General features: G+C 64.6%; 61 protein-coding genes (2 of these 61 only partly in view). 28 read left to right on the top strand and 33 right to left on the bottom strand.

Annotated features, from left to right (window positions below):
• Window positions 1–650: the 5' portion of a DUF2778 domain-containing protein gene (locus XI03_RS15030; protein WP_028144917.1), read on the bottom strand. Its footprint begins 301 nt before the window's first position; the window shows 650 of its 951 coding nt (coding positions 1–650); the start codon lies at window positions 648–650; its stop codon lies beyond the left edge, outside the window.
• Between the two features lie 189 nt (window positions 651–839).
• Here XI03_RS15030 and XI03_RS15025 point away from each other — a divergent pair, with 189 nt between their 5' ends.
• On the top strand, window positions 840–1,283 hold the full coding sequence (locus XI03_RS15025) for a DUF1810 domain-containing protein (protein WP_038946590.1): 444 nt from the start codon (window positions 840–842) through the stop codon (window positions 1,281–1,283).
• Here XI03_RS15025 and XI03_RS15020 read toward each other — a convergent pair whose 3' ends face one another.
• Together XI03_RS15020 and XI03_RS15015 are read right to left on the bottom strand one after the other, a co-directional pair.
• Window positions 1,284–2,060: a crotonase/enoyl-CoA hydratase family protein gene (locus tag XI03_RS15020; RefSeq protein WP_271592537.1), complete on the bottom strand. Its 777-nt coding sequence runs from the start codon at window positions 2,058–2,060 to the stop codon at window positions 1,284–1,286.
• 39 nt (window positions 2,061–2,099) lie between these two features.
• Window positions 2,100–2,582 carry a tautomerase family protein gene (locus XI03_RS15015; RefSeq protein WP_152103045.1) on the bottom strand — a complete coding sequence of 161 codons (483 nt, stop codon included), beginning with the start codon at window positions 2,580–2,582 and terminating at the stop codon, window positions 2,100–2,102.
• 101 nt (window positions 2,583–2,683) lie between these two features.
• On the opposite strand from XI03_RS15015, the gene XI03_RS15010 reads away from it, so the two are divergent.
• The 3 genes from XI03_RS15010 (at window position 2,684) to XI03_RS15000 (ending at window position 6,274) form a co-directional block, all read left to right on the top strand.
• On the top strand, window positions 2,684–3,295 hold the full coding sequence (locus XI03_RS15010; RefSeq protein ID WP_028144921.1) for a TetR/AcrR family transcriptional regulator: 612 nt from the start codon (window positions 2,684–2,686) through the stop codon (window positions 3,293–3,295).
• Window positions 3,296–3,309: 14 nt separating this feature from the next.
• Window positions 3,310–4,095 carry a 2-keto-4-pentenoate hydratase gene (locus XI03_RS15005; RefSeq protein WP_028144922.1) on the top strand — a complete coding sequence of 262 codons (786 nt, stop codon included), beginning with the start codon at window positions 3,310–3,312 and terminating at the stop codon, window positions 4,093–4,095.
• Between the two features lie 97 nt (window positions 4,096–4,192).
• Window positions 4,193–6,274 carry a methyl-accepting chemotaxis protein gene (locus XI03_RS15000; protein WP_271592536.1) on the top strand — a complete coding sequence of 694 codons (2,082 nt, stop codon included), beginning with the start codon at window positions 4,193–4,195 and terminating at the stop codon, window positions 6,272–6,274.
• Window positions 6,275–6,280: 6 nt separating this feature from the next.
• Here XI03_RS15000 and XI03_RS14995 read toward each other — a convergent pair whose 3' ends face one another.
• Together XI03_RS14995 and XI03_RS14990 are read right to left on the bottom strand one after the other, a co-directional pair.
• Window positions 6,281–6,871 carry an NADPH-dependent FMN reductase gene (locus XI03_RS14995; protein WP_038946585.1) on the bottom strand — a complete coding sequence of 197 codons (591 nt, stop codon included), beginning with the start codon at window positions 6,869–6,871 and terminating at the stop codon, window positions 6,281–6,283.
• A 48-nt stretch (window positions 6,872–6,919) separates the two neighbouring features.
• Entirely contained in the window at window positions 6,920–7,867 is a 948-nt protein-coding gene (locus tag XI03_RS14990) for an AraC family transcriptional regulator (RefSeq protein ID WP_271592551.1), read from the bottom strand.
• 298 nt (window positions 7,868–8,165) lie between these two features.
• On the opposite strand from XI03_RS14990, the gene XI03_RS14985 reads away from it, so the two are divergent.
• From XI03_RS14985 to XI03_RS14975, 3 genes are read left to right on the top strand one after another with little or no spacing between them, the layout of a single operon-like run.
• Window positions 8,166–9,275, top strand: a complete 1,110-nt coding sequence (locus XI03_RS14985; RefSeq protein WP_271592535.1) for a DUF2336 domain-containing protein — start codon at window positions 8,166–8,168, stop codon at window positions 9,273–9,275.
• Window positions 9,272–9,604: a PilZ domain-containing protein gene (locus tag XI03_RS14980; RefSeq protein WP_271592534.1), complete on the top strand. Its 333-nt coding sequence runs from the start codon at window positions 9,272–9,274 to the stop codon at window positions 9,602–9,604. Before XI03_RS14985 ends, XI03_RS14980 begins: the two co-directional genes overlap by 4 nt.
• A gap of 50 nt (window positions 9,605–9,654) precedes the next feature.
• Window positions 9,655–10,773 carry an HD-GYP domain-containing protein gene (locus tag XI03_RS14975; RefSeq protein ID WP_028144928.1) on the top strand — a complete coding sequence of 373 codons (1,119 nt, stop codon included), beginning with the start codon at window positions 9,655–9,657 and terminating at the stop codon, window positions 10,771–10,773.
• A gap of 37 nt (window positions 10,774–10,810) precedes the next feature.
• Here the strand turns inward: XI03_RS14975 and XI03_RS14970 are convergent, their stop codons facing one another.
• Window positions 10,811–11,014 (bottom strand): hypothetical protein, encoded by a 204-nt coding sequence (locus tag XI03_RS14970; protein ID WP_018322924.1) that lies wholly within the window; start codon window positions 11,012–11,014, stop codon window positions 10,811–10,813.
• A 246-nt stretch (window positions 11,015–11,260) separates the two neighbouring features.
• Complete coding sequence (locus XI03_RS14965; RefSeq protein WP_244429076.1) at window positions 11,261–11,566, bottom strand: nitroreductase family protein; 306 nt, start codon at window positions 11,564–11,566, stop codon at window positions 11,261–11,263.
• Between the two features lie 73 nt (window positions 11,567–11,639).
• Here XI03_RS14965 and XI03_RS14960 point away from each other — a divergent pair, with 73 nt between their 5' ends.
• The gene (locus XI03_RS14960; RefSeq protein WP_038970148.1) at window positions 11,640–12,602 is read left to right on the top strand and encodes an alpha/beta hydrolase; all 963 of its coding nucleotides are present in this window, start codon (window positions 11,640–11,642) and stop codon (window positions 12,600–12,602) included.
• Between the two features lie 16 nt (window positions 12,603–12,618).
• On the opposite strand, the gene XI03_RS14955 is transcribed toward XI03_RS14960, so the two are convergent.
• Entirely contained in the window at window positions 12,619–12,990 is a 372-nt protein-coding gene (locus XI03_RS14955; RefSeq protein ID WP_028144931.1) for a nuclear transport factor 2 family protein, read from the bottom strand.
• Window positions 12,991–13,077: 87 nt separating this feature from the next.
• Between XI03_RS14955 and XI03_RS14950 the strand changes: the two genes are divergently transcribed.
• Entirely contained in the window at window positions 13,078–13,641 is a 564-nt protein-coding gene (locus tag XI03_RS14950; RefSeq protein WP_038946582.1) for a TetR/AcrR family transcriptional regulator, read from the top strand.
• An 18-nt stretch (window positions 13,642–13,659) separates the two neighbouring features.
• Here XI03_RS14950 and XI03_RS14945 read toward each other — a convergent pair whose 3' ends face one another.
• Window positions 13,660–14,124 carry a cupin domain-containing protein gene (locus XI03_RS14945; RefSeq protein WP_271592533.1) on the bottom strand — a complete coding sequence of 155 codons (465 nt, stop codon included), beginning with the start codon at window positions 14,122–14,124 and terminating at the stop codon, window positions 13,660–13,662.
• Between the two features lie 203 nt (window positions 14,125–14,327).
• Here XI03_RS14945 and XI03_RS14940 point away from each other — a divergent pair, with 203 nt between their 5' ends.
• Window positions 14,328–14,576, top strand: a complete 249-nt coding sequence (locus XI03_RS14940; RefSeq protein WP_271592532.1) for a hypothetical protein — start codon at window positions 14,328–14,330, stop codon at window positions 14,574–14,576.
• A 147-nt stretch (window positions 14,577–14,723) separates the two neighbouring features.
• Here XI03_RS14940 and XI03_RS14935 read toward each other — a convergent pair whose 3' ends face one another.
• Window positions 14,724–15,599, bottom strand: coding sequence for an MBL fold metallo-hydrolase (locus XI03_RS14935; RefSeq protein ID WP_271592531.1), 876 nt, complete (start codon window positions 15,597–15,599; stop codon window positions 14,724–14,726).
• Window positions 15,600–15,746: 147 nt separating this feature from the next.
• Here XI03_RS14935 and XI03_RS14930 point away from each other — a divergent pair, with 147 nt between their 5' ends.
• Window positions 15,747–16,742: a glycerophosphodiester phosphodiesterase family protein gene (locus tag XI03_RS14930; RefSeq protein WP_038946578.1), complete on the top strand. Its 996-nt coding sequence runs from the start codon at window positions 15,747–15,749 to the stop codon at window positions 16,740–16,742.
• On the opposite strand, the gene XI03_RS14925 is transcribed toward XI03_RS14930, so the two are convergent.
• A complete protein-coding gene (locus XI03_RS14925; RefSeq protein ID WP_028144936.1) occupies window positions 16,739–18,361 on the bottom strand; it encodes an ABC-F family ATP-binding cassette domain-containing protein in 1,623 nt (540 codons plus the stop codon). The two genes, XI03_RS14930 and XI03_RS14925, sit on opposite strands and share 4 nt — an antisense overlap.
• 234 nt (window positions 18,362–18,595) lie before the next feature.
• Window positions 18,596–18,862: a hypothetical protein gene (locus tag XI03_RS14920; protein ID WP_028144937.1), complete on the bottom strand. Its 267-nt coding sequence runs from the start codon at window positions 18,860–18,862 to the stop codon at window positions 18,596–18,598.
• Between the two features lie 352 nt (window positions 18,863–19,214).
• On the opposite strand from XI03_RS14920, the gene XI03_RS14915 reads away from it, so the two are divergent.
• Entirely contained in the window at window positions 19,215–19,631 is a 417-nt protein-coding gene (locus XI03_RS14915; RefSeq protein WP_038972926.1) for an SRPBCC family protein, read from the top strand.
• A gap of 326 nt (window positions 19,632–19,957) precedes the next feature.
• On the opposite strand, the gene XI03_RS14910 is transcribed toward XI03_RS14915, so the two are convergent.
• The 7 genes from XI03_RS14910 to XI03_RS14880 form a co-directional block, all read right to left on the bottom strand.
• Window positions 19,958–20,917 carry an ABC transporter substrate-binding protein gene (locus XI03_RS14910; RefSeq protein ID WP_038946576.1) on the bottom strand — a complete coding sequence of 320 codons (960 nt, stop codon included), beginning with the start codon at window positions 20,915–20,917 and terminating at the stop codon, window positions 19,958–19,960.
• Window positions 20,918–21,115: 198 nt separating this feature from the next.
• On the bottom strand, window positions 21,116–21,820 hold the full coding sequence (locus XI03_RS14905; RefSeq protein ID WP_271592530.1) for a hypothetical protein: 705 nt from the start codon (window positions 21,818–21,820) through the stop codon (window positions 21,116–21,118).
• Window positions 21,821–22,077: 257 nt separating this feature from the next.
• Complete coding sequence (locus tag XI03_RS14900) at window positions 22,078–22,227, bottom strand: hypothetical protein (RefSeq protein ID WP_007591825.1); 150 nt, start codon at window positions 22,225–22,227, stop codon at window positions 22,078–22,080.
• Window positions 22,228–22,297: 70 nt separating this feature from the next.
• Window positions 22,298–23,119, bottom strand: coding sequence for a tetratricopeptide repeat protein (locus tag XI03_RS14895; protein ID WP_038946574.1), 822 nt, complete (start codon window positions 23,117–23,119; stop codon window positions 22,298–22,300).
• 32 nt (window positions 23,120–23,151) lie between these two features.
• Window positions 23,152–23,835: a substrate-binding domain-containing protein gene (locus XI03_RS14890; RefSeq protein ID WP_028144942.1), complete on the bottom strand. Its 684-nt coding sequence runs from the start codon at window positions 23,833–23,835 to the stop codon at window positions 23,152–23,154.
• Between the two features lie 18 nt (window positions 23,836–23,853).
• The gene (locus XI03_RS14885; protein WP_271592550.1) at window positions 23,854–24,555 is read right to left on the bottom strand and encodes a GrlR family regulatory protein; all 702 of its coding nucleotides are present in this window, start codon (window positions 24,553–24,555) and stop codon (window positions 23,854–23,856) included.
• A gap of 197 nt (window positions 24,556–24,752) precedes the next feature.
• The gene (locus tag XI03_RS14880; protein ID WP_271592529.1) at window positions 24,753–25,787 is read right to left on the bottom strand and encodes a glutamine synthetase beta-grasp domain-containing protein; all 1,035 of its coding nucleotides are present in this window, start codon (window positions 25,785–25,787) and stop codon (window positions 24,753–24,755) included.
• Window positions 25,788–26,327: 540 nt separating this feature from the next.
• Between XI03_RS14880 and XI03_RS14875 the strand changes: the two genes are divergently transcribed.
• Window positions 26,328–26,531: a DUF2735 domain-containing protein gene (locus tag XI03_RS14875; protein ID WP_063194202.1), complete on the top strand. Its 204-nt coding sequence runs from the start codon at window positions 26,328–26,330 to the stop codon at window positions 26,529–26,531.
• Between the two features lie 112 nt (window positions 26,532–26,643).
• Here XI03_RS14875 and XI03_RS14870 read toward each other — a convergent pair whose 3' ends face one another.
• Window positions 26,644–26,955, bottom strand: a complete 312-nt coding sequence (locus XI03_RS14870) for an MliC family protein (protein WP_095424278.1) — start codon at window positions 26,953–26,955, stop codon at window positions 26,644–26,646.
• Between the two features lie 72 nt (window positions 26,956–27,027).
• Here XI03_RS14870 and XI03_RS14865 point away from each other — a divergent pair, with 72 nt between their 5' ends.
• The 6 genes from XI03_RS14865 to XI03_RS14840 all read left to right on the top strand — a co-directional run bounded on the left by XI03_RS14865 (window position 27,028) and on the right by XI03_RS14840 (window position 30,151).
• Window positions 27,028–27,771 carry a tyrosine-protein phosphatase gene (locus XI03_RS14865; RefSeq protein ID WP_038946570.1) on the top strand — a complete coding sequence of 248 codons (744 nt, stop codon included), beginning with the start codon at window positions 27,028–27,030 and terminating at the stop codon, window positions 27,769–27,771.
• Between the two features lie 23 nt (window positions 27,772–27,794).
• Window positions 27,795–28,475, top strand: coding sequence for an SDR family oxidoreductase (locus XI03_RS14860; protein ID WP_271592549.1), 681 nt, complete (start codon window positions 27,795–27,797; stop codon window positions 28,473–28,475).
• Between the two features lie 55 nt (window positions 28,476–28,530).
• Window positions 28,531–28,728 carry a hypothetical protein gene (locus XI03_RS14855; protein WP_028144949.1) on the top strand — a complete coding sequence of 66 codons (198 nt, stop codon included), beginning with the start codon at window positions 28,531–28,533 and terminating at the stop codon, window positions 28,726–28,728.
• Between the two features lie 40 nt (window positions 28,729–28,768).
• A complete protein-coding gene (locus tag XI03_RS14850) occupies window positions 28,769–28,978 on the top strand; it encodes a ParE family toxin-like protein (RefSeq protein ID WP_271592528.1) in 210 nt (69 codons plus the stop codon).
• Window positions 28,979–29,063: 85 nt separating this feature from the next.
• On the top strand, window positions 29,064–29,750 hold the full coding sequence (locus XI03_RS14845; protein WP_104463135.1) for a DUF2161 domain-containing phosphodiesterase: 687 nt from the start codon (window positions 29,064–29,066) through the stop codon (window positions 29,748–29,750).
• A 95-nt stretch (window positions 29,751–29,845) separates the two neighbouring features.
• A complete protein-coding gene (locus XI03_RS14840) occupies window positions 29,846–30,151 on the top strand; it encodes a hypothetical protein (RefSeq protein ID WP_028144951.1) in 306 nt (101 codons plus the stop codon).
• An 81-nt stretch (window positions 30,152–30,232) separates the two neighbouring features.
• Here the strand turns inward: XI03_RS14840 and XI03_RS14835 are convergent, their stop codons facing one another.
• Together XI03_RS14835 and XI03_RS14830 are read right to left on the bottom strand one after the other, a co-directional pair.
• The gene (locus tag XI03_RS14835; protein WP_028144952.1) at window positions 30,233–30,844 is read right to left on the bottom strand and encodes a GNAT family N-acetyltransferase; all 612 of its coding nucleotides are present in this window, start codon (window positions 30,842–30,844) and stop codon (window positions 30,233–30,235) included.
• A gap of 167 nt (window positions 30,845–31,011) precedes the next feature.
• The gene (locus XI03_RS14830) at window positions 31,012–31,410 is read right to left on the bottom strand and encodes a PaaI family thioesterase (RefSeq protein WP_028144953.1); all 399 of its coding nucleotides are present in this window, start codon (window positions 31,408–31,410) and stop codon (window positions 31,012–31,014) included.
• Window positions 31,411–31,527: 117 nt separating this feature from the next.
• Here XI03_RS14830 and XI03_RS14825 point away from each other — a divergent pair, with 117 nt between their 5' ends.
• Window positions 31,528–32,316, top strand: coding sequence for a cobalamin-binding protein (locus XI03_RS14825; protein ID WP_271592548.1), 789 nt, complete (start codon window positions 31,528–31,530; stop codon window positions 32,314–32,316).
• A gap of 168 nt (window positions 32,317–32,484) precedes the next feature.
• Here XI03_RS14825 and kynU read toward each other — a convergent pair whose 3' ends face one another.
• From kynU to XI03_RS14800, 5 genes are all read right to left on the bottom strand, one after another.
• Window positions 32,485–33,687, bottom strand: a complete 1,203-nt coding sequence (gene kynU / locus XI03_RS14820; protein WP_028144955.1) for a kynureninase — start codon at window positions 33,685–33,687, stop codon at window positions 32,485–32,487.
• A 19-nt stretch (window positions 33,688–33,706) separates the two neighbouring features.
• A complete protein-coding gene (gene kynA, locus XI03_RS14815; RefSeq protein ID WP_271592527.1) occupies window positions 33,707–34,546 on the bottom strand; it encodes a tryptophan 2,3-dioxygenase in 840 nt (279 codons plus the stop codon).
• 36 nt (window positions 34,547–34,582) lie between these two features.
• Window positions 34,583–35,392, bottom strand: a complete 810-nt coding sequence (locus XI03_RS14810) for an alpha/beta hydrolase (protein ID WP_271592526.1) — start codon at window positions 35,390–35,392, stop codon at window positions 34,583–34,585.
• 249 nt (window positions 35,393–35,641) lie between these two features.
• Window positions 35,642–36,919 (bottom strand): ArgE/DapE family deacylase, encoded by a 1,278-nt coding sequence (locus XI03_RS14805; RefSeq protein WP_271592525.1) that lies wholly within the window; start codon window positions 36,917–36,919, stop codon window positions 35,642–35,644.
• Window positions 36,920–36,973: 54 nt separating this feature from the next.
• A complete protein-coding gene (locus XI03_RS14800) occupies window positions 36,974–37,699 on the bottom strand; it encodes a pyridoxamine 5'-phosphate oxidase family protein (protein ID WP_028144959.1) in 726 nt (241 codons plus the stop codon).
• A gap of 76 nt (window positions 37,700–37,775) precedes the next feature.
• On the opposite strand from XI03_RS14800, the gene pdxR reads away from it, so the two are divergent.
• Both pdxR and XI03_RS14790 read left to right on the top strand, forming a co-directional pair.
• Window positions 37,776–39,266: a MocR-like pyridoxine biosynthesis transcription factor PdxR gene (pdxR, locus tag XI03_RS14795; RefSeq protein ID WP_271592524.1), complete on the top strand. Its 1,491-nt coding sequence runs from the start codon at window positions 37,776–37,778 to the stop codon at window positions 39,264–39,266.
• Between the two features lie 67 nt (window positions 39,267–39,333).
• Window positions 39,334–39,579, top strand: a complete 246-nt coding sequence (locus tag XI03_RS14790; protein WP_028144961.1) for a DUF6719 family protein — start codon at window positions 39,334–39,336, stop codon at window positions 39,577–39,579.
• Here the strand turns inward: XI03_RS14790 and XI03_RS14785 are convergent, their stop codons facing one another.
• From XI03_RS14785 to XI03_RS14775, 3 genes are all read right to left on the bottom strand, one after another.
• Window positions 39,580–39,945 (bottom strand): hypothetical protein, encoded by a 366-nt coding sequence (locus XI03_RS14785; protein ID WP_028144962.1) that lies wholly within the window; start codon window positions 39,943–39,945, stop codon window positions 39,580–39,582.
• A 34-nt stretch (window positions 39,946–39,979) separates the two neighbouring features.
• Window positions 39,980–40,399, bottom strand: a complete 420-nt coding sequence (locus XI03_RS14780; RefSeq protein ID WP_271592523.1) for a hypothetical protein — start codon at window positions 40,397–40,399, stop codon at window positions 39,980–39,982.
• 386 nt (window positions 40,400–40,785) lie between these two features.
• A complete protein-coding gene (locus XI03_RS14775; RefSeq protein WP_271592522.1) occupies window positions 40,786–41,334 on the bottom strand; it encodes a CreA family protein in 549 nt (182 codons plus the stop codon).
• A gap of 207 nt (window positions 41,335–41,541) precedes the next feature.
• Between XI03_RS14775 and XI03_RS14770 the strand changes: the two genes are divergently transcribed.
• The 4 genes from XI03_RS14770 (at window position 41,542) to XI03_RS14755 (ending at window position 45,529) form a co-directional block, all read left to right on the top strand.
• On the top strand, window positions 41,542–43,128 hold the full coding sequence (locus tag XI03_RS14770) for a L,D-transpeptidase family protein (RefSeq protein WP_271592521.1): 1,587 nt from the start codon (window positions 41,542–41,544) through the stop codon (window positions 43,126–43,128).
• A 93-nt stretch (window positions 43,129–43,221) separates the two neighbouring features.
• Window positions 43,222–43,791 (top strand): glutathione peroxidase, encoded by a 570-nt coding sequence (locus XI03_RS14765; protein WP_271592520.1) that lies wholly within the window; start codon window positions 43,222–43,224, stop codon window positions 43,789–43,791.
• A 165-nt stretch (window positions 43,792–43,956) separates the two neighbouring features.
• Complete coding sequence (locus XI03_RS14760) at window positions 43,957–44,970, top strand: polysaccharide deacetylase family protein (protein WP_271592519.1); 1,014 nt, start codon at window positions 43,957–43,959, stop codon at window positions 44,968–44,970.
• A 7-nt stretch (window positions 44,971–44,977) separates the two neighbouring features.
• Window positions 44,978–45,529, top strand: coding sequence for a dihydrofolate reductase (locus tag XI03_RS14755; RefSeq protein ID WP_271592518.1), 552 nt, complete (start codon window positions 44,978–44,980; stop codon window positions 45,527–45,529).
• A gap of 4 nt (window positions 45,530–45,533) precedes the next feature.
• Here the strand turns inward: XI03_RS14755 and XI03_RS14750 are convergent, their stop codons facing one another.
• Both XI03_RS14750 and XI03_RS14745 read right to left on the bottom strand, forming a co-directional pair.
• Window positions 45,534–45,986 (bottom strand): DoxX family protein, encoded by a 453-nt coding sequence (locus XI03_RS14750; protein ID WP_028144968.1) that lies wholly within the window; start codon window positions 45,984–45,986, stop codon window positions 45,534–45,536.
• 294 nt (window positions 45,987–46,280) lie between these two features.
• Complete coding sequence (locus XI03_RS14745; protein WP_271592517.1) at window positions 46,281–48,587, bottom strand: NADP-dependent malic enzyme; 2,307 nt, start codon at window positions 48,585–48,587, stop codon at window positions 46,281–46,283.
• A gap of 248 nt (window positions 48,588–48,835) precedes the next feature.
• Between XI03_RS14745 and XI03_RS14740 the strand changes: the two genes are divergently transcribed.
• Window positions 48,836–50,806 (top strand): hypothetical protein, encoded by a 1,971-nt coding sequence (locus tag XI03_RS14740; protein ID WP_271592516.1) that lies wholly within the window; start codon window positions 48,836–48,838, stop codon window positions 50,804–50,806.
• A gap of 130 nt (window positions 50,807–50,936) precedes the next feature.
• Here the strand turns inward: XI03_RS14740 and aspS are convergent, their stop codons facing one another.
• Window positions 50,937–52,709 (bottom strand): aspartate--tRNA ligase, encoded by a 1,773-nt coding sequence (gene aspS, locus XI03_RS14735; protein WP_271592515.1) that lies wholly within the window; start codon window positions 52,707–52,709, stop codon window positions 50,937–50,939.
• A 196-nt stretch (window positions 52,710–52,905) separates the two neighbouring features.
• Here aspS and XI03_RS14730 point away from each other — a divergent pair, with 196 nt between their 5' ends.
• Window positions 52,906–53,840, top strand: partial view of a protein adenylyltransferase SelO gene (locus XI03_RS14730; RefSeq protein WP_271592514.1) — the 5' portion only. Its footprint extends 538 nt past the window's final position; the window shows 935 of its 1,473 coding nt (coding positions 1–935); its start codon is at window positions 52,906–52,908; its stop codon lies off the right edge, out of view.

The following is a 53,840-nucleotide window of genomic DNA, read 5'->3' as shown; positions in this document are numbered from 1 at the left end:
TGGTCGACATGATTGGGGTCGTCCATCAGCGCGCCCATGCCGGAATGGGCTTCCAGCGCGACGCCGCTCGGCAGGTAAAGCGCCTTGGCCTTGATGTCATAGACCGCCGTCCGCGAATCGTAGCCGAGGGCGGCCAGATCCGGCGCCTTGCCGAACAGGCCGTCGCCGGGCGTCAGCGAGGCCAGCCTGATCTTGTCGGTGAATTTTTCGAAGAAGTTGCGATTGTCGACCCTTGGGTTGGTCTCGGCATAGGCTTGGCTGGACGCGATCTGGGCGGAGAAGTCCGCCTGCGTCGGGCGCGAGCGCGGCATCGGGATGGCGTCGGCACGCTGCGACGGCCGCGTCTCGTCAACCACGTGCCGGTCGTCATCGGTCAGGGTCGAGCGCCAATCGTCGCCCTGGAGCTTCTGGGCGAGCATCGCCTTGGCATCGCGGAGCTTGAGCTGGACCGCACTCAGGGCGGAACGCTCCATCGTCCGCAGGCCAAGCTCGCGGGCGGGCGGATTGCCGGACGCCGACGCGAAACGGTCCTCGAAAGACGGGCTATTGGCCGGCGGCAGTGCAGCGGTGACCAGCGGGGTCGTGTCGCCGATATCGACAACCCAGGCAGCAGCCCCCAGCGCCAGCGCGACGGCGGCCAGAGACAGCAGAACTCTCTCGGCTCGCCCGACACGGCGGCGCGACAACAGCCTCTCGGCATGTGCTGCGTCGGAAACCATCAGATCCCCAAATCGACCCCCGGGGGGCCCAACCCCCGCCCGGAGACTCTATACCAGCTACCACATTGGGAGCCAAAAGTTAGGCATAATCGCGGCCGGCAAGGCCCTCCAAGGTATCCAATGACCGATCCTTTCGATCTAGAGCGCTTCGTAACGGCCCAGAACACGGTTTTTCGCGACGTCCAGGGGGAGCTGGCCCGGGGCCGGAAGCAGACTCACTGGATGTGGTTCGTCTTCCCACAAATCGCGGGCCTCGGCTTCAGCGCCATGTCGCAGCGCTACGCCATCGGCTCGCGGGCGGAGGCGAAGGCCTATCTCGCGCACCCCGTCCTCGGTCCGCGCCTGGTCGAATGCACCCGCCTCGTGCTCGCCGTCGACGGGCGAACCATCAACGCCATCCTCGGTGCGCCTGACGATGCCAAATTCCGCTCGTCGATGACGCTGTTCGGCGCGGTCTCCGATGAGCCGGTTTTCGGCGAGGCACTCGCCCGCTATTTCGCCGGCGAGCGCGACGCCGCAACGCTGGAGATCCTGTCGAAGCTGGATCGGCAAGCTCCGCGTTGATCAACGTCCCTGGAAGATGGCGGCACGACGCTCGATGAAGGACTGAATGCCTTCCTTCGCGTCCGCGCTGCCGAGCACGCGGGCACGGATCTCCGGAATGTAGGCGATCGCCGCCGCCTCGCCGCCTTCGACGTACTTGGCCGCCGCTTCCTTGGTGACCTGGATGCCGAGCGGCGCATTGCGCGCGATGACGGCGGCAAGCGCCATCGCACGCTCGACCTGCTCGCCTGCCGGCACGACCTCCTGGACGAGACCGATCGCGTGGGCCCGCTCGGCCGAAAATTCGTCGCACAGGAACAGATGGTACATCGCGTCGCCCCAGCCGGCGCGCGACAGGAAGCCGAAATGCGCTCCGCCAAGCGGCGCGATGCCGCGCTTGGATTCCATCTGGCAGAAGCGCGCATCCGCGGCGGTCACCACGATGTCGCCGGCGAGCATCAGCTCGATGCCGATGGTGAACACGATGCCCTGCACGGCGGTGATAACAGGCTTGCGGCAGCGCTTGGCAAGGCCAAACGGATCGACATTGCCTTCCCGGATGTTGCGCTTCTCCGCGGTTGGCCCGAAGAATTTCGGCATGTCGAGACCTGCGGTGAAGTCCCTGCCCTCGGCGCAGATCACGCCGACGCGGTAGGCATCGTTATTGTGCAACTCGGTCAGCGCATCGGACAATTGCTCCATCATCACCGGCGTGAACGCGTTTTTCTTCGCGGCATTGTCGATGAGGACCTTGAGAACATGGCCGTGCACCTCGGTGCGGATCTGTCCCTCGCTCATGTGTGTCTCTCCATGATTGTCGTTCGGTGTCGGCGGGCGTCAGGCCGACGGCTGAATCGCCCCGCGGATCGCCTTGATCCGCTCCGGCGTGAACACGCCGGATTCGAGCAGTTGAAGGATCGAGAGCACGCCACCCCGCGATCCCCAGCTTCCCTCGTCGATGACCTCGAAATTGACCCACCAGGTGGGCGCCGGCGTCTGCATGCCGCAGGCCTCCGCGAGCCGCGCGAGCACGTTGCGGATCACCTCGGCGCGCACCTCCGCCGGCCAGGCCGCGTTCATCACCGCAATCCTGACGGTGATGATGTCGCGCGGGCTGTGCTGATCGGACAGGAGCTGGCCGCCGATCGCCATGCAGTCAGCCGCCAAGTCGTGGAAATGGACCTGAAAGCCCATTCGCGCGGCCGCCACGTGCTGGCCGATCTCAGGCTCGAGCACGGCATCGGTCAGGCTTTCCGCGAGGCGGCGGCGCTGGGTCAGGCTGAGCCGGCCCGCAGGCGCGGTCACGGTAATGATGGTCAAAAGGCGCCCTCCAAAAGAATTATGACGATCGTCATATCTCAGTCCCGCTTGCTTATGTCAAGCGTCATAGTCTAGATCAGAACGCCGACCAGGGATTTCCCATGACCTCCACTACCCGCGACAAGATGATCGCCGGCGCCGCCGATTTGATGAGCCGCCGCGGCGTCAACGCCACCAGCATGCGCGACGTCGTCCGCCATACGGCGACGCCGCGCGGCTCAATCAGTCACCACTTTCCGGACGGTAAGCGGCAGTTGATCGCCGAGGCCGTGACCTTCGCCGGCAGGGAGGTCGCTACTCCTCTGGAGAAAGCCATGCGCGATCGCGGCGTGATCGACGGCCTGCGGGCCTTCGTCGCGTCCTGGCGCCGCCGGCTCGAGGCGACCGGCTTCAAGGCCGGATGTCCGGTGCTCGCGGTCGCCGTCGATGGCTATGTCGGGGAGGCCTCCGACAAGGACGATGAGGCGGCGCAGCAGCATCTGCTCGACCTCGCCGACGGGGTGTTCGCCGAGTGGCGGCAAATCATGCGCGCAGCCTTGCTGCGCGAAGGGCTGGCCGCAGAGCGCGCCGAGCGGCTAGCGACACTCGTCGTCGCCGCGATCGAAGGCACGGTCGCCATGTGCCGCGCCAACCGCAGTGCCGATGCGCTCGATCAGGTTCAAGAGGAACTGGAGACGGTGCTGGACGCCGCCCTCGCCCGCACCAACGGATAGATTGGAGACGCACCGTGGACCTTTCCCGACAGCGCGAACTCGCCCGTCATCTCGCCAAATTGCGCCGCGAGGGCCGGCAGCAAAGCGGCCTCGAAGAACGGCTGGTCCCGCCGGATGCAGACACGGCGTACCACGTTGCACGGATGGTGGAAGAGGAATTGGGCTGGGATGTCGTCGGCTGGAAGATCGCCGGCATGAAGCCCGGACTCCAGCGCCAGCTCCGCATCTCTTCGCCGATCTATGGGCGAGTGTTCGCGCCTCTGATCAAGAGCTCGCCCGCCAGCGTCGAGCACGCCAGGCAATGCAGCCCGATACCGGAAGTCGAGTATCAGGCACGTCTCGGCGCCGACCTGCCACCGCGCGCGAAGCCCTATGCGGTGGGTGAGGTCGGCGACGCCGTCGCCTCGTTGCATCCCGGCATCGAGCTAGCGGAGTGCCGCTTCGTTCACGATGCGGCATTTCCCGCAATGCCGGCGATCATGGCGGACGGCTCTGGATCGGGAACGATCGTGCTCGGAGAGCCCATCACCGACTGGCGCCACCGCGACATCGCCAATCAGCACGTCATCCTCAATTGCAATGGCGCCGAGAGGCGTCGCGGCTCCGCTGCAGAGGCGATTGACCATCCGCTGGTGCCGCTGACCTGGCTTGCCAACGAGCTGTCGCGGACAGGCATCGGTCTCAAGGCCGGCCAGACGATCAGCACGGGCACGCTGACTGGCATGCTGCGGCCGAAGGCTGGCGAAACCTACGTTGCCGATTTTGGTCCGCTGGGATCGGTAAGCGCGACCTACAGTTGAGAGGGCGCCATCGGCCTGAGCGTAAACCCGAGATTAACACGGGCATCCTAACTTTCGGAGAATATCTTTCTCCCCCGCGCCAATTGCCGGATAGATCATGAAAATCGGTACGCTCCTGACCACCGCCATCGTCTCGCTCTCGACCGTGGGCGGCGGCCTCGCCGTCTATGTTGCCGTGACCAAGTACCAGACGATGGAGCGGATCAGCGAGGCGCAAGGCCGCCTGGCGATCGTCCGCGCTGCCAGCGACATCCCGCGCTATCTCAACCCCGAGCGCGGCTTTTCCACCAACATCCTCTACGGCCCTGCCACCATCGACCCTGCGCTGCTCGCCGAACAGGACAAGCTGCGCAAGCAGACCGACGGCGCCCGCGACAGGATGAACGCGCTGCGCAAGGAGCTGCCCGGCTCGTTCGACGACGGCAACACCATCGGCAGCAACATCGATGGCATCAATGCGAAATTCACCGCCTTGCGCGAGGCCATCGACAAGGCGCTCACCGGGCCGGCGGAGGCCCGCAAGGACGCGGCCAAGAAGATCGTCACCGACAATGCCGTGCTCAACAGCGGCGTGACCGCGCTGCTCAACGAGCAGGTCCGCCGCATGGCGATCCTAAACGGTGATGCCTACCGGCAGGCCAGCTACGCCAATACCGCCATGACGTTGCGCGACGTCGGCGGCTTCAACTCCAGCCTGCACAAGAACCTCGTCGGCGGCAAGAAGCCGGCGACCGACGCCGAGAAGGCCGACATCGGCCGCTCGCAGGGCCGCAACGACCAGCTCGTGATGGCACTACTGGAGTTGCGCGGCAATCCGGCAACGCCGGCGAACGTCGGCGCTGCGCTCGAAAAGTTCAATTCGATCTATGTCGAGGAATTTGGCCGCGAGCTCAAGCTCGTCAAGGACGGCGCGGTCAGCGGCAAGTACGAACACGACATGGACACCTATTACGCCGCCACGCAGCGCGGCCTCAGCACCATCATCGAGGTCCGCGACGCGTTCTACGATAATGCCGAGCAGATCCTCGCCGGCGCCTCCTCGGCCGCGCGCACCAGCTTCACCATCGCGCTTGCAGGCCTTGCCGCCGTGCTCGTCGCGAGCGTCGGCCTCATCGGGATGGTTCGCCGCCGCGTCTGCGCGCCGATCGTCAGCCTGACGAGCCGGATGTCGCGGCTTGCCGAGGGCGAGGTTGCGGAAAGTATCCCCGGCGCCGCGCGCTCCGACGAGATCGGGGCGATGGCTGCCGCCGTCCAGGTCTTCAAGGACAACATGATCCGGGCCGACCGGCTCGCGGTCGAGAAGCAGGTCGAGAATGACGGCAAGATGCGCCGCGCCCAGGCGCTCGACGAGCTCACCCGCGCGTTCGAGGCCAAGGTCACCGAGCTCGTCGGCGGCCTGTCCCGGGCCTCCTCGACCATGGAAAGCACCGCACAGTCGATGACCTCGACGGCGGCCCAGACCAACAGCCAGGCCGCGGTCGTCGCCACAGCGTCGGAGCAGACCTCGACCAACGTGCAGACCGTCGCCAGCGCCACCGAAGAGCTGACCTCCTCGATCTCCGAGATCGGCCGTCAGGTCGCACAATCCACCGAGATCGCGGCCCGCGCCGTCGAGAACGCCCGCCGCACCGGCGACACCGCACGCACCCTCGCCGAGGGCGCGCAGAAGATCGGCGACGTCGTCACGCTGATCCAGAGCATTGCCGAGCAGACCAACCTGCTCGCGCTGAACGCGACCATCGAGGCCGCCCGCGCCGGCGAGGCCGGCCGCGGCTTTGCCGTGGTCGCCTCCGAGGTGAAATCGCTAGCGGGCCAGACCGCCAAGGCCACCACCGAAATTTCCGAGCAGATCACGGCGATCCAGACCGCGAGCGACGAGACCGTGGCCGCGATCCGCAACGTGGCCGACGTCATCGGCGAGATCGACCAGATCGGCACCGCGATCGCCGCGGCGATCGAGGAACAGGGCTCGGCGACCAAGGAGATCGCCCGCAGCGTCCAGGAGGCCGCCCGCGGTACCCAGGAGGTCAACACCAACATCGCAGGCGTGCAGCGCGCCGCCGACGACACCGGCGCAGCCGCAAGGGAAGTGCTCGGCGCCGCCGAGCAGCTTTCGACGCAGTCGCGCGATCTCGCCGGCCAGTTCGACCGCTTCCTCGGCGAGGTCAGGGCGGCGTAGACAAGTTCAGTACGGCGGTGCCTTGCGCGCCCGCTGCGCCTTGGCGGCCTCGATCCACCAGGCGAGATCGTCGGCAAAGCGCGGGAACGAGCGCTCCAGGGCCTTGCCGCCGTCGCCGGTCGGCTCGCCCTCGGCCGACAATGTCTGCGCGATCGGACCGACCCCGATGGTGCTCGACACCACCACCATGCCCATCTCCGACAGCGTGCCGTGCCAGGCGGTCGCGGCGCGCGCGCCGGAAAAACGGCCGGCGGAATAGCTCACGATCGCGGCCGGACGCCAGAACCACTCTTCGAGGAAGTGGTCGGTGAGATTCTTCAGGCCGGGCTGGATGCCCCAATTGTATTCGCCGGTGACGAAGACGAAGCCGTCGGCGCCGCGGATCTGTCCCGCCAGACTCTCAAGCGCTTCAGGTGCCGAACCCTTCGGATACTCCTTGTACATGCGGTCGAGCATCGGCAGGCCGATCGCCTTGGCGTCGATGAAGGTGACATCGTCGCCGCGCGCGCGCAGCCGATTGATGACGAAATTCGCAAGGCGGATGCCCATGCGGTCGGAACGGTAGGAACCGTAGAGGACGAGAATGCGATTGCTCATGGCCGGACGGTAGCACAAACCGGCGTCCGGCCCTACTCGATCCGTCAACTATCGCCCGCGTCCGCGCTCCAGCGTTTGCGACGGCGTCTCGCCAAACTGGTCGCGGTAACTTCGGGAGAAGTCGCTGAGATGCCAGAAGCCGAACGCAAGAGCCACCGCCTTGACGCTGTCGGCGCCGGCGAGCAGCCGCCGGCGCACCAGCCACAGCCGACGCAGGCGCAAGTAACGGTGCAGGCTCATGCCGCGATAGCGGCGGATGACGTCGTGCATGGTGCGGACGGACAGTCCGAGCTTGCGGGCAATCTCCTCGCTGTAGATCGGCTGGGAGAGGTCATCGGACAGTAGCGCACTGATATCCCGGAACATCCTGAAGTTCCGCTCGTCATTGGGGCGCAGCGTCCAGCGGACCGAAACGACATCTCCCAACACGTGGTCGACGGCCGCGAGCAGGGATTCCTTCATTGCTCTTGCCTTGACCGGGAGATCTGACGCCTCGACGGGCTCTGAGGCCGCGGCCAGCACCTCACGCACCACACGGCGCAGCCGGTCCAGGCCAGCGGCACTCGTTTCGAAAATCTTGAAGCTCTGGGAAGCTCTGGGCCAGCCGCGGTCCCTCACCTCCGGGCTGAAAATCACTGAGGCGATTTGCCGCTGCACCTCCTCGATGACGGTGTAGGCCGCACCGCCGCTGCCAATGACCACGACTGGACGTGCACGTTGCGAGCCATTGAAGCGAATGGGGACGTTGAGGTCGTCCATCGTGAAGCCGATCGCCGTGCAATTCCCGACGAGCTGTGCATCAACGACCCGGGGAAACGCGCGCGTCAAATTCACGTCGCACCCGGGCAACGACAGAATTGTCTGCTCAGACGAAATCTTCCGTACGAAAGGCGTGAACTCGAAATTCAGCCCGCGTATGGCGCTTCGAAATTCGTCGACATCTGAAAAACGAAATGTCTTGAGTGCCAGCCTGGGCACATCATCAATGCTGTTCATGAAAATACGAAACCCGGCGTCGCAATCGACGCGCATTTGGCAACGGTGCCGATCCGCTCCCCCCTTTTTGGTTTTCGTCGGACCTGAAGAATCAATCCTAACGTGTCCTGATCAATTGGGAAGAGTCCAACTGAAAGGACAAGCCCGGACGTCGAGGCTTGCCGAATTTCGATAGCATTTCCCGAAATGCCGCGGCGCATTAACACCTGGGATTTAATTATCAAAATTAAAAATTAACACCTTTGAGGCCCAATAAAGCTCGTTAAATTGTATAGCTATTTTATTTCAGGCTCCTGCCATGATGGCAAATTCGCCTGCTGATATTTTGGTCGAGTTGGAGGATGCGGTCGCAACTTGCCCGCTGGACCGCTGCGCTCGCATCCTCGAAGGCATTTTGCAGCTGCTCACCGGCAGCCGCGACCGGCCTCAGGAATTGCTGGCCAGTGTGGTCGACGGCGTCCTGCTTCGATTGACGGAGCGAGTCGAGGCCAGCGCATTGATTCAACTCGGCGCGGCGCTTGCCGAGCTCAAAGTGGCTCCGCCGAAGACCCTGCAACGTCTTGCCTTACACGACAATCCCGGCGTGGCCTGCCCCGTTCTGCTCAAATCGCAGGCGCTCTCCACGTCCGATCTCGAAACAATCGCGATTTCGAGTGGCGAACCGCAGCAACTCGCGATTGCTGTCCGAGCGCGCATCGAACCCCGATTGACCGAGACGCTCATCAAGCGCGGCGGCCGCTCCGTTCACCTTGCGCTGATCAGTAACGCAGGGGCACGGTTCTCCGATGCCGCCTACGTCGCGCTCGTTGAGCCGTGTGCAAGCGATGACGAACTCACGAAGGCCCTGGCGCTCAGACCAGGCACGCCAGATCCGGTCCTGCGGAAGTTGCTGCCGGCCTCGCCGGCCCCCGACGCTCGCGCGGAGCCAAAGGCTTCCACCGTCTCGTGTCCTCGAGCGGCAGCGCCGATCGTGCCCAAGCTGCCTAGCGCGGCCGCCTACGCAAGCGCACGGCCGGAGATCGTCGCGCTCAACCGCATCGGCAAGCTCAACGATTCTGCGGTGAACCGCTTCGCGATCCGTGGCGAGACCGCCAATTTGTTCACCGCCTTGTCGGTGCTTTCGGGGACCCCCATCGAGATCGTCGAGCACGTCATGATCGACGGCGATTGCGAGGGCCTGGTGATGGCCTGCCGGGCGTCGCGGCTGAACTGGCAGACCACGCTTGCCATCCTGAGCAACCGCAGCGGCACCAGGCTTTCCTTTGCCGAGCGCGAACGCGCACAACACGTTTTCGAGACGCTGCTTCTGTCGACCAGTCAGTGGACGGTGCGGTGGGGGAAAATCGCCGCAAGCGTCAAGGAGAGCAGTCGGCGAGATCGCGGCGCAAAAACGGGGGGGAGCCGATGAAGTTCGACGGCCGCAAGGCGGCGCGCGTGCGGATGGACCACAGGCAGGCCGTCAATCTGATGGGCTCTGACGGCACATGGCGGCGCAGGTGCGTTCTGCTCGACGTGTCGCAGACAGGCGCAAAGGTCGAGGTCGAGGGCACGCTGGACGTGCTGCAGGCCAAGGAATTCTTCATGCTGCTGTCGTCGACCGGGCTCGCCTATCGGCGCTGCGAGCTGGTCTGGATCGATGGCACCACGGCCGGCATTCACTTCGTCACCGCTGATGGCAAAAAGAAGCCGGCGAGCGCACCCTCGGCCGCTACGCAGACCGTCGCCCGGAGCAAATAGGCCAACAATTCATCCCAATTATTGCAATCCACGATAGTCCAGGTCGAGCCGTGCAGGACGCGCGAACCATCCTCAGCCCCGTCAACGCGGACGGCATCCGCGAGAAGGAAGCGGCCCGTTCCTTCGTGCATGTGCTGGCGGATACGTCCGAAAGGCTGGCCGGCGTCTGCACGATCCTTGAGGACCGTTTCGCCGTCGCCGGCGAACGGCTGGACGCCGAAGCCAAGCTGTCGCAGGTGCCCGCCGCCATCGTCATCCGCGCGGACCTGCGCGACGTCGACAATATCGCTGCCCTCAAGAGACGGGCTGGCAAGCTCGCCAAGGCGAAGAAGCGGATATTTCTCCTCGAGCACAGCTCTCACGTCGGTATCTCGCAAGCCTACGCGCTCGGGGCGACGCACGTCCTGTCCGGTACGATCAACCGGCCCAAACTACTGTCTGCGCTGTGCGATCCGGCGGATCCGTCCTCCGCCGCGCCGGGCGAGATGGCACGGTCCGACAACGCGGTCGAGGCCGCGGCAACCGCGATCGCCTCGATGTTTACGGCCGTCACCCTTGGCCAGCCCCTCGACGTCGATGGCACCAAGGAGGCCGGCCGCCAGATCGCCGACCGCATAACTCAGCGAGGCCTTTCGGAATGGCTCACGACGGTGCGGCGCCATCACGAGGGAACCTATCAGCACTGCCTGCTCGTGACCGGCGTCGCCATCGACTTCGGCCTGAGCCTCGGTGTCGGAAGAGCCGATCTGGAGCGCCTCTACTCGGCGGCCATGTTCCACGACATCGGCAAGGCGCAGATCCCGCTCGCCATTCTCGACAAGCCGGGCCGCCTCGATGCGGAGGAACGTGCCCTGATCGAGACCCATCCGGCCGCTGGCCATGAGTTTCTAAAGGGCCACGACAAGATTTCGCCGGAGATCCTCGATGCCGTTCGCCATCATCACGAATATCTCGACGGGAGCGGCTATCCCGATGCGCTCTGCGCCGAGAGCATCGGCGACGTCGTAAGGATTCTCACGATCTCCGACATCTTCGCAGCGCTGATCGAGTACCGGCATTACAAGCCCACCATGCCTCGTGCGGAAGCCTACGACGTCCTCTGCGGGATGAGCGGAAAATTGGAAAAAGTGCTGGTGACCTCGTTCAGGCAGGTCGCGCTCACGCGATAAGGCCGGCGGCTGGCGATGGCCGCGAAGCGAGCCCCGGCTAATGCGTGGCGCGATGGCTGGCGCGGTGCGGGATGGACCGGCAGGCCAGCCCATCGGCCAGCAGTTTCATGTCCTCATGCCGGCCGCTGCGAATCAGCCGGCCGAACTCTTCGGGTGTGAAAGGAAGACTTGGATCAGCATCGATGGGGCGCCGCAGCCGCGGGCCGAAGAACCATCGAACCAAGCTAGCCAGCCGCCGCATGTCAATTCCCTCGCGCCAGCAACAAACCTATCACGAGGCTTATTGTTCCTCCCGCATTTTCGAGATTGCAAGAGCCTGCGAACGACTCCGCACCAAAAAAATTTTGCGAGAGAATAATCTCCTCTTCATCGTCCTAATCGGCAAAACCCACGTAGCGCACGAACTCTTCGTTATGCTCGCGGTCCGAGCGAACGGCGTTTGCGGCAAAGTCGTCGTCGGGATAGCCCATCGCGACGCAGGTCATGATCACCTCGTCCTCCGGAATTTTCGCGACCTCGCGCACGATGTCGGAGCGCAGGTGGCCCCGCCGATCATCTCGTCCATGTTGCGGCGGCGGACCTCCTCGAGCGGGCTGCCGGTAAGCACATGAACATGCCAGGGCTGAGTGTTCATCGACGACGGCGCACGCTTGGCGCTCTCGATGATCGCCTCGATCACCGTGCGCGGCACCGGCCCGTTCCTGAAGCCGCGCACGCTGCGGCGCGACTGGACCAGCGTTTCGAATTCCACCTCGTGGACCTCCCTGCCCTTCATCCATCGGCGTGACGACACGGCCGGTTGCCGATGCGGCGCGCAAAATCTATGCTCACTCGCAAGCAAGACCAAGAACCCTGGAGGAACTGCCATGGCCACGCCACTCGATCCCGTCATCGCCCAGATCATTCCGCTCATGCCGATGCGCGATCCCACGGTCATGACGCCACAGAGCGCCCGCGATTCCTTGCGCGCACTGGCTGCCTCGCGCGCCGCCATCCCGCCGCCGCCCGTCGACAGCGTCGAGGATATCAAGGTGAAAGGCGGCGCCGGCCCGCTTCCTGCACGCGTTTATCGGATCGGCAGCACGCCCGCGCCAACCGTGGTGTTCTTCCACGGTGGCGGCTGGGTCGCGGGCGACCTCGAGACCCATGACCGGCAGGCGCGCAACCTTGCGATCGAGACCGGCGCCGTCGTCATCTCCGTCGACTATCGCCGCCCGCCGGAGACTCGCTTTCCGGGCGCGTTCGAGGACGCCTGCGCCGCCGTGAGTGATATCTTCGACCGCGTCGCGGAATTTGGCGGCGACGCAAAACGCCTCGGCGTTGCCGGCGACAGCGCCGGCGGCAATCTCGCCGCGACCACTGCGATCGCCTGCCGCGATGCTGGCATCAAGCTCGCCGCACAATTGCTGGTCTACCCCGTGACCGACGTCCTCGGCGCTTACGCCGACGCGCGCGAGAACGCGCGCTATCCTTCGCGCGCCGAGAATGCCGAGGGCTACTTTCTGACGCGTGCCACGATGGAATGGTTTTGCGGCCATTATCTCGCCGATCCCGGCCATGCCCTGGACTGGCGCGTCTCGCCGCTGCGGGCCGCCTCACTTGCGGGCCTCGCACCCGCGGTCGTGACCACCGCCTGGTTCGATCCCCTGCGCGACGAGGGCGCTGCCTATGCGCGGGCGCTGGAGGCCGCCGGCGTGCGGGTCAAGCATCACGAGGGCCCGGGCCTGATCCACGGCTATTTTGGCATGGGCGACGCCTCGGACGTCGCGCGTGCCGAGGCGCAGCGCGCGCGAGCCGACTTCAAGGCCCTGCTCGCGCGCGGCGTTTGAGCCCGTCGGCCAGCCATCAGGACGTGGCAGCCGGCAGCTCGAAGAAGCCGGTCGCCTGAACCAGGCGGCCATCTGCACCAAAGCGCCCAAAACTCTCGCCCTTGACGAAGACGCGGCCGGTGCCGTCGTACATGGTCCAGCGGAAAAGCGCCTGCTCGTGGTGTTCGAGGAAGCTGTCGTTCCTGAAGCAGGCGCCCGGAAATTTTAGCTGCGTCTGCCCGATGCGGGCCATCAAGGCTTCCCGCCCCGCCACCTGCGAGCCCGGATCCGTGTACACGCAATCCGCGGCCACGCTCTGTTCGAGCAGCCGACGTCGCTCGCTTTCCCCAACGGGCCCCCATGCGGCCTGATAGGCGTTCCACGTCTTTAGTCGCGCTTCGTCGTTCATCTCGCAACACCCTCTTGGTTCGCCGGATTATGACAAGTTGACAATTATCGAAATTTTGTCAAGATGCGAACGATTGATGGGGAGACCATGGTTCAATCCCGCGCCTCGAAAGAACAGCTTGCCGTCGCGGCCGCGACCGAGGTCTTTTCGCGCTACGGCTATGCCCGCACGACGATGGGCGACATCGCCTCTGAGGCGGGGATATCGCGACCCGCGCTCTACCTGCTCTTCCCCGACAAGGACGCGGTGTTCGCGGCAGTCATCCGGGGAATGGACGAGCAGAAGCATCGCGAGATCAGGGCCGCGATCGCCCGCCTCGACGGGCTTCACGCCAAGCTGCTCCACGCCTGCAAATCCTGGGGATGCCATGGCTTCGACCTGGTCGAGGCGCATCCGGATTCGGCCGATCTCTTCGACCTCCGCTTCCCCGCGGTCAGACAGGTCTATGACAATTTCCAGTCCCTGGTCGTCGAGCTCATTGGAGATCAGGTGCGGTCTGCAAGGGGAGCAGACGAGCCCGAAGTTTTGGCGCGCTGCCTCGTGTTCGGCATGCGCGGACTGCGGGAAACGGCCAGGAGCGGCAAGGAGATGCGGCGCCTGATCGCCGTTCAGGTCGCCATGCTCGTCAGAAGCATCGGCGGCACGACGTGAGCCGTGCCGAACCGCCTATCACGCGCTCCGCGCCCGCTGCGCCGCCGTGTGTCCCCAGGTTTCGTCCCAGTCCTGACCGGCGGCGTCGACCACGTGGCCGTCGGCTTCGAAGAACTTGTTCGGCACCTGGAAGATCGTCAGGATCAGGGCCCCGTCCGGGCACCAGGCGGCATGCCGGCTGCCTGCCTCGCGCCAGATGAATTCGCCGGCCTTGCAGGCGATGCCCCTGGCCGGCCCCTCCTTGTCGACGAGCGTGCCTTCGATGACCCAGCTCTGCTCGATGCCGACATGCTCGTGATCGGGCAGCACCGATCCCGGCGCAAACCGCATCAAGGCGGTCATCAGGCCGGTGCGGCGATCGAACAGCAGCGTCTTCGCCTCGCAGCCGGGAAAGCGCGTCGTCTGCCAATCCATGTCTTGAGGCCGAACCAGATGCGAATGCTGATCGGCGGCTTCCTGGCGTTTCGGGATCACGGCGTCCATCACGATGCTCCGTCCGGCTAAGCTGGCCAAGCCTAGCAGCATTGCCCGCCGTGGTCAGCGAGCAGTGCAACAGGAAGCGAGCCTGGCCGACTCCGCTTCGAAAAAATCGCCAGCCGGACCGGATGGCAGGCCCTCATCCAGCTTGATTGCGCCACGATTCCCGGCTCCAATCTCTCCGCCATTTCTGGCTGACGGAGACACCCATGATGAAGCGGATTTTCCTGGCTGCGATTGTCGCCACCTTTGCAGCGGGCTCGGCCTTCGCGCAAGAAACCTGCGAGAGCAAGGCGGTCGGCAAGGACGGCAAGCCGCTGGCCGGCGCCGCCAAGACCTCGTTCATGAAGAAGTGCAAGGCCGACGCCTGCACGCCCAAGGCCGTCAGCGCCGACGGCAAGCCCCTCGCCGGCGCCGCCAAGAACAGTTTTATGAAGAAGTGCGAAGTCGGCGCGTAAGGCGCTTTGCATTCGCTGCTGGTCAGCGAACAATCGCTCCACGAACTCCGTCATGCCCGGGCTTGTCCCGGGCATCCACGTTCTTCGTGGCGCTTGAAAGTTCGTGGATGGCCGGGACAAGCCCGGCCATGACGATGCGGAGACACTTCACTCCCGCTTGAACTTGTAATCAAACGCATCGCCCAGCGGCCTGATCAGCCCCACCGTCGGCGCCGGGAAATGAATCGGCAAAATCAGCGTGTCGGTGTCCGCCACAGACGCAAAGAATTTTCGCCGCGAGAGCGCCGACTGCTTCTGGTTCCAATCCGGCTTCGCCGACCAGTCCGGCTCGCGGCACTGGATCTGGTGATGCATGAGGTCGCCCGCGACCACCGCGCACTGGCCCTTCGAAAAAATGTTCACGCAGCAATGACAGGGCGAATGCCCCGGCGTCGGCGTCAGCGTGATGGTGTCGTCGAGCGCGTAACCATCGTCGACCAGCAGCGCCTGCCCGGCCTCGACGATCGGCAGGCAATTGTCGCGAAACACCGTACCGGGCGGATTGCAGCCCTTGGCGTTCTCCGCCTCCCAGGCCGCATACTCACCCCTGTGAAAGACGTATTTCGCGTTCGGAAACGTCGGCACCCAGCGTCCGTCGCGCAACGTCGTGTTCCAGCCGGTGTGATCGATATGCAGATGCGTGCAGAACACGTAGTCGATCTGCTCGAAAGAGATGCCGAGCGCGAACAGCTCGTTGCGCCAACGCTCCTTGCCGGGAAAATCGAACGGCGGCGGATGGCCCTTGTCCTCGCCGGTGCAGGTGTCGACCAGAATGGTGTAGCGCGGCGTACGCACCACAAAGGTCTGATAGGTGATCACCATCATGCCGCGCGCGGCGTCAAAGACCTCCGGCTCCATCGTCGGCAGATGATGGGCAAACACGCCCTCATCATAGGCCGGGAAGAAATCCTGCGGCCGCCGCCACGGCCCCTCCCGCTCGATCACGGCGTCGATGGTGATGTCGCCGATCCGGAGTTGCTTCATCGCCGTTTCACTCCCCTTTTTTGCAGGAGCGTAGCGACTGGCATGGGGCCGTTCAAGCGGTGCGATGCGGACAGCGCCCCTGCGAAACGATCGCCGCAAATCAACCTCAAATACCACTGAGGGTGATCGCGGAATTGGGAATCATCTGTGGGCTGGAAACTCAAATTCGCGACGACAGCCATCATCGCCGTCGCGGCAGGCGTCTACATCAACAACACCAGCCTTCTGGCGCCGCATCAGGGCGGCAAGCCGGTGCTGCTTGCCCATCGCGGCATGGCGCAACGCTTCGATGAGCGCGATGTGAAGAACGACACCTGCACCGCCGCGCGGATGTTGCCGCCGACCCACGATTATCTCGATAACACCATTCCATCGATGCGCGCCGGTTTTGACGCCGGCGCCGACGTGGTCGAGATCGACGTGCATCCGACGACCGACGGCGAATTCGCCGTGTTCCACGACTGGACGCTCGACTGCCGTACCGACGGCCACGGCGTCACGCGCGAGCAGAGCATGGCGAAGCTGAAAATGCTCGATATCGGCTACGGCTACACCGCCGACGGCGGCAAGACCTTCCCCTTCCGCGGCAAGGGGATTGGAATGATGCCGACATTGTCCGAGGTGTTGGCCACCTTCCCTGACAAGAAACTCCTCATCAACGTGAAGAGCCGAGACCCGAACGAAGGCGAGACACTTGCCGGCGTGCTGAATGCGCTGCCGGCCGAGCGGCGCCGCGCGGTCATGGTTTATGGCGGCGACGAGCCCATCGAGGCGATCCGTCGCCTCACCCCCGACGTACGCACGATCTCGCGTGCGGCGATCCGGAGCTGCCTGATCCGTTATATCGGCTATGGCTGGACCGGCCTGGTCCCGGCGGCCTGCCGCAACGCGATGGTGCTGGTGCCGATCAACGCCGCACCCTGGCTATGGGGCTGGCCCGATCGCTTCCTCGCACGCATGAACGGCGTCAACAGCGCGGTGTTCGTGCTCGGTCCCTACAGCGGCGGAGAGTTCTCCACCGGCATCGATACGCCGGAAGCGTTCGCGCAGTTGCCGCAAGACTATTCCGGCGGCATCTGGACCAACGAGATCGAGGCCATCGCCAAGATTGCGGGCAAGGTTGCGGGAAAGAGCAGAGATTAGCTCCGCAACCCCGGCGCCTCCTGCCCGGTGCGCGCGACATATTCCGTGTAGCCGCCGCCGAACTGATGGATGCCTTCCGGCGTCAGCTCCAGCACCCGGTTCGACAACGTCGCCAGAAAATGCCGGTCATGCGAGACGAACAGCATGGTGCCCTCGAAATCCGAAAGCGCCGTGATCAGCATCTCCTTGGTGGCGAGGTCGAGGTGGTTGGTCGGCTCGTCCAGCACCAGGAAGTTCGGTGGGTCGAACAGCATCTTGGCCATCACCAGCCGCGCCTTCTCGCCGCCCGAGAGCACGCGGCAGCGCTTCTCGACATCGTCGCCGGAGAAGCCGAAGCAGCCGGCGAGCGCGCGCAAGGAGCCCTGCCCCGCGGTCGGAAACGCGTATTCGAGCGACTGAAACACCGTCTGCTCGCCGTCGAGCAGGTCCATCGCGTGCTGGGCGAAATAGCCCATCTTGACGCTGCCGCCGACCGCCACCGTGCCCTGGTCCGGCTCGCTCGCGCCCGCGACGAGCTTGAGCAGCGTCGACTTGCCGGCGCCGTTGACGCCCATCACGCACCAGCGCTCCCTGCGCCGGATCATGAAATCGAGCCCGTCATAGATCCGCTTGGCTCCGTAGCCCTTGTGCACGTTCTTGAGCGCCACGACGTCCTCGCCCGAGCGCGGTGCCGGCGGAAAGTCGAACGCCACGCTCTGGCGGCGGCGCGGCGGCTCGACCCGCTCGATCTTGTCGAGCTTCTTCACCCGGCTCTGCACCTGAGCGGCATGAGAGGCGCGCGCCTTGAAGCGCTCGATGAACTTGATCTCCTTGGCGAGCATGGCCTGCTGGCGCTCGAACTGCGCCTGCTGCTGCTTCTCGTTCTGCGCCCGCTGCTGCTCGTAGAATTCGTAATCGCCGGTATAGGTGGTGAGCGAGCCGCTATCGATCTCGATCACCTTGGAGATCACGCGGTTGATGAACTCGCGGTCATGCGAGGTCATCAGCAGCGTGCCTTCGTAGTCGTGCAGGAATTTTTCCAGCCAGATCAGGCTTTCGAGATCGAGATGGTTGCTCGGCTCGTCGAGCAGCATGACGTCGGGGCGCATCAAAAGAATACGCGCCAGCGCCACGCGCATCTTCCAGCCGCCGGAGAGTTTTCCGACGTCGCCGTCCATCATCTCCTGACTGAAGCCGAGGCCGGACAGCGCTTCGCGCGCGCGGCCGTCGAGCGCATAGCCGTCGAGCTCCTCGAAACGGTGCTGCACCTCGCCGTAGCGGGTGATAATCTCGTCCATCTGGTCGGCTTTGTCAGGGTCGGCCATGGCGGCCTCGAGCTCGCGCAGCTCGGCCGCGACCTCGCTGACGGGACCGGCCCCGTCCATCACCTCGGCCACGGCACTGCGGCCAGACATCTCGCCGACGTCCTGGTTGAAATAGCCGATGGTGATGCCGCGATCGGTCGAAACCTGCCCCTCGTCGGGCAGTTCCTCACCGGCGATCATCCGGAACAGCGTGGTCTTGCCGGCACCGTTCGGCCCGACGAGGCCGATCTTCTCGCCCTTGTTGAGGGCGGCAGAGGCTTCAATGAACAGGATCTGGTGGCCGGCTTGCTTGCTGACGTTGTCGAGGCGGATCATGAGTATCTTTTGGGGGATTTTTGCGTTGCAGCGTCTTAGGCCATGCGGGCCCCCAGGGGAAGCCCGGCGGGGTACGGATCCGCCCTGCCGGGTGCCAATTCCGTCCTTTCACCCCGCAGCCTGGGGCCCATAAACCTCGACCGTCCGCATCATTGCCATCTCCTCTGAGTTTGGAGGCGACATGATCGGCTCGCCGCGCCGAAATTGGTTGCGGGCTGGATGCGACCTCGAACGTCACTCGGCCGATTTGTCTTGCTTGTGGCGGAAGGGATCGGCGCTGTCATCGTGACCGCTGCGGCTGCTGAAGAACATCAGCGCCATCAGTCCGCATCCGATCAGCAAGGAGAAAAATGTGCCAAGGCCTAGCGCGATCCAGCCGTGCTTGCCGATCTCGACCCCGCTGCTGGCATTCCATACCGAAACGGCCCAGACACCGGTCAGGATCAGGATCATTGCCAAAACGGCGAGCAGGAGGATCTGGCCCTTGCTGATGCGTTCCATGGTCACGCCTCCTGACTGCTTCCCGGACCAACAAGCTGCGCTAGAGGCCGTTCCTCGACGCGTCGAGAGCAACTTCCGCCTCGGGCATCGGCGTCATGATCTTTGCCTCGGCGCCGATACCGAACTCGCCACAGATAGTGCCCGTGAATTTGATCGCGGTCGATAGCGGATGGCCCAGAGGCGTTTTGATGACACCCTTTCGTTTTTTTACACATGAACGGCGTGACCATGTCGGCATCGGCCAGTCTCGATCGTCCTCGGGTGGACACTTCCCGGAAGTGCCCTGTATGGACCCGCGACGTGAAGTGATGTCGTCGCCTCGAACCGTCAAAGTGAACCTGGAGCAATGCCCATGAGAATTACCGTCGAGACCAACGTAGCAGCCCCCGTCGATCAGGTCTGGCGTGCCTATACGACGCCTGCCGATATCGTGAAGTGGAACGCAGCGTCCGACGACTGGCATACGACCAGGGCTACGGTCGACCTGCGTGATGGCGGCGCGTTCTCGTCGCGCATGGAGGCCAAGGACGGCAGCATGGGTTTCGACTTCGCCGGCACTTACACGAAGATCGTTGAACACAAGCGGATCGAATACGCGTTCGGCGATCGAAAGGCCGAAGTTGAATTCGTGCCCGGCCCAAAAGGAGTTGTCGTCCGCGTCGTCTTCGATAGCGAACCGACGCACTCCGTCGAGCAACAGCAAGGCGGTTGGCAGGCGATCCTCGATAGCTTCGCGCGATATGTGGAGGCAAGACAGAATAAGTCGTGACGTGGTGGGCAGGAGATGGAGATCCTGACAGGCGTGGTCGGATTTCCGCGGAGTACCTGACGGAAATGAAATAGTCCCCTTGGGGTCGCTTGCTGACATCCGACAGGCGGCGACCGAGGTCAGCCACGGGGTCACAAGCGGACATTCGGCACGCTTCCCAATCGCTCGAAAACGGGGTCATATGGCGCCCGGGGACACTTGGCTTATTGGCGCCAGGTGTCCGCTTCCACGGGAAGGCTGCGCGTGAAGGAACTCGCTGGAAAGACTGCGTTCGTGACCGGTGCAGCGTCGGGCATTGGATTCATGCATCGCAGCAAATCCCATCTCTATTCGATCACCTCATCGGCACGAACGAGTAACGAGGGCGGCACAGTGAGGTCGAGCGCTTTCGCCGTTTTCATGTTGATGACTAGCTCGAACTTGGTCGGCTGCTCTACCGGCAGATCGGCAGGCTTGGTGCCCTTGAGGATCTTATCGACGTAGCCGCCTGCACGGCGGAATAGATCGGCTATATCGGGGCCGTAGACGACCAATCCGCCATCGGCGAATTGTCGGAAGAAGTAAATCGCGGGCAAATGGTACTCCGCCGCGAGCCCGACAACTCGCGGGGCTTGGCGAATGGTCAGAATGTCGCCAAAAACGATCATTGCATCGGCGCGCTGGGCAGCTGCTGAAGCAAAGGCGGTGTCGAGTTCCTCGGTCTTAGTCGCCTCGACTATAGACAGAGCGACCCCGCGCTTTCGGGCTGTGCTTGGTACCTCCTCAGCTAACAGCAGCCTGTGCATTGGGTTGTCGCGATTGACTAAGAGCGCAATTTTTGCGGCATGGGGTATCAGTTCGCGGAGGATTTCGATTTGTTTTCCAAACCAATCTCCCGGAACCCACGAGGTAAGACCGGTCATGTTGCCGCCTGGGCGCGAGAGGCTTTGAACCAGGCCAAGTCCAACAGGATCGGCAACAACCACGAAGACAATCGGAATGGTGGCCGATTTCAGGGCGGAGGCTGCTTGCGGCCCGGCGGCAACTATCAGATCGGGAGCTAGGGCTACCAACTCCGCAGCAAAGGTTTGCAAGCGATCCGAGGCGTCTGCATAATTGCGATATTCGATGAGCAGGTTCTTGCCCTCGATCCAACCCCTTTCACGTAAGCCGGTGCGCCACGCTTCGCGAGCTATCGGATCTAAGAAACCGAAGAAACCGATACGGCGAGGCATTCCTTGCGCCCCCAACCGTCGTGGCGAAACGACCAGCGCCGCAGCAGTCGCCATGAACTCCCGCCGCTTCATTCGATCCTCATCGCAGCTGGGGGGACAGGTGCAGAGTATCAGGTGTCAATGGTCGTCGCACTTGCTGCGAATGCAACTGCCGCGTCGCAAATGCGGCGAGATGGCGCATGCCCGCTTCGGGTCACTAGCTGACATCGCCGCGCCGACGCGTCGAGGGCCGCTTCACCTCAGCAACCGGACATCCGCCCGGCAAACGTCCTAAGCCCTTCTCATCAACCTCAGCGAAGCCGCCAGCCGCAAGCTGCGCTTGCCGGCAAGCGCGATGCCTTCGAACTCGCCGCTGTCCTCGTTGCAGGTCCCGGAGAAGCCGATCCCGACCTCATAGCCGCCGAACACGGGGTTCTCGCCTTTGGCCGGCGTGTGCTCCTGGTTGAGCATCTCGCCCTTCCAGCGGCCGTCCGCCGAGGAATAGGAGCCGAGATAGTAGAAGAACGCATCGCCGCCGAGGATGCGGCCGTCGATCAGCAGCATGACGCCGGAGAGACCCGCTTCGACACCGTCGAGCGCGCGCAGACCCATCCCGTAGAGCCCGTTGGCGATGCCGCCCTGCCCGATCGTGCCGCGTGGCGGCAGCGCCCCGTCGTCGAGCCGCGTCAGGTTGGCCCAGAAACCGGCGCCCGGCATGGTATCCGCGCCGCCGGCAAGACGAATCTGGTTGCCGTGCAGCCGGCCGCGTGCGCCGATCCTGGCGACGTCGGCGCCCATCAGCGGCTTGTAATGGGGATCCTCGTTATGTCGCTCGGTGATCACCTCGGCGATGATCTCGCCATCGCGCTCGACATAGGTGCCGAGATGCGCGAAGGCCGAATTACCGCCCAGCATCTTGCCGTCGTGCAGGCACATGATGCTGCGCCCGAACGCATCGTTGACGCCGTATTCAACCTTGTAGAGCCCGTCCAGCAACGCAATGAACCCGCAAAATCGGAAAAGAATCGTGGGCTACCTAGCACTGCTGCCCCAGCCAGGCCATCCGGCTTTTTCGCGCAGGGCCCTTGCGGGGCGCCTCCCCGCCACAATGCCATCATGCTCCTGTTTTGCCCGACGGGTCAAAGCGGGTTTCGCAAAATCCATCGCGCGTAATTCCGCTGCGATTTCAAGGCCCCGCCTACTGTGCATGGGGTTGTTTTCGACATTTTTGTTCCGGCGGACGGCGTCCCGCTTCAGTGACGCTTGAAATACTGCACCTCGCGCTCGTGCTTCTCGGCGGCCGCGCGACTCCGGAAGGTCCCGAGGTTACGACGCTTGCCGGTCTTCGGATTCACCTTGCGTGAATAGAGGCGGTATTCGCCCGACGCCAGTTTACGGATCATGATCGCGCTCCGTTGTGTCTTGAGATCAACGGCGTCCACGCGATTGAGGTTCCGTCGCGTGCGGCTCTGCTCAGAAACACAGCGTGGTGACGAGCTTGCCCTGCTTGTCCTTGATCGCATAGGGGCAGCGCAGCCGCTCCAGCGCTTTCTTGGCGTCCTCGTCGCCGAGCGCGGCGGCGCGCTCGTAATAGGTCTTCGCGGCGTCCTTGTCCTTTGCGCCGCCGCGGCCTTCCTGTGCGAAGGCCCCCATCCGCTCCAGCGCGCCGGGATGATTTTGCGCCGCCGCTTTCTCGAACAGCGCACGCGCCGCGACGTCGTCCTTCGCACCGCCCGTGCCTTCGGAAAGCATCAGGCCGAGCTGGTACTGCGCCTCCGCATTGGTCTCGGCAGCCTTGCCGAGCAGCGCGCGCGCCTGCGCGGGATCGGCCGGCGCGGCGCCCCCTGCGCCGCCGAGCGCAGCAAGGTTGCTGACGCCGCGGGGGTTGCCTGATTGCGCCGCCTTCTCGAACAGTTTTCGCGCCTGCGCCTCGTCCTTGGCGATGCCGGAGCCGGTGCCATAGGCAACACCGAGCTCGACCATCGCCGCGCTCGATCCCTTGTCGGCGGCCTTGCGCCAGGCAGCGATCGCCTCCGCCGTCTGCCGGTTGGCCGCGTAAGCGCGGCCGAGTGCGAACATCGCGCGACGCGAGGACGGCGCGGCCTGCTTGCAGAACCTGATCGCCGTCGCGACGTCGGAAGACGCGATCTCCGCGACGCCCTTCACGTCAGCCGGCTTGTCGGGATCGCTGGGATCGGCCGCGACCCGGTCGCACAACACCAGATCGGCCGATTGCGCGCGCGCCGCCAACGGCGCGGCAAGCACGAGGACGATGGCAAGGAGACAAGTCCGCATGGTCGTCACGTTGCGTCCCCGCCCCGGCAAATTCAAGGCTCGAGTCCCGATTGGCGCAGGACGGGTACGACCTCGGGCGATGCCAGATAGCGCAGCAGACGGTCCGCGGCGTCGGCGTGCTTCGCCCCTGCCATGCGGCCGGCGGAGAACACCGCCGGTGTCTGCAGCTCGTGCGGGATCGGTCCCACCACCTCGATGCCGCCGACCTGCTTCAGCTCGCTGATCTGCTGCACGGCGAGGTCGGCCTCGCCGCTGACGAGACGCTCGGCTGTAAAGCCCTGCTCGACGATGGTCGCCTTTGCGTTGATCTCGGCTGCGATCCCCATCCGCACGATCAGCTGGGCGAAGTAGACGCCGCTCGCGCCCAGCCGCGAATAGGCGATGGACCGCGCTGCGAGCAGCGTCCTGCGCAGCGCCGCTTCGCTTCCGATATCGGGATGCGCCTGCCCTGCCCGCACGGCAATGCCGACATAGGAGCGCGCCAGATCGGCGGCGCTCTCTGAGAGCACGCGGCCCTCCGCGATCATCTCGTCCAGCCCCTCGCGCGTGAGGATCACGAGATCGGCGGCCTCGCCGTCGCGCAGGCGCTTCAGCAGAGCGAGGGTCGGCGCGAAGTCGGCGTCGATGCGGACGCCGGTTGCGGCTTCGTACGCGGACGACAGGCTGCGCATCGCACCCATCAGGCCGAGCGTCGAAAGCATGCGAAGGATTTCCATGAGCGATTTCCGTCGCGATCAGGCGCGATGCATCAGCTTGAGCGCGGCGGTCAGGCGCAGGCTGCGCTTGCCGGCAAGCGCAGTCGCCTCCAGCACCGCCTGCTCCGCATCGTAGCTGCCGGAGAAGCCGATACCGACCTCGTGGCCGCCGAAGATCGGGTCGTCCTTGGCCGGCGTGTGCTCCTGGTTGAGTATCTGGCCCTTCCAGCGCCCGTTCGCGGCGGTGTAGCTGCCGAGATAGTAGAATGCCGCATCGCCGCCGAGGATGCGGCCCCGGTTGAGCAGCATCACGCCGGTGAGGCCGCCGTCCAGACCGTCGAGCATGCGCAGATGGATTGAGTAGAGGCCGTCCGTGATGCCGGCTTCGCCGACGCCACCGGCGATCGGCACCTCGTCTTCCGTGATCGGCGTCATCACCGACTGGAAGGGAATGCCGGGCAGTTCCTTCAGCTCACCCTTGAAGCGATAGAGGTCGCCATCCGCCCAGCCCTTGGCGAGCAAGGTCGCATCGTCGGTGCCTGCCATGGCGCGGTAGTTCGGATCGGGGTTATGGCGGACGGTGCTGATCACGACGTCGACGCCGCTGTCGGTCTTCTCGTAGGTGCCGATATGGGCGAAGGCCGAGTTGCCGCCCAGCATCTTGCCGTTGCCGGCATGCATCACGCTCCGGCCGACGGCGTCGCCGAGCTGAAATTTCACCTTGTAGAAGCCTTCAAACACCAGCCGTCCCCGGCCCTGCGCGCATCCTGCGGGCACTCTATCCCGCTTTGGGCCGATATGGACAGGCTTCACGCGACGCAGCCCTGCTGCGTCTCGGGAATGGCTGTCATCAAGATGCTAAAAATCCGCCGGAGCCTTTCAGCTCCGGCGGATTGAGAGCCAACCCGGGCCAGCCCCCAGCCCGGGCCGGGAGGATCTTAGGCCGCAGCCTTCTTGTCGGCCGGCACGGAGGCGATCGTCTTCAGGATCTGCGAAGCGATCTGGTATGGGTCGCCTTGCGAGTTCGGACGACGGTCTTCCAGATAGCCTTTGTAGCCATTGTTGACGAAGGAGTGCGGCACGCGGATCGAAGCGCCGCGGTCGGCAACGCCGTAGCTGAACTTGTTCCACGGCGCGGTCTCGTGCTTGCCGGTCAGACGCTTGTCATTGTCCGGGCCGTAGACGGCGATGTGGTCCATCAGGTTCTTGTCGAAGGCGGCCATCAGGGCCTCGAAATACTCCTTGCCGCCGACCGTGCGCATATACTCGGTCGAGAAGTTGGCGTGCATGCCGGAGCCGTTCCAGTCGGTGTCGCCGAGCGGCTTGCAGTGGAATTCGATGTCGATGCCGTACTTCTCGGTGAGGCGCAGCATCAGATAGCGGGCCATCCACATCTGGTCAGCAGCGGTCTTGGAGCCCTTGCCGAAGATCTGGAATTCCCACTGGCCCTTGGCGACTTCCGCGTTGATGCCTTCATGGTTGATGCCGGCAGCGAGGCAAAGGTCGAGGTGCTCTTCGACGATCTTGCGAGCGACGTCGCCGACGTTCGAGTAGCCGACGCCGGTATAGTACGGACCCTGCGGCGCCGGATAACCAGCGGTCGGGAAGCCGAGCGGACGGCCGTCCCTATAGAAGAAGTATTCCTGCTCGAAGCCGAACCAGGCGCCGGCGTCGTCGAGAATGGTGGCGCGCTTGTTGGAGGCGTGCGGGGTCTTGCCATCGGGCATCATGACTTCGCACATCACGAGCACGCCGTTGGTGCGCGCGGCGTCCGGGAAGACGGCGACCGGCTTCAGCACGCAATCGGAGCTGTGGCCTTCGGCCTGCTGGGTCGAGGAGCCATCGAAGCCCCAGAGCGGAAGCTGCTCGAGCGTCGGGAACGACGCGAATTCCTTGATCTGAGTTTTGCCGCGCAGGTTCGGAGTCGGCGTATATCCGTCGAGCCAGATGTACTCGAGCTTATACTTGGTCATTGAGCCTCTCTGTAGATGATGCGAAAGGTTGGGGGCCTGGCGGCCCCCGAACGTTTTGTACCCGGCCATCATCGGCCGGCCCTTTACAAGCATTTTACGTGCCAAAAGGCCGCAGCGCGGGAGGTTCTCCACCGCAACTGTCCCCGGCCCGGCGTCGAGGCGATGTCGACCTCGTCGTGCGTCATAGCCGCGCACCTTTGCGTGTAGCTGCACCGCAAAAATCCCGTGAAAAGCGCCCGATTCTGAAGCAGTCCGGCCCGTGCCGGGAGTTGCCGATGAAACGCGCATCAACGTCCAGCAATTTTCGCAAAGCTCCACACCCCTGCCTAGCAACCTTTGGAATGCCCCAGTCGTTGGCCACCGACACCGTGCCTTAGGGGATGCAGCAGGCCGCATGCCTACAAATTAGGCGGAAACTGATTTCGTTTTCAGCACTTTGCATTTCGGGATGCGCGGCCGATATGGGGATTCCAGTAACCACAATCGAACGAGTCGGGCGCACCATGGAGGCCAAGGCGCTTCGACCAAGGAGAAATCGCAATGATGAACAATGGTCTGAGTCACGGATCGGCAACGATCTACCAATTCCCGGTCGGGGGCCGCGCGGCTCTCGCGGGACGCCGCTACGGCGAGACCCGCCTTCCTGCCGATCACGCTTCGCTTCCGGCGAATGCCTCGATCTGCAGCGACAGCTGGTACCACCAGGACGCGGTCGACGACGCCAAGCCGAAATGGGATCGCTAATGCCTATGGTCGGTTTGAAACCGCCGCGTCTCGCAGGCGCCCGGCGGCAGCTCGAAAAGGGTCGAAACAGCGATGTTTCGGCCCTTTTTGATGCTCGCGTGAACCGCGCCGTTCAGATCACCGCGCAGGCCGTCACCGGCCGCTTCAGATGCTTGACCGTGGTGCCCCCGGTCTTTCCGATGGTCAGCGTGATACCCGCCCCCGAATAGCGTTTTCCGGCGACCGACAGCCGCTTGGCGAGCGTGACCGGCTCGCCGTCGATCTGGAGAAAGGCGCGCTTGTCGTCGTCATAAAACCCGACGACGAACTGCGTACCATCGGCACAGCGATAGGTCTGGAACATCTGCGCTTCAGTCTGTCGCGCACTGGTCATTCCAGCTGCCAGCATGGCGGTCGTCAAAAGAATGGCCTTGTGCCGGCCCATGATCGCCCCCTGTAATAGCTTTCAAGGACGCCCCCTCGTGCGCCCAATGGAACCATAACCGAAGCCGATCCCATGTCAGATTCCCCTGCCCGTCACCTCGCCCTGCAAGGCGCCAGCAATTTTCGCGATCTCGGCGGCTACCCGACCAACGACGGCCGCACCACGCGCTGGCGGCACATCTTCCGCTCCAACCATCTCGGCCAGCTCACCGCCGCCGATATCGAGATCGTCAGGGCGCTCGGGGTGCGGAGCGCTTTCGATTTCCGTGGGGTTGAGGAGCGCGCGGCCGGCGTCTGCGTCGTCAGCGAGATCACGGTGCATTCGCTGCCGATCGAACCGAGCGTCGTGGCTGCGCTGCGTACCGAACTCGCAAGCGGCACGCTGACTGCACCGGTCGCGCTGGAGCTCATGCGCGAATCCTATCGCAACTACGTTCGCCACCACACGAACAGCTTTCGCAACCTGTTCGGCCATCTCCTCGAAGATCGCGCGCCGCTGGTGATCCATTGCACTGCGGGCAAGGACCGCACCGGCTTCGCCAGCGCGCTGATCCTGCATGCGCTCGGCGTACCCGATGAAATCATTGCCGAGGACTACCTGCTCACCAACCGGCATTACAAACGCGATGCGACGGCCGCCTTCGACCTGCCGGAGGACGTACGCAATGCCATCGGCAGCGTCGAAGCCTCGTACCTTGCCGCTGCATTCGAAGCCATCGGCAGTGAATATGGCGATCTCGAAACCTATTTGCGCGACGCCCTCAAGCTCGGCACGGCGGAGCGGACCGCGCTGCAGGCGCGCTACCTGCAATCATAGACAGCCGTGCCCGGAGAACGATGATGCAAGACAAGGTCCTGATCGTGACAGGCGCACACGGCGCGCTCGGCAAGGTGGTTGCGGAGATCGCACGATCGCGCGGCGCGCGCGTGGCCGGCATCGATCACGCGTCATCGCAGATTCCCGCAACGCCCGAGAGCATCGAGATCGGCGGCGTCGACCTGTCCGAGGCGCCCCAGGCGAAGACGGCAATTGATGCGGCGGCCAAGCATTTCGGCAGGCTCGATGCGCTGATCAACATCGCCGGCGGCTTCGCCTTCGAGACCGTGGGCGATGGCGACGTCAAGACCTGGCAGCGCATGTACGCACTGAACGTCCTGACCGCGCTCAACGCCTCGCGCGCGGCGCTGCCGCATCTCGCAACGTCCAGGGCCGGCCGCATCGTCAATATCGGCGCCATGGGCGCGATCCAGGCAGGCTCCGGCATGGGGCCCTATGCGGCGTCCAAGGCGGGCGTGCATCGCCTCACCGAGTCGCTGGCCAACGAGTGGAAAGGCAAGGTCACCGTGAACGCGGTGCTGCCGTCGATCATCGACACCGCCGCCAACCGCGCCGACATGCCGAAGGCGGACTTCTCCAAATGGGTAACGCCGCGGGAACTCGCCGAGGTGATCCTGTTCCTCGCCAGCGACGCCGCGAGCGGCATCACCGGCGCGCTGATCCCGGTCGGCGGGCGGGTTTAATCGAAGAGGTTCGGCCCGTCTTTTCGTAGCAAGCAGAAATTGCTATATTTAAGTCATGACGACCGAAGATATTGAGAAAGCGGTAGAGCTGCTGACGCCAAGCGAACTGGCACGCTTTCGCGCGTGGTTCGAGCAGTTTGATGCACAGCGCTTTGATCAAGCCCTGGAGCGCGACGCTCAAGCAGGAAGGCTCGATGCGTTCGCCGAGGAAGCGCTGAACGCCTACCGCACAGGGCAGACGCGCGACTTGTGAACACGCGGCTTCGCCAAGATTTTGGAAAGCTTACGCGGCCTTGCCTGCTAATGTTAGGAAATTGGCAGACGCGAATTTCGCGCTCTTGAAAAGCGATCCCACCCACCCATCGCTGCAATTCAAGAAAGTCGGACGATTTTGGTCGGCTAGAGTCGGCCTTCGCTATAGAGCGTTGGCGGTCGAGACGAACGACGCCTACGTCTGGTTCTGGATCGGCTCCCATGCCGACTATGATCGGCTCGTAGGCTGAAACGTGGCCCTCTGGCCGTGTCCGATCCGGGCTAGACTGCCCGCAACTGATTCTCCGATCGAAACGCAAGCTTCGGACACGTTCTTTGGAAACCGCGCTTTACCTGCCCGTCAAACGCTTCCTCGAAGAGCTCGGCTTCACCGTAAAGGGCGAGATCGGCGGCTGCGATCTCGTGGGCCTCAGCGCCGGCGATCCGCCCGTGGTGGTGATCGGCGAGCTCAAGCTCGCCTTCAATCTCGAGCTGATCCTCCAGGCGGTCGACCGCGCGCCGGCCGGCGACGAGGTCTGGATTGCGGCAAAGATGTCGATCCGGGGCAAGGGGCGTGAAAGCGATGCGCGCTATCGCAATCTCTGCCGCCGCCTCGGCTTCGGCATGCTCGGCGTGACCGATCGCGGCCAGGTCGAGGTGCTGGTGAAGCCGCCGACCGCGGCGCCCCGCCGCGAGCCGAAGGTACGGTCGCGTCTCGTCGCGGAGCACCAGCGCCGCCAGGGCGATCCCGTGCTCGGCGGCAGCACCCGCGCACCGATCATGACGGCCTATCGGCAGCAGGCTCTGGCCTGCGCCTCGGCGCTCGCCGACGGGCCGCGGCCCGTGCGCGAATTGCGCGAGCGCTGCCCTGACGCCGGCAAGATCTTGCTTAACAATGTGTATGGCTGGTTCGAACGGGCCGACCGGGGAATCTACGGGCTCACCGAGGCCGGGCATGCCGCCCTGAAGCGCTGGCCGCAACAACGGATTGAGATCGATGCCGGAGTCGCATCACCGCCCTGACACCCGACCGGTGCATAGCTGAGATGCCACACTAATTTCATATTGCAATGCAACATTTGCGGCACTAGGTATCCCGGCATCAAAACGAGGCCGTTATGAGCGCAGACTGGAATACCAAATATGGCACGCGGCGCGTCCGCCATGATCCGCCCACCCTGGACGAGGCGATCTTCGCCGCCGTCGGCATCACCGACGACCATGAGCAGCAGGCCGAGATCGCCGCAGCTCTGATGGGGATGCCGCTTGATGTCGTGCAAGCCGAGGTCAAGAAGCAGGCGCGCACCAACAGCCGCATCACCGCCACGCGCGTGATCGCCGGCGAACAGGGCGCGCAGCGGTCGGTCGTGGTCGAACGCCGCGTCGTCCGCCGCTTCAGCGCCGCCACACGCACTGGCACCTAAAGGGCTTCATTCCCCTGCTCCCAATACGAAAGCGGACCGGTTTTGCCGGTCCGCTTTTTGATTCCCGACAGTTTCCTGAACTCAGGCGGCGCGATGGCCGTACATGCTGGAGATGATCTTCCAGCAGGTCGAGTTGAAGCTGAGCAATGCGCGGCCGGCCCTGAACGGCGAGGCCGCGAGATCGGCGAGTTCGGCCTCAGGCGTCTTGGCGAGGTCGATCGTGCCAGTCGATTCGCCGTGGCGGAAAGCCAGATGCGCGCCGAACTTCCTGGCGAGCGCCCGCATGGCGTGATTCTCGGCGCCCGTGGTGATGCGCAGGCTCTTATAGCCTTTCCAGCGCGCTTCAGCGATCAGGCGGCTGAACAAGACCGTGCCGACGCCCTGGCGGCGCGCGGTGGCTTCCACGCTGAAGGCGACTTCAGGCAGCGAACCATCTTCCGGCGGATGCAACTCGGCAGCACCACGGACCACGCCGTCGACGATATAGGCGACGATCACGGTGCCGTCCTCGGCGCAGCGGGCGGCGTAACGCTCGATGAATGAGTCGTCGAGAAAGCCGTTAAAGCGGTCGTGCCGGCTTCCGGCATCCAGCCGCAGCAGATGATCGCGCAGGAGCGGCAATTCTTCCTGCTGGCTCAAGGTCCGCACATAGCCCGGAACGTGGATTGTGCGGGTGGTGGCCTCAAGGGCCAAATCTTCGAGTGACAAGTTAAAACTCCTCTTGGTGTCCCTCGAGGAGGCGTTCGAATCCCTAGACCCCGTATATTGTGCATCGCAGCATCTTTTACAAGACGAGGATCTGCCCAACTTAGAGGCACGGGAGACGACCAATTCGTTAATAAAATCAACGCCCCGTAGTCTTACAGGACCAGCTGGGTCTGGGTGACAACGGCGACCAGCTTGCCGTCCTCGGTCTCCAGCCGGGTGGTCCAAACCTGGGTCCGCCGGCCCCGATGGACCGGGGTCGCGGTGGCGATGACCGTGGTTCCCTCCTTGGCCCCGCCGATGAAATTGGTCTTGCTCTCCAGCGTGGTCGTGCCCTTGGCGTCCTCCGGCAGGTTGATCACGGTCGCGGCCGCACCGACGGAATCGGCCAGCGCCATCACAGCGCCGCCATGGATGGTGTGATGAAGCGTGCAGAGATCGGGTCGGACCATCATCCGCGCCACCACGCGGTCCTTCCCGGCCTCGACGAACTCGACGCCCTTGAGCTCGGCAAACGGCATCTTCATCGCTTTAAGTTTCTCGAGCGGCGTCATCAAAAGTCCTCCCAATTGATTGTTGTCCAAACGTGAATTGCTTCGGGCGGCAAAGCAATGACGTCAGAGGTCATGGGCCGCCGTGACATCGCCCGGCACTTGCGCATATGGAACGCCATGCGCCACTTCCCGCCCCGCCGCATCGTCTGCCTGACCGAAGTGACCGTCGAAACGCTGTACCTGCTCGGCGAGCAGGATCGCATCGTCGGCGTGTCCGGCTACGCGGTTCGTCCGCCGCAGGTGCGGCGCGAGAAGCCGCGGGTGTCGGCGTTCGTGTCCGCGGACATTCCAAAGATCCTGGCGCTGGAACCGGACCTTGTTCTGGCCTTCTCCGATCTCCAGGCCGGCATCGTCGCCGATCTCGTCCGCGCAGGCATCGACGTCCACGTCTTCAACCAGCGCGACGTCGCCGGGATTTTGGCGATGATCCGCACGCTCGGTGCGCTGGTCGGCGCGGCGAAACGCGCGGAGGAACTCGCGCAAGGCCTCGAGCGGCGCCTTGCCGCGATCGCCGCGACACCCCGCCCCTCGCCGCGACCGAGAGTTTATTTCGAGGAATGGGACGATCCGTTGATCTCGGGCATCGGTTGGGTGTCGGAGTTGATCGAGATCGCGGGCGGAACGGACATCTTTCCGGAGCTGAGACATCAGCAGGCCGCGAAGGATCGCATCGTTGCGGCGGAGGCGGTTCGCGAGGCAGCGCCCGAAATCATCCTCGCCTCCTGGTGCGGCAAGAAGGTCGTCTCTGCCCGCATCCGCGCGCGCGAGGGCTGGAGTGATATCCCCGCCGTGCGCGACGATCGTATCGTCGAGATCAGGTCGCCGATCATTCTGCAACCGGGACCGGCGGCGCTGACGGACGGGCTGGATGCGATCGTGACGGCGTTGTGGGATAAGCGCCGATAGCGCGGCCGCCGACGCTCTCGTGTCCCGGACGCGCTGCAACGCCCCAGCGTTGCTCCGCAGAGCCGGGACCCATCTCGCGACGGAGCACGGTGCGGCGTGGGCCCAGGCTCTGCAGCGCATCACGCCGCAAGTGCGGCGCGCCGCGCCGCGTCCGGGCCACGGCTTCCCTCACGTCACCGCATTCACCACCTGATATTCCGGCCGCCGCCAGACCTCGCCCGCGATCACCTCCTCGATGATCTCGGCCGCCTTCAGCACCTCGGTCTCACCAATATACAGCGGCGTAATCCCGAACCTCATGATGTCAGGCGCGCGGAAATCGCCGATGACGCCGCGGGCGATCAGCGCCTGCATGGCGGCGTAACCGCCGTCGAAGGCGAAGGAGACTTGGGAGCCGCGGTGCTCATGCGCGCGCGGGGTCACCAGCTTCAGAGACCGGCAGCGGCGCGCGACTTCGGCAATCAGCAAGTCACCGAGCGCCAGCGAGCGCGCACGGACCTCTGCCATATCGACACGGTCCCAGATGTCGAGCGAGGCCTCCAGCGCCGCCATTGCCAGCACCGGGGGTGTGCCGACGCGCATGCGTTCGACGCCACCTGCGGCCGCATAGCCAAGCTCGAATGCGAATGGCTTTGCATGCCCCATCCATCCCGACAGAGCGGCGCGCGCGCTGTCGGCGTGGCGTGGCGCGACATAGAGGAAGGCCGGCGCGCCGGGGCCGGCGTTGAGATATTTGTAGGTGCACCCCGCCGCGAAATCGGCGCCGCTCCCGGCGAGATCGACCGGCAGCGCGCCGGCGGAATGCGCGAGATCCCAGACCGTGACGATGCCGAGCGCATGCGCCTTTGCCGTGAGCTTCGCCATGTCGTGGCGGCGACCGGTGCGATAGTCGATCTCGGTGACGTAGAGCACCGCGACCTCCTCCGACAACGCAGCCTCGATCTCCTCCGGCGCCACCAGACGCAATTGATGGCCACGCCCGAGCGTCGCGATCAGGCCTTCGGCCATGTAGAGGTCGGTCGGGAAATTGCCGGTGTCCGACAGCACGATCTTGCGCGACGCGTTCATGTCGAGCGCAGCGGCCAGCGCCTGGTAGACCTTGAGCGACAGCGTGTCTCCGACCATCACCGAGCCGGCTTCCGCGCCGATCAGCCGCGCGATGCGATCGCCGACATGGCGCGGCTGCGCATACCAGCCTGCACTGTTCCAGGCGCGGATCAGCTCATTGCCCCACTCGGTCGTGATGACGCGGTTGACGCGCTCGGCCACCCCCAGCGGCAGCGCGCCGAGCGAGTTGCCGTCGAGATAGATCACGCCTTCAGGCAGATGGAACAGCGCTTTGGTGTCGTCATAGACGCGATATCTGGTCATGGATATTTCTTGGGCATTTCTACAGAATGGTGCGGACGCGCCAGAGTTCGGGGAATAGCTCGACCTCCAGCATGCGCTTGAGATAGCTGACGCCACCAGTGCCGCCGGTGCCGCGCCTGAAGCCGATGACGCGCTCGACCGTCGTCACGTGGTTGAAGCGCCAGCGACGGAAGTAATCCTCGAAATCCACCAGCTTTTCGGCGAGCTCGTAGAGCATCCAATGCGTCTCCGGCGCCTCGTAGACGACGCGCCAGGCCTGCAGCACGCCTTCGTTGAAGCTGTGGGTCTCGCGGACGTCGCGCGCGAGCACCGCCGCCGGCATCTTCAGCCCGTTGCGGTCGGCGAGCCTGAGCACCTCGTCGTAGAGGCTGGGCGTCGAAAGTTCAGCTTCGAGCAGCCTCGTCGTCTCCACATCGTGCGTGTGCGGCTTGAGCATGGCGTGGTTGCGGTTGCCGAGCAGGAATTCGATCAGCCGGTATTGCCGCGACTGGAAACCGGAGGACTGTCCGAGCTGCGAGCGGAAGCGCGTGTATTCGCTCGGCGTCATCGTGCGCAGAACGTCCCAGGCGTTGTTGAGCTGCTCGAAGATCCGCGACATCCGCGCCAGCATCTTCATGGCGGGCTGCACCTCGTCCCCGGCGATGGCACGGCGTGCGGCACTGAGTTCGTGGATGGCGAGGCGCATCCACAGCTCCGTGGTCTGATGCTGGATGATGAACAGCATCTCGTCATGCGCTTCCGACAACGGATGCTGCGCGCCCAGGATCGCATCCAGCGCGAGGTAGTCGCCGTAGGACATCCGCCGGGCGAAATCGGTCTCGGCGCCTTCTCTCGTGGGATCGTAATCGTTGGACGTCATGGGCAGGCCCTTTCGATCGATCTTCCCCGGCTTTGCTCAGTCGAGGCCGATCAGGCGCGCGGTGATCGGCGATGACGGATCCTTCAGTCCGTCGATCACGGTAAAATGGTTCAGCCCGGGATCGACGACGAGGCGCGTCGGCACGTCGAAGCCGGTCCAGAGATTGGCCATCAGGTCGGACTGACGAATGAATTCCGGCCGCTCGCTGCCGCCGACCCAGGCGGTGACGGGCGAATGCCCGCGGGGCAGATGCAGCGCCGCGCTTTCGAGCGTCGCCTCCTCCATGGTCATGCCGAGCGTCTCGTTCATCTTCGTCTTCAGCAGCGGACGCAGATCATGCAGGCCGCTGATCGAAAGCGCGCCGGCGATACGGTTGTAGACGGCGGGCTCCAGCCGGCTGTCGTCGCACAGCATGCGGGTGACGAGATGGCCGCCAGCGGAGTGGCCGGCGAGCCGGATCGGCCCGGAGACGAGCGAAGCCGCCTTGGCGATCGCCGCGGCGATCTCGGCGGGGATGTTGGAGATGCGTGCGGCCGGCGTCAGCGTGTAGCTCGGCAACGCCACCGTCCAGCCATGCTGGCGCGCGCCTTCGGCCAGATCAGTCCAGGTCGATTTGTCGAAGCGCATCCAGTAGCCGCCGTGGACGAAGACGACGAGGCCCTTGCTGTCGCCGTCGGGCAGGATCAGGTCGAGGCGCTGACGCTCGCCGGCGCCATAGGCGATGTCGGCGCGAAAATCCTTCAGCCCGGCGCGGTAGGCGGCCGCCCGCTCGGCCCATTGTCCAGGCATCTTGTCCGAGCCGGGGATGTGGGCCGAGTTGGCGTAAGCATCATCCCAATCGCGCATTGTCACTCCCACGGACTCGTCCAGCAAACCGGACGCCAGTCTGCCACCGGGACGCCCAGCATCCTAGTCTTTCTTTTAAGCTTAAAGCATCTAGCAGATCGAGCGACGATCGGTTGGGCACGTTCCCCGGGCGCAGCGCAGCGTGCAACGATGCGCTGCTGAACCGGGGTCCAGCGCCTCTGCCGCAACATGGGTCCCGGCTCGGCGGCGCACCGCTTCGCGCTGCCCCGCGTCCGGGACACCAGACCTTTACGCCTTCTCCACCCCGCACCATTCCGCGATGAACAGCGCCATCGCCTTGGTCGTCTTCCTCAGCGACTCCAGCTCGACATATTCGTTGAAGCCGTGCATCTCGCCGCCGCTGGCGCCGAAGCAGAGACTCGGGATGCCGTGGTTGAGGCCGTAGAAGCGGGTGTCGGTGAGCGCGGTGAAGACGAGATCCTCCGGCACGCCGCCATAGACCTTGTTGAACGCATTGCCGAACGCGGCTTCCGGTGCCGCCGCGTCGGTCAGTTCATAGCCCTCCGACAGGAAGCCGGACCATTCAATCTCCGGCGGATTGTTGGCGAGGAAGCGGTGGTTGCGCGCGGCAGCGGCGACGCAGGCCGTGATCTCCTTCTGGTGATCGGCAATCGACCAGCCCGGCAACACCGCGATCCGGCAATCGACATCGCACCAGGCCGGCACGCTGGAGGCCCAATCACCGCCCTTGATGATGCCGGGGTTGAAGTTGATGGGATGGTTCAGCGTCTTGAAGTGCCTGTCAGCCTTGGCGCGCTCGTTCCATTCGATCTCGAGCTTTTGCAGCGCCTGGATCAAATGATAGGCGGCCATGATCGCGTTCGCGCCGGAGCCGGCAAACGCGACATGGGTCGGGTGCCCCTTCACCCGCAGGCGAAACCAGATCACGCCGACCTGCGAACGCACCATCTTGCCGCCGGTCGGCTCCGGAATGAAGCAGGCGTCCGCGCGATAGCCGCGCTGCAGCGTCGACAGCGCGCCGACGCCGGTGCTCTCCTCCTCGATCACGGATTGAAAGTGAATCCGTGCCGTCGGTTTGAAGCCCGCGGCCTTGATCGCATCCAGCGCATAGAGCGCGCCGATGGTGCCAGACTTCATGTCGCAGGCACCGCGGCCGAACATCTTGCCGTCCTTGATGACGGGCGAGAACGGCGGCGTGTCCCACAGTTCCAGGGGGCCTGCGGGCACGACGTCGCAGTGGCCCTGCAGGATCAGCGATTTGCCGCCATTCGTTTGCGGACGGTAGGTGCCCACCACCGAACGCGCCTTGGAGAAGTCATGCTCGATGGGGCCGAAGCCGCGCAGGTCCTTGAGATCGTCGACGTCGATGTGCCAGTCGTCGACCTCGTAGCCGCGCGCGCGCAGGAGGTCGCCGATCATGTCCTGGCACGGCCCCTCCGCCCCGCGGGTCGAAGGGATTGCGACAAAATCGCGTGTGGTGGCGAGCTGGGCCTCGAAGCCGGCATCGACGGCGTCAAGAATCCTCTGCTGCGTTTCGGCATTCATCAGGCAACTCCCGGCATTCCAATGGTTCCCAAGGAGCGCGCAAGCTAGCCGATTTCAGCCGTTCGGGTACTCCACAAAATAAGCATCCCGCAATGCATCTTCGAGCAGGCGGCCTTCCGAATAGCCATTCAGCGTCGCAGGCCGGCTGACGCCGTCGAGCAGGCGCGGGCACGGCTCCGGCGCGCCGAGCACGGTGCGCACCGGGATGCGCTCGGCATAGATCGGCAGCGCATAGTCCTCGTCGTCGTCGGCGACACCCTTGGCACGGACCTTGGCCGAGGCCTCCTCGATCTCCATCGCAATGAAGGAGGTCGCCTTGATCTCCTGCGTGTTGCTGGCCCGCAGGCTCGCCGTGCGGTCCGGAAAGAAGCGGTCGACCATCGCGATCACCGCGCGCTCCTTCTCCTCGGGGTCGGTGACGAGATAGGCGGTGCCGAACGCCATCACCGCACGGTAGTCGGCGGAGTGATTGAAGCCGCAGCGCGCGAGCACGAGGCTGTCGAGATGGGCGACTGTGAGACACACGCGCTCGCCCTTGGTCTGGCTGCGCAGCATCCGGCTTGCGCTCGAGCCATGCCAGTACAGCTTGGTGCCCTCGCGCCAGAAGAAGGTCGGCGTGCAATAGGGCTGGCCGTCGATCACGTAGGAGACGTGGCAGAGCATCGAGGAATCCAGGATGCGATGAACCGTGGCGTGGTCGTAGAAGCCGCGGTCGTGCCGGCGCTTCACCTGGTTGCGCACTGAGGTCGGATAGGAATTCGAGGTCTCGGTCTGGCTCACGGCCGCTCCTGCTCGGATTGGAAGAAATCTGGAAGCAGTTGTAGCGGCGCATTTGGTCTGCGATAGTTCCAATTCCATGCGAAATATTCCGACCAATTCTCTCCCCTCACCGGCCAGGCCTTCCTTGCCGACAAAGACCGAGCTGCCGCTCGACCTCACAGGCCCGCACGTCACGCCAGGCGCCTCCGCCGCACACCGGCTCTATCAGGCGCTGTGCGAGATGATCGTCTCCGGCCTCGTCAAGCCCGGCGAGCCGCTGCCGCCGTCGCGAACGCTGGCCAGGCAGACCGGGTTTCGGCGCAACGCCGTCGTCATCGCCTATGAGCGCCTGATCGCCGACGGCTTCGCCGAGGCGACCGTCGGCTCCGGAACGTTCGTCGCCGCGCGCATTCCTGCGCGCACGGCCGAGCCGGACAAGCCGAAGGCCATCGTCGAAACGCCCGGGCAAGGCGCCTTCGCGCTCGGCTGCACCCATATCGACGAACGCGCGGTGCAGCGTTTTCGCGCCTTCGTCGGCCGACGCATGCGCGCCTTCGGGCCTGAGCACCTTCACTATGGCGATCCCCGCGGCAGCCGCGAGCTGCGCGCGGCGATCGCCGATCATCTGTTGTCGGCGCGCGGCCTGCGCTGCGACCCCGATCAGATCATGCTGACGTCGGGCACGCTGCATGCGCTGCGCATCGTGCTGAGCGCGATCCTCAAGCCCAACGACCAGGTCTGGTGCGAGGACCCAGGTTACCCCGCCGCGCGAAAAACCATCGCGCATTGCGGCTATCGCGCCGTGCCGGTTCCGGTCGACGAGCACGGGATGCAGGTCGCCAAGGGACGCACTGCCGGCCCCAACGCGCGCGCGGCCTATGTCACGCCGTCGCATCAGTTTCCGCTGGGCGTGCAGATGTCGATGCCGCGGCGGCTCGAGCTTCTGGACTGGGCCAGGCAGGCCGGCGCATTCGTACTGGAGGACGATTACGACAGCGAGTTTCGCTATGACGGCGCACCGCTGATGTCGCTCGCCGGCATCGATCGCCTCCAGCGCGTGATCTACCTCGGCACGTTTGCCAAGACGCTGTTTCCCGGCCTGCGCATCGGCTATTGCGCCCTGCCCGAACGCCTGATCGCGGACGTGACGGCTGCGCGCGCGGCGCTCGACCGCTTCCCCGGCACGCTGATGGAAGGTGCGGTCGCCGACATGCTCAACTCCGGCGCCTTCGCCGCCAACCTCAAGCGCGTGCGAAAACTCTATCGCGACGCCCGCGATGTGCTGGCCGAAACGCTGGAAGCCGCATCCGATGGCGCGCTCTCGGTACCAGTGCCATCGCAGGGCCTGCATCTGGTCGCCCGGTTTGATCGCTCGGTCGACCTTTCGGTGGCAGCGCGGGCCAAGCAGGCGGCCGGCGCGGAAGGCTGGCTCTTGGCCGACACCTATTCGCGCGCGCCCCCTCTGCCTGGCTTCGTGCTGGGATTTTCCGGCCACGCGGTTCCACAGCTCATCGCCTCCGCCGAACGGCTCGCGCGGGAATCGCGCACCGCCCTGCGCACGAGGAACAGATCCGCCCGGGGGCCCTGACAAAGGTTCACTATCAGAATCGCGAGCCCGTCCTTACATTGCGGTATCAATGCCGGGATCTTTCGCCATGCCTTTCCGCCGTGCAGCCTGCCTCTCAGTCCTGATCTCCGCCGCGCTCGTGACGACGGCGCACGCCGTCACGGTCGGACGCGAGCAGGACATCGTCGATCTCAAGCTAGGTCAGCGCGTGCAGGTGGACGACGGAACCTGCCCCGCCGGACAGGTCAAGGAAGTGCGCGGAACGAAGATGACCGACAAGGGCGTCGCGCGCACCAGCGCTTGCGTGCCGCGCTACGGTCCGAAGACGAAATAGTTACTGCTTCGCCGGATCGAACATGCATTGCAAGGTCGGCTTGGCGATCTTGGTGAAGGTCGGACCGATCTCGCCCTGCTTGGACGTCGGCACCCAGTCGGTCTCGATGGTGGGCACGCCGGTCTCGCTGATGCCGCGCAACAGCGCTTCGCGCAGATCGCGGTCCTCGACGGCCGCCGCGGCGTGATCGTGCAGGCAGCCGCAGACTTCCTCGGGATGTTCCCACCGCCCAAGCATCCGCGGCGCGCACTGGCGCACGAACTCAGTGCGGGGATCCGGTAACCTGGTGGGAGCGCGCACCTGCGCCTGGGCGGCATTGATCGTCAGAACGGACACGAACGCAGCGGCGCAAAATCGAACGATCATGATGGCCTTTATCGGCTGATTTTCTTGTTTTCGATCAGAAGCGGGCGGCAACCACGATCGACTGCGACGCCGTGGGGGTGATCGGCGAGCCGCTGTACTGGAAGGTGCCGACACCGGGGAGACCGCCGTCCGGCGCGCCCGCGAACGAAGAGCCTGCAATCACCAAACCGAAGGCAAGGATGAAGCTGAGCGCGCGCATGGTCTTGTCTCCGAATTCGGTGGCCGGCGATGCGCCGTCGTTCGTTGTGAAGCTGATAACCATGGGCGGTTTCGCGCGTGAGGCGCCAAAAGCGCAAAATGGTTTCATCTCCGTGAGAATTGTTTCGTCGAGCCCGGGACGACGACATAATTCTCCGAAAAGACCAATCATTTCAGACGGGTCCTGCCGCAGCTCAAAGTAGCCTGCCAAGTTCCGGATGCGGTGCGCGAACACACCGGACGCAGCCGCCGTCATGCTCCCGCCTCACCCGCTTCACACGCATTTTACGTTTTTCTGCTGAATGGAGCGGCAAACGAAGGCTGGGGCGAACCGAGGGCACATCGGCTGCGACCCAAGCCATCGAAGCCAGGACGCCCGGATCACCGGGCGCGTTCACTTGAGGGATGGCCATGATGGTGGCGCAAGATCGCGCAATGCCGCGCGAGGCGGACCAACGGACGGACCGCGGAGATCAACGATCGAATCGCGTCGCCTCAGCCGGCGCAATGTCGTTGCAGTCTGGCCGCGGCTTTGAAGCCGCGCCACAAGCGTTCGTGCGCCTGACCGGCTCGCACCTTGTCAAACCGCGGGCCAGCCGCGCTGAGTGAACCCAAGCGCGGCACTGAGTGAACGCAAGCGCGTCACTGAGTGAAGAACTCGCCGCACTTCTGGACGTTTGCGTCCGTCGGTCCCCACGGCATGATCGGCACGGTCGAGGTCGAGTTCTTCGGCGAGCCCTCGATCAGCCTGTCCGAATAGACCATGTAGACCAGCACGTTGCGCTTGGAGTCGCAGCCGCGCACGATCTGCATCTTCTTGAAGAACAGCGAGCGGCGCTGACGGAACATGTCGTCGCCCTGCTCCATTTTGTTCTTGAACTTGATCGGGCCGATCTGGCGGCAGGCCAGCGAGATGTCCGAGACCTCCTCGGCAAGGCCCAGCCAACCCTTGAAGCCGCCCTTCTCCGGCACGGTGAAATGACAGGCGACGCCCTCGACTTCAGGATCGTCGAGACCATAGGTCGCGAGCTTGTCGTTCGGGCTCATCCATTTGAACACGGTGGAGCGGCGGAAGATCAGATCGGGCTCGTCGGCAGCCGAAGCGGACGCCGCCGGCACGACCAGGGCCAGGAGGAAGAAAGCTAGGCCTTTCAATCGGATGCCAGAAAGACCGAGGAAACGAGATGACATGAAGTTCTCCGCTAACAAGTCGCCACAATGTAGGCATGAGGCAGCCGCTCAGGAAGACGACGACAGACGGGCGCGGCCGCCGTTTACCGCTCCGTGAGGCTTTTTTGCTACGACTTGGACAAATGTAGCTGATGGCAGAACCGCCTTGCTGGTGAACGCGTATCCCCTCTGCGAGACTAACGTCTGATTTGGATTATGGATTCGAGGATGAACAGCGTGAACGGGTCGGGTTTTTCTGCCAAGCCGGCGCGGCTGTGGCAGGTCGCCATTTTGACGGCGGCGGGTGTGATCGGCGCGACCAGCCAGGCAGACGCAGCATTTTATTATTGGACGGATTATTCCGACGGGTCCTATTACGCCCGGCAGGACCGGCATCCCGAAATACCGCGCCAGAAGCCGCAGAAGCGCGGCGCTGCCGTCAAGAAGGAAGCTGTCGCCGGGAAGGAAGCCGGGACCAAGCCCCAAGGGCCGCTGGTCATCGTCGTCTCGATCGACCGGCAGAAGGTCACGGTCTACGACACCAACGGCGTGTTCGCGGAATCTCCGGTGTCGACAGGCATGAAGGGCCATTCGACGCCGATGGGTGTGTTCAGCGTCATCCAGAAGCACAAATTCCACCACTCCAACATCTATAGCGGCGCGCCGATGCCGTACATGCAGCGGATCACCTGGTCCGGTGTCGCCATGCATGCCGGCGTGCTGCCGGGTTATCCGGCCTCGCATGGCTGCATCCGCATGCCGATGGCGTTCGCGGTGAAGATGTGGAACTGGACCAGGATGGGCGCGCGCGTCATCGTCGCGCCCGGCGAGATGACGCCGCACAGCTTCTCCCATCCCCTGCTCGCCTCCGTGCGCGTGCCGCCGCCGCCTGCCGCCAGCCTCGAGCCGCAGACCAATGTCGGCGACAAGGCCGACAAGGGCGCCGCGCTGACCAAAGGCGCCGAGACCAAAACTGCCAGCGCCGACAGCGTGCTCGAGCTGCGCACGTCCGTCGGACACGTCGTGATGTCGGATGTGACCACGGGCAATGCGTCAGCCCGCGACGAAGCCGCCGTGCCGGCCGACAAGACCAAGACGGCCGAGGCATTCGACGCGGCCAAGCCTCAATCGGAGGAAGCCGCCAAGCCGGCTAGCGACGACAAGCCCGCCACCGACAAGGTCGAAGCTGTCAAGACCGACCCGGTCAAGACGGAAGCCGCGGACTCCGCGAAGACGCCCGATGCGCCGGCCACTGCACCCGCGCTCGCCGCCTCGCCCGACGCGAAGAAGGATGACGGCCGCGTTGCCGAACCGGCGGCGGCCACAAAGCCGGAAGCGCCCAAGCGGGCCGGCCAGATCGCCGTCTTCATCAGCCGCAAGGATTCCAAGCTCTACGTACGGCAGAATTTCGCGCCGTTGTTCGAGGTCCCGATCACGATCGCCACGAGCGACCGTCCGCTCGGCACGCATATCTTCACCGCCGAGCTCGACAAGACCGACTCCAATGCGCTGCGTTGGTCGGTGGTGTCGCTGCCGGTCTCCGCCCGTTCCGCGGCGCGCGAGGACGACAGCCGCCTCACGCGCCGCAAGGGTGACGCTGCGGTGATCCCCGTCGCCGCCAAGCCTGTGGCTGCCAAGCCCGTGGTCACGCCGGACAGCCCGGCCGCGGCCCTCGACCGCGTCTCTATCCCCGCCGACACCATGGCGAAGATCAACGAGATGCTGACATCCGGCGGCTCGATCATCATCTCGGACCAGGGCATCAACCAGGGCGAGACCGGCGAAGGCACCGACTTCATCGTCCGCCTGTACTGACCTGTTTCACGGCGCGTCGATAACGCGGTGTTGACGAGGCAGGTCGCAGCGGCGGAGTAACATCCGGCCCGGATCATTTCGGGGGACGCCGTCATGATGAATCGCAGAACCGTGCTCACCGCGGCGCTTGCAGGCATGCTCGCGCCGGCAACGCGCGCACTCGCCGATGGCGGCATGAGCCGGATCTCGGCCTATGCCTTTTCCTTCCCCGCTTTGTCCGGCGACGACATCCGCCTTGCCGCCTTCACTGGCAAGCCGCTGCTGGTGGTCAACACCGCATCGCTCTGTGGCTACACGCCGCAATATGCCGGCCTGCAGGAGATCTGGAACGAGTTTCGCGCGCGCGGGCTCACCGTGATCGGCGTGCCCTCCAACGATTTCGGCGGCCAGGAGCCGGGCGGCAGCAGCGAGATCACCGAGACCGCGCACCACCAATATGGTGTTACCTTTCCGATCGCAGCCAAGGTGAACGTCGTCGGAGCAAAGGCGCATCCGTTCTACAAATGGGCCGCCGATGCGCGCCCGCGCGAAGTTCCGCGCTGGAACTTCCACAAATACCTGATCCGGCGCGACGGCTACATCGTCGAGGTCTTTCCGTCCGCGGTCGAACCGGCCGACACGCGGATAAAGACGGCCATTGCCAGGACGCTGGCCGACAGTTGACGCGCGGCGCCCCAATCCGGCTGGGCACAATTGTGGCGGGATGCCAAACAGCCGTTGCAATGGCGATGGCCCACCATCTAGGCTAGGATCGTTTGGGGCAGGACGGTTTTTGCCGGGGGCGAAAAGCAGCGGCGGAACAACGGGATCAATCTCGAGGACAACACCATGCGTGTGGCGGCAGGACTGATTTTGGCAAGCGCGATGTCGGTTGCAATGACCGGCGCAGCATGGTCGCAGACCCCGGCCGCAAAGCCCGCAGCTGCGACGCAAGCCGCACCCGCGGCGACGCCGGCCGCTGCCGCTCCGCCGGCAGCTCCTGCCACAGCCGCCGCGCCGGCAGGCTTCGTCAATCCGCCCCCGCCCAAGCAGGCGCCGCAGCCGGCCCGCGCGGCCTGCAACACGCCGGGCGCGCTCGGTGTCGCCCGCACCGTCGAGATCGACACCACGGGCGGTCCGGGCTTCGGCTTCGAGCATTTCAAGGAGCTCGACTTCCTGCGCGACAAGGAGGTGGTGCTGACCTTCGACGACGGCCCCTGGCCCAAGAACACGCCCGCTGTGCTGAAGGCGCTCGCCGACGAATGCACCACCGGCATCTTCTTCTCGATCGGCAAGCACGCGACCTATGAGCCGGAGATCCTGAAGCAGGTCTACAACGCCGGCCACACCGTTGGCACCCACACCTGGTCGCACGCCAATCTCAACAACAAGAAGCTTAACGAAGCGCAGCGCAAGGAAGAGATCGAGAAGGGCCTGTCCGCGGTGAAGTGGGCGCTCGGCGGCATCTCGCCCTCGCCGTTCTTCCGCTTCCCGGCGCTTCAGCATCCGCCGGAGATGGTCACCTATCTCGGCAACCGCAACACCGCGATCTTCTCCTGCGATATCGACTCTTTCGACTTCAAGGCTTCCAAGCCCGAGAAGGTGGTCGAGACCGTGATGAAGAAGCTCGACACCAAGGGCAAGGGCATCATCCTGATGCACGACTTCCAGAAGCACACGGCGGAGGCCCTGCCCGAGTTGCTCAAGCGCCTGAAGGCGGGCGGCTACAAGGTGGTGGCGATGCGGGCCAAATTCCCGGCCTCGTCGCTGCCGGAGTACGACCAGGAGCTGCTCAAGGACGCCAAGCTGCCGACGGTGAGCCAGCGCCCGGTCAATTCCGTGGTGACGACCGTTTCCGAATAGACGGCAATTGTCTTTCCGTATCGAAGGCTACGTCATCGTCTCGGCGGACGGCATGCTCGCCGACGCCGGCCACGTCATGCCCGACAGCCTGAAGTTCGACGGCGACAAGCTGTTCTTCGAGCAGGCGCTCGATCGCGCCGCGCTGATCGTGCACGGCCGCAACTCGCATGAGCAGCAGCCGAATTCGCCGAAGCGCAAGCGGCTGATCCTGACCCGCAAGATCAAGGCGCTCACCGTCGATCCGGAGATGCCGAACGCAACGCTGTGGAATCCGAAACAGGCGAGCTTCGAGGAGGCCTGCGCCTTTGCCGATGTCGCCTCCGGCATGGTCGCCATCATCGGCGGCCCCGCCGTGTTCGAGATGTTCATGGGCCGCTACGATACCTTCTGGCTGTCGGAAGCCCCGCATGTGCGCCTGCCCGGCGGCGAAGGCTGCTTCGTCGGCGTGCCGGCGCGGACGCCGCAGGAGGTGCTGGCGTCGCACGGGATGAAGCCTGATGCGCCGTATCTGCTCGACGCGGCGCATGAGGTGACTGTGACACCCTGGCGCCGAACGTAGGCCGTCAGACGTCCCCGTACGCCGCCTCGGCCGGACGCGTGGTGCGGCCGTATCCCATGATCATGAACAAGGCGCCGATGATCGAAAGGTTCTTCAGCGCGTCGACCACCATCTTCGCGTTGTCGGGCGGCGCCTGGTTCCAAAAATCGTCGAACAGCACGGTCGCGACCGCGACATAGACGATCAGCAGCATCGCGAAGAACCGCGCGCCGAAATTCAGCGCGATCATCAGCCCCGCGATGATCTCGAGCGCGCCGACCGCGATCGCCAGCAGCTGCGGCGTGGTCATGGCGGTGGCCGTCTCCACCTGCTTGGCGTAAGGGGCGACGATGTCGGGCACCACGACCTTGGTGGCGATGAAGTCGGCCGTCGCCTGGATGGCAAAGAGCTTGGTCGCGCCCGTGTAGATGAACAGCACGGCGAACAGGATTCGCCCGAAAGTCACGAACGCTGGCATGATCGGCCTCTTGGCAAAGCGCTAAGCACGGAACGCGCAAGGATTATGAAGAGTTGCGCGCCGCTTTACAAACGGGGAAATGGAGAACTGTTTTGAAAAGATTGAGCCTGCAAGGCTCGGGCGGTGCGCTCCCTCGCCCCGTTCTTACGGGGAGAGGGTTGGGGTGAGGGGCCGCTTCCGCAATCACGGTGAGAACTGGATTCGCGGAGAGCCCCCTCACCCGGAATTTGCTATCGCAAATTCCGGCTTCTCCCCGCACGCGGGGAGAGGCGAAGACGACGCGGCAGTCCGCCCTTACGTAAACAGCGTCGGCTGCCGGGCCGCGCGCTCCTGCGCTTCGACCACGGCGACGGCCGTCATGTTGAGGATGCCGCGTGCCGTCACCGACGGCGTCAGGATATGCGCCGGGCGCGCCGGGCCGATCAGGATCGGGCCGACGGGGAGCGCGTCCGCCAGCGACTTGATCATCTGATAGGCGACGTTGGCGGTGTCCAGCGTCGGCATGATCAGGATGTTGGCCTCGCCCTCGAGATTGGAATGCGGCAGCACCATTTTTCGCGCGGCAGCGGAGAGCGCAGTATCGCCCTGCATCTCGCCGTCGGCCTCGATCTCCGGATGCTTTTCCTTGAGCAGCTGGGTCGCGCGGCGCATCTTGCGCGAGGAATCGGTGTCGTAGCTGCCGAAATCCGAGTGCGAGACGAAGGCGATCTTCGGCTTGATGTTGAAGCGCTGAACGTGGACCGCGGCGAGCGAAGCGATCTCGGCGAGTTCCTCCGCGCTCGGATTGGGGCGAACTTGCGTGTCGGCGATGAAGAAGGCGCCCTTGCTGGTGATCAGCAGTGCCAGCGCCGCGTAGTCGCTGATGCCCGGGCAAAAACCAACGATCTCGCGGACATGGCGAAGATGGCTCATGTAGCGGCCCTCGACGCCGCAGAGCATCGCATCCGCCTCCCCGCGCGTCACCGCGAGCGCAGCGATGACCGTGTTGTTGGTACGCACCACCGTGCGCGCCGCATCCGGCGTCACGCCCCTGCGGCCGGCGACCTCGACATAGGACTGCACGTAGGAACGGTAGCGCGGATCGTCCTCGGGATTGACGAGGTCGAAATCCTTGCCGGCGCGAATGGAGAGGCCGAAGCGCTGGATGCGCGCTTCCACGACCGAAGGACGGCCGACCAGGATCGGCCGCGCCAGGTTCTCCTCAAGCACCACTTGCGTGGCGCGCAGCACGCGCTCGTCCTCGCCTTCGGCGTAGATCACGCGCACCGGCTGGGTCTTGGCCTTGGCGAACATCGGCTTCATGACGAGGCCGGAGCGGAAGGCGAAGCGCTCGAGCAGCGCGGTGTACTCGTCGAAATTGGTGATGGGCCGCGTCGCCACCCCCGACTCCATCGCCGCCTTCGCCACCGCCGGCGCGATGCGCAAAATCAACCTGGGATCAAACGGGCTCGGGATCAGCGAGCCCGGGCCAAAACCCTGCGTCTCGCCAGTGTCGAAACCCTGGGCGACCGCATCCGACGGCGCCTCGCGCGCGAGCTGCGCGATGGCCTCGACGGCGGCGTGCTTCATCTCCTCGTTGATGGCGCTGGCGCCGACATCGAGCGCGCCGCGGAAGATGAAGGGAAAGCAGAGGACGTTGTTGACCTGGTTCGGATAGTCGGAGCGGCCGGTGCAGATCATGGCGTCAGGGCGCACCTTGCGCGCCTTCTCCGGCATGATCTCCGGGGTCGGGTTGGCGAGCGCCATGATCAGCGGCTTGTCGGCCATCGCCTTGGCCATCTCCGGCTTGAGCACGCCGGGCGCCGAGAGACCGATGAAGATGTCGGCACCGCCGATGACGTCGCCGAGCGTCCGCTTGTCAGTCTTCTGCGCATAGACCGCCTTCCAGCGGTCCATCGTGGTGTTGCGGCCCTCATGCACGAGGCCGTCGATGTCGCAGACCCAGATGTTCTTGCGCTGCGCGCCCATCGACACCAGAAGATTGAGCGTCGCGATCGCCGCGGCCCCTGCCCCGGACGCCACGATCTTGACGTCGGACAGTTTCTTGCCGTTCAGCCTGAGGCCGTTGGTGATGGCGGCGGCGACGATGATGGCGGTGCCGTGCTGATCGTCATGGAAGACCGGGATCTTCATGCGCTCCTTGAGCTGCGCCTCGATCTCGAAGCATTCCGGTCCGCGGATGTCTTCCAGATTGATGCCGCCGAAGGTCGGTTCGAGCGCCGCCACAGTCTCGACCACGCGATCGATGGTGTCGGCGGCGATCTCGATGTCGAACACGTCGATGCCGGCGAATTTCTTGAACAGGACGGCCTTGCCCTCCATCACCGGCTTGGATGCCAGCGGGCCGATATTGCCGAGGCCGAGCACGGCGGTACCGTTGGAGACCACGGCGACCAGATTGGCGCGGGTGGTCAGCGTGGCGGCTTCCGCCGGGTTCTTGGCGATCTCGGTGCAGGCCGCGGCGACGCCCGGCGAATAGGCCAGCGCGAGGTCGCGCTGGTTGGCAAGCGGCTTGCTTGCCTGGATCTCGAGCTTTCCAGGGCGCGGCAGACGATGGTAGGCGAGCGCCGCCTGGTGGAGATCATCAGAATAGGACGACATGCGGTGTCTCGCCTCGCGTTACCGGCCTCAAAAATGCACGATCCGAAAGCGGCTGTCCAAGCGGACCGTATTTCCGGGTCATGGAAACGGGATGAAGCACGCCGGGCGCCCCGGTGGCAACATCCGATTGCGCGCCCATCAACAGGGCGCGCGGTCAAATATTTGAAAACCATAGCTTTCCCTGGACCGCGCGGCGTTTCGCGAATATGGCAGGTTGCGCGGTGCAAAACGAGCAACTGGAGCTGGGAATGAAGCGAATCCTGATCGGCCTGATCGTGGCAGCCGTACTCGGCGCGGGCGGATGGATCGGCTTCAACCTCTACGTCCAGCATCGGGCGACGAGCGAGGTCGAGGCGGCGTTCGAGCAGTTGCGCGCAGGCGGCGGCAAGGCGAGCCATGGCAAGATCGGGTTCGAACTTGGGACGCGCACGCTGACGATCGAGGATATCACGATCGCTCCCGGCGAGCAGCCGCAGGCGCAGATCAAGATTGCCGGCATCAAGGGCGCCGGCGTTCGCCTGATCGACGATAACAGCTTCTCGGCCGACAGCATCGACGTCACGGGTTTCGAAGTCGCGCTGGACCAGGTCGGCGCCGCGAAGCTGAAGGCGTCCTACAAGATTCCGCAACTCACCTTGCGTGACTATGCCGGCCCCGTTCACGCCGGCAATGCGCCGACGGGCGGATCCCTGATCGAGCTTTACCGTTATGTACTCGATCAGTACGCCAGCATCACGGCATCGTCAGTCACGGCTCCGACGCTGACGATGACCTTCGATGCGAGCGGCAGCGCCGCCGGCAGCGGCGAGGTCGCCTATTCCGGGCTGGCAATCCAGAATCTCAAGCGCGGCAAGATCGATGCAATGAAAGCGGACCGCGCCGTCTTCACCATCGACGTGCCGCAACCGGGCAAGCAGGACAAGCTGACCGGCGACCTCTCCAACGTCGTCGTCAACGATTTCGACGCGACCGCGATCGCCGCGGCGCTCGATCCGCAGAAGACCGGCGACGACAGCTATCATCGCGTCTACCGCCAGATCTCGGCCGGCCCCTATGTGCTCAAATCGGCCCAGGGCATTCGGATGGACATCGACGGTATCACCTTCGAGGACATCGCGGTGCAACCGTCAAAATTCCGGCCGGCCGAAATCATTGCGCTATTGCCGACGGACCGGTCGGTGGTCCCGACCGTCGCACAATCGCGCGAGATGATGGAGAAGCTCGCCGGGTTCTATGAAGGCTTTCGCATCGGCAAGATCGAGGTCGGCAAGACATCCATGGGCACGCCGCAAGGGATGGCCAGGATCAATGCCGTCAGATACCGGGAGGGTGAGTTCGCGGTCGAGGGCGTCGATACGCCCTCGCCGCAAGGGCAGTTCAAGATGGAGCGGTTCGCGCTGAAATCGTTCAGCGCGGCAAACCTGATGCGCTGGGCGGCGGGGCTCAGCAGCCACGGGCAGCCGCCCTCGCCCGATCAGATGCTCGGCCTGTTCCGCGTGCTCGAAGGCGCGGAGATCAAGGGCGTGGTGGCGCCCTACAAGAATACGCGGCAGTTCGTCACCATCGACACGATCAGCCTGAACTGGGGCCAACTGGTCGGATCGATTCCGAGCAAGGCCAATCTGGTCGTGAGGATGGTCGCGCCGACAGATCCCGCCAATCCGGCGCAGCGGCCGCTGATCATGGCAGGCGTGGACAAGCTCGCGATCGACCTCGATCTCGGTGCGGCCTGGACGGAATCGTCCGGCGCATTCGCGCTCGCGCCGGCCACGCTCGATCTCGGCAACCTCGCCAAGGCGCAGGCCCGCTTTGGGCTTGCCAACGTCCCGCGCAGCCTGTTCACGACCGACCCGGTGCAGGCGATGGGCCAGGCGGCGCAGGTCGAGACCGGCACGTTCGAGCTCTCGCTGCGCGACAGCGGCGTGGTCGATCTCGTCGTGGCGCAGTTCGCGCGCATGCAGGACGTCAGCCGCGACGCCGCACGCGGCGCCATCGTCGCGATGATCAGGGCGCAGGGTGAGAAGATCACAGGGGCCAATGGCGACGTGAAAATAGCGGTCGATGCGCTCGCCGGTTTCGTCGAGACGTCAGGGCAGACGCTGACCGTCAAGCTGACGCCCCGCGCCAAGGTGCCGCTGATGCAATTGATGCAGCTGTCGCAAAGCGACCCCGAGGGCGCACTGGCGCAGTTCAGGATCGAGGCGTCGACGGGATTGTAGCTCTCGTGTCCCGGACGCGCCTCGGCACGCAGTGACGCTGCGCGTCCGGGAGAAAGCCTGCTGTGCCGAAATGTGGGCCCCGGACGCAGCGCATCACTGCGTGCTGCGCTGCGTCCGGGGCACGCACCACTCACTTCTGCGGCAGGTTCACCCGCACATGCAGCTCGCGAAGCTGTTTTGTGGTCGCATCCGACGGCGCGCCCATCAGCAAATCCATCGCCTGCTGGTTCATCGGGAACAGCGAGATCTCGCGCAGATTGTTCGTGCCGCAAAGCAGCATCACGATGCGGTCGACGCCCGCGGCCATACCGCCATGCGGCGGGGCGCCGTACTGGAAGGCGCGGTACATGCCGCCGAAGCGGTCGACCACTTCCTGCTCGCCGTAACCTGCGATCTCGAACGCCTTCACCATCGCCTCCGGCACATGGTTACGGATGCCGCCCGAAGCGATCTCGTAGCCGTTGCAGGTGATGTCGTACTGGAACGCCTTGATGGTGAGCGGGTCCTGGCCCTGCAGCGCGTCGAGGCCGCCCTGCGGCATCGAGAACGGGTTGTGCGAGAAGTCGACCTTCTTGTCATCCTCGTTGTACTCGTACATCGGGAAGTCGACGATCCAGGCGAGTTCGAACCGCTCCTTGTCGGTGAGGTTCAATTCCTCGCCGACCTTGTTGCGGGCGAGCCCTGAAAACTTCCAGAACTTGTCGGGATCGCCGGCGACGAAGAAGGCGGCATCGCCTTCCTTCACGCCGATCTGTGCGCGGATCGCAGCGGTGCGCTCAGGCCCGATGTTGTTCGCAAGGGGACCTGCACCCTCGCCGCCCTCGCGCCACATGATGTAGCCGAGGCCAGGCTGGCCCTCGCCCTGCGCCCACGAGTTCATGCGGTCGCAGAAGGCGCGGCTGCCGCCGCCCGGTGCCGGGATCGCCCAGACCTGGTTCTTGGGGTCTTCGAGCATGCGCGCGAACACCTTGAAGCCGGAGCCGCGGAAGTGCTCGGAGACGTCCTGCATCTCGATGGGGTTGCGCAAATCCGGCTTGTCGCTGCCGTACTTACGCAGCGCCTCGGCGAACGGAATCCGGCGCCATCCCTTCGTGACGGGCTTTCCTCTCGCGAACTCCTCGAACACGCCCGTGATGACCGGCTCCATCGCCGCGAACACGTCTTCCTGAGTCACAAAGCTCATCTCGACGTCGAGCTGGTAGAACTCACCCGGCAGACGGTCGGCACGCGGGTCCTCGTCGCGGAAGCAGGGCGCGATCTGGAAATAGCGGTCGAAGCCCGACATCATCAGCAGCTGCTTGTACTGTTGCGGCGCCTGCGGCAACGCATAGAACTTGCCGGGATGGATGCGCGAGGGCACCAGGAAGTCGCGTGCGCCTTCCGGCGAGGACGCCGTCAGGATCGGGGTGTTGAACTCGAAGAAGCCCTGCCCCTCCATGCGCCGGCGCATCGACTTGATGATCTCGACGCGCGTCATGATGTTCTGGTGCAGCTTCTCCCGGCGCAAATCGAGGAAGCGGTACTTCAGGCGGATGTCTTCAGGATATTCCTGGTCGCCGAACACAGGCAGCGGCAAATCGCCGGCCGGGCCCAGCACCTCGATCTCGGTGACGTAGATCTCGATCTTGCCGGTCGGCAGATCGTCATTGTCGGTACCCTCGGGGCGGCGGCGGGCCTTGCCGTCCATCCGCACCACGAATTCCGAGCGCAGCTTCTCGGCCAGCGAGAACGCCGGCGAGTCCGGATCGACCACGCACTGGGTCAGGCCGTAATGGTCGCGCAGGTCGATGAACAGCACGCCGCCATGGTCGCGAACGCGATGGACCCAGCCTGACAGGCGGACCGTCTCGCCGATGTTGCTCTCGCGGAGCGCGCCGCATGTATGTGACCGGTAGCGATGCATGGTCGTCCCAAAAATGATGTCGGAGGAAGCGAATCGGACGGCCTGTCATGGCCGGTCCGAGATTGCGGCAGGGTTTACCCGACGAGACCCGAGGCGGCAACCAAGGGAACGGGCTGTTTTGGGCCGGAAGCGCCCAATTTTGCCCAATCTGGGCTCATCCCTTTGCCATCAGGCGTTCCAGCCCTATCTTGAGGCCATGACGGTGCATTTCCCCTTTCAGAACTCCTATTCGGCGCTGCCGGACAGCTTCTTTGCCCGCGTCGCGCCGACCCCGGTCGCCGCCCCCCGGCTGATCAAGCTGAACCGCCCGCTGGCGGTCCAGCTCGGGCTCGATCCTGACCTGCTGGAGACCCCGGAGGGCGCGGCGATCCTGGCCGGCAAAACGGTTCCCGCCGGCGCCGATCCCATCGCCATGGCCTATGCCGGACATCAGTTCGGGCAGTTCGTGCCGCAGCTCGGCGACGGCCGCGCCATCCTGCTCGGCGAGGTCATCGACAGCGACGGCATCCGCCGCGACATCCAGCTCAAGGGCTCGGGCCCCACCCCGTTCTCCCGCCGCGGCGACGGCCGCGCCGCGCTCGGGCCGGTCTTGCGCGAATACATCGTCAGTGAAGCCATGTATGCGCTGGGCATCCCGACCACCCGCTCGCTCGCCGCTGTCGTCACCGGAGAGCACGTCATCCGCGAGACCGCGCTGCCCGGCGCGGTGCTGACGCGTGTTGCTTCCAGCCATATCCGCGTCGGCACCTTCCAGTTCTTCGCCGTGCGCCGTGACACCGATGCGATCCGCCGGCTCGCCGACCACGTCGTCGCCAGGCACTATCCCGAACTAGTCGGCGCCGAGCGGCCCTATCATGCGCTGCTCGCCGGCGTCGTCGCGCGCCAGGCCGATCTCGTCGCGCGCTGGCTGCTGGTCGGCTTCATCCACGGCGTCATGAATACCGACAACAGCTCCATCTCCGGTGAGACCATCGATTACGGACCCTGCGCCTTCATGGACGCCTACAACCCTTCGCAGGTGTTCTCCTCGATCGACGAGATGGGCCGCTACGCCTATGCCAACCAGCCGCGTATCGCGCTGTGGAATCTGACGCGCCTCGCCGAATGCCTGCTGCCGCTGTTCTCCGACGA

It is taken from the genome of Bradyrhizobium sp. CCBAU 65884 (genome assembly GCF_028128835.1).
GTDB lineage: Bacteria > Pseudomonadota > Alphaproteobacteria > Rhizobiales > Xanthobacteraceae > Bradyrhizobium > Bradyrhizobium ottawaense.
The sequence above is the reverse complement of the archived record's forward strand: the minus strand, read 5'-3'. Positions and strand labels throughout refer to the sequence as shown.

Bases quoted from the DNA above. Each gene is read 5' to 3' on its own strand.
- XI03_RS15025 (WP_038946590.1), top strand. From the start codon at position 840: ATGACCGATCCTTTCGATCTAGAGCGCTTCGTAACGGCCCAGAACACG.
- XI03_RS15020 (WP_271592537.1), bottom strand. From the start codon at position 2,060: ATGAGCGAGGGACAGATCCGCACCGAGGTGCACGGCCATGTTCTCAAG.
- XI03_RS15010 (WP_028144921.1), top strand. From the start codon at position 2,684: ATGACCTCCACTACCCGCGACAAGATGATCGCCGGCGCCGCCGATTTG.
- XI03_RS15000 (WP_271592536.1), top strand. From the start codon at position 4,193: ATGAAAATCGGTACGCTCCTGACCACCGCCATCGTCTCGCTCTCGACC.
- XI03_RS14995 (WP_038946585.1), bottom strand. From the start codon at position 6,871: ATGAGCAATCGCATTCTCGTCCTCTACGGTTCCTACCGTTCCGACCGC.
- XI03_RS14990 (WP_271592551.1), bottom strand. From the start codon at position 7,867: ATGAACAGCATTGATGATGTGCCCAGGCTGGCACTCAAGACATTTCGT.
- XI03_RS14985 (WP_271592535.1), top strand. From the start codon at position 8,166: ATGATGGCAAATTCGCCTGCTGATATTTTGGTCGAGTTGGAGGATGCG.
- XI03_RS14980 (WP_271592534.1), top strand. From the start codon at position 9,272: ATGAAGTTCGACGGCCGCAAGGCGGCGCGCGTGCGGATGGACCACAGG.
- XI03_RS14970 (WP_018322924.1), bottom strand. From the start codon at position 11,014: ATGCGGCGGCTGGCTAGCTTGGTTCGATGGTTCTTCGGCCCGCGGCTG.
- XI03_RS14960 (WP_038970148.1), top strand. From the start codon at position 11,640: ATGGCCACGCCACTCGATCCCGTCATCGCCCAGATCATTCCGCTCATG.
- XI03_RS14955 (WP_028144931.1), bottom strand. From the start codon at position 12,990: ATGAACGACGAAGCGCGACTAAAGACGTGGAACGCCTATCAGGCCGCA.
- XI03_RS14950 (WP_038946582.1), top strand. From the start codon at position 13,078: ATGGTTCAATCCCGCGCCTCGAAAGAACAGCTTGCCGTCGCGGCCGCG.
- XI03_RS14945 (WP_271592533.1), bottom strand. From the start codon at position 14,124: ATGGACGCCGTGATCCCGAAACGCCAGGAAGCCGCCGATCAGCATTCG.
- XI03_RS14940 (WP_271592532.1), top strand. From the start codon at position 14,328: ATGATGAAGCGGATTTTCCTGGCTGCGATTGTCGCCACCTTTGCAGCG.
- XI03_RS14935 (WP_271592531.1), bottom strand. From the start codon at position 15,599: ATGAAGCAACTCCGGATCGGCGACATCACCATCGACGCCGTGATCGAG.
- XI03_RS14925 (WP_028144936.1), bottom strand. From the start codon at position 18,361: ATGATCCGCCTCGACAACGTCAGCAAGCAAGCCGGCCACCAGATCCTG.
- XI03_RS14920 (WP_028144937.1), bottom strand. From the start codon at position 18,862: ATGGAACGCATCAGCAAGGGCCAGATCCTCCTGCTCGCCGTTTTGGCA.
- XI03_RS14915 (WP_038972926.1), top strand. From the start codon at position 19,215: ATGAGAATTACCGTCGAGACCAACGTAGCAGCCCCCGTCGATCAGGTC.
- XI03_RS14910 (WP_038946576.1), bottom strand. From the start codon at position 20,917: ATGAAGCGGCGGGAGTTCATGGCGACTGCTGCGGCGCTGGTCGTTTCG.
- XI03_RS14900 (WP_007591825.1), bottom strand. From the start codon at position 22,227: ATGATCCGTAAACTGGCGTCGGGCGAATACCGCCTCTATTCACGCAAG.
- XI03_RS14895 (WP_038946574.1), bottom strand. From the start codon at position 23,119: ATGCGGACTTGTCTCCTTGCCATCGTCCTCGTGCTTGCCGCGCCGTTG.
- XI03_RS14890 (WP_028144942.1), bottom strand. From the start codon at position 23,835: ATGGAAATCCTTCGCATGCTTTCGACGCTCGGCCTGATGGGTGCGATG.
- XI03_RS14880 (WP_271592529.1), bottom strand. From the start codon at position 25,787: ATGACCAAGTATAAGCTCGAGTACATCTGGCTCGACGGATATACGCCG.
- XI03_RS14875 (WP_063194202.1), top strand. From the start codon at position 26,328: ATGATGAACAATGGTCTGAGTCACGGATCGGCAACGATCTACCAATTC.
- XI03_RS14870 (WP_095424278.1), bottom strand. From the start codon at position 26,955: ATGGGCCGGCACAAGGCCATTCTTTTGACGACCGCCATGCTGGCAGCT.
- XI03_RS14865 (WP_038946570.1), top strand. From the start codon at position 27,028: ATGTCAGATTCCCCTGCCCGTCACCTCGCCCTGCAAGGCGCCAGCAAT.
- XI03_RS14860 (WP_271592549.1), top strand. From the start codon at position 27,795: ATGCAAGACAAGGTCCTGATCGTGACAGGCGCACACGGCGCGCTCGGC.
- XI03_RS14855 (WP_028144949.1), top strand. From the start codon at position 28,531: ATGACGACCGAAGATATTGAGAAAGCGGTAGAGCTGCTGACGCCAAGC.
- XI03_RS14840 (WP_028144951.1), top strand. From the start codon at position 29,846: ATGAGCGCAGACTGGAATACCAAATATGGCACGCGGCGCGTCCGCCAT.
- XI03_RS14830 (WP_028144953.1), bottom strand. From the start codon at position 31,410: ATGACGCCGCTCGAGAAACTTAAAGCGATGAAGATGCCGTTTGCCGAG.
- XI03_RS14825 (WP_271592548.1), top strand. From the start codon at position 31,528: ATGCGCCACTTCCCGCCCCGCCGCATCGTCTGCCTGACCGAAGTGACC.
- kynU (WP_028144955.1), bottom strand. From the start codon at position 33,687: ATGACCAGATATCGCGTCTATGACGACACCAAAGCGCTGTTCCATCTG.
- kynA (WP_271592527.1), bottom strand. From the start codon at position 34,546: ATGACGTCCAACGATTACGATCCCACGAGAGAAGGCGCCGAGACCGAT.
- XI03_RS14810 (WP_271592526.1), bottom strand. From the start codon at position 35,392: ATGCGCGATTGGGATGATGCTTACGCCAACTCGGCCCACATCCCCGGC.
- XI03_RS14805 (WP_271592525.1), bottom strand. From the start codon at position 36,919: ATGAATGCCGAAACGCAGCAGAGGATTCTTGACGCCGTCGATGCCGGC.
- pdxR (WP_271592524.1), top strand. From the start codon at position 37,776: ATGCGAAATATTCCGACCAATTCTCTCCCCTCACCGGCCAGGCCTTCC.
- XI03_RS14790 (WP_028144961.1), top strand. From the start codon at position 39,334: ATGCCTTTCCGCCGTGCAGCCTGCCTCTCAGTCCTGATCTCCGCCGCG.
- XI03_RS14785 (WP_028144962.1), bottom strand. From the start codon at position 39,945: ATGATCGTTCGATTTTGCGCCGCTGCGTTCGTGTCCGTTCTGACGATC.
- XI03_RS14780 (WP_271592523.1), bottom strand. From the start codon at position 40,399: ATGACGGCGGCTGCGTCCGGTGTGTTCGCGCACCGCATCCGGAACTTG.
- XI03_RS14775 (WP_271592522.1), bottom strand. From the start codon at position 41,334: ATGTCATCTCGTTTCCTCGGTCTTTCTGGCATCCGATTGAAAGGCCTA.
- XI03_RS14770 (WP_271592521.1), top strand. From the start codon at position 41,542: ATGAACAGCGTGAACGGGTCGGGTTTTTCTGCCAAGCCGGCGCGGCTG.
- XI03_RS14765 (WP_271592520.1), top strand. From the start codon at position 43,222: ATGATGAATCGCAGAACCGTGCTCACCGCGGCGCTTGCAGGCATGCTC.
- XI03_RS14760 (WP_271592519.1), top strand. From the start codon at position 43,957: ATGCGTGTGGCGGCAGGACTGATTTTGGCAAGCGCGATGTCGGTTGCA.
- XI03_RS14750 (WP_028144968.1), bottom strand. From the start codon at position 45,986: ATGCCAGCGTTCGTGACTTTCGGGCGAATCCTGTTCGCCGTGCTGTTC.
- XI03_RS14745 (WP_271592517.1), bottom strand. From the start codon at position 48,587: ATGTCGTCCTATTCTGATGATCTCCACCAGGCGGCGCTCGCCTACCAT.
- XI03_RS14740 (WP_271592516.1), top strand. From the start codon at position 48,836: ATGAAGCGAATCCTGATCGGCCTGATCGTGGCAGCCGTACTCGGCGCG.
- aspS (WP_271592515.1), bottom strand. From the start codon at position 52,709: ATGCATCGCTACCGGTCACATACATGCGGCGCGCTCCGCGAGAGCAAC.